General features: G+C 72.7%; 49 protein-coding genes (1 of these 49 running past the window's edge). 17 read left to right on the top strand and 32 right to left on the bottom strand.

The window, feature by feature from the left end; genetic code table 11:
* On the top strand, positions 1–24 hold the end of the coding sequence (locus ACIBBF_RS16620) for a hypothetical protein (protein WP_397415307.1). 396 nt of this gene lie to the left of the window's left edge; 24 of the gene's 420 nt are visible here — the last part of the coding sequence; its start codon lies beyond the left edge, outside the window; it ends in the stop codon at positions 22–24.
* Between the two features lie 181 nt (positions 25–205).
* On the opposite strand, the gene ACIBBF_RS16615 is transcribed toward ACIBBF_RS16620, so the two are convergent.
* Entirely contained in the window at positions 206–817 is a 612-nt protein-coding gene (locus tag ACIBBF_RS16615) for a TetR/AcrR family transcriptional regulator (protein WP_397415305.1), read from the bottom strand.
* A 319-nt stretch (positions 818–1,136) separates the two neighbouring features.
* On the opposite strand from ACIBBF_RS16615, the gene ACIBBF_RS16610 reads away from it, so the two are divergent.
* From ACIBBF_RS16610 to ACIBBF_RS16600, 3 genes are all read left to right on the top strand, one after another.
* Positions 1,137–2,042 (top strand): NADP-dependent oxidoreductase, encoded by a 906-nt coding sequence (locus ACIBBF_RS16610; protein WP_397415303.1) that lies wholly within the window; start codon positions 1,137–1,139, stop codon positions 2,040–2,042.
* Between the two features lie 51 nt (positions 2,043–2,093).
* Positions 2,094–2,816 (top strand): alpha/beta fold hydrolase, encoded by a 723-nt coding sequence (locus tag ACIBBF_RS16605; RefSeq protein WP_397415301.1) that lies wholly within the window; start codon positions 2,094–2,096, stop codon positions 2,814–2,816.
* Positions 2,817–2,974: 158 nt separating this feature from the next.
* A complete protein-coding gene (locus ACIBBF_RS16600; protein ID WP_397415299.1) occupies positions 2,975–4,117 on the top strand; it encodes a Gfo/Idh/MocA family protein in 1,143 nt (380 codons plus the stop codon).
* Between the two features lie 276 nt (positions 4,118–4,393).
* On the opposite strand, the gene ACIBBF_RS16595 is transcribed toward ACIBBF_RS16600, so the two are convergent.
* On the bottom strand, positions 4,394–5,377 hold the full coding sequence (locus tag ACIBBF_RS16595) for a cupin domain-containing protein (RefSeq protein WP_397415297.1): 984 nt from the start codon (positions 5,375–5,377) through the stop codon (positions 4,394–4,396).
* Positions 5,378–5,489: 112 nt separating this feature from the next.
* Here ACIBBF_RS16595 and ACIBBF_RS16590 point away from each other — a divergent pair, with 112 nt between their 5' ends.
* The gene (locus tag ACIBBF_RS16590) at positions 5,490–6,338 is read left to right on the top strand and encodes an NmrA family NAD(P)-binding protein (RefSeq protein WP_397415295.1); all 849 of its coding nucleotides are present in this window, start codon (positions 5,490–5,492) and stop codon (positions 6,336–6,338) included.
* 349 nt (positions 6,339–6,687) lie between these two features.
* On the opposite strand, the gene ACIBBF_RS16585 is transcribed toward ACIBBF_RS16590, so the two are convergent.
* Genes ACIBBF_RS16585 through ACIBBF_RS16550 form a run of 8 tightly spaced genes read right to left on the bottom strand, consistent with a single transcriptional unit; the run spans position 6,688 to position 13,471 of the window.
* Complete coding sequence (locus ACIBBF_RS16585) at positions 6,688–7,047, bottom strand: metal-sulfur cluster assembly factor (protein ID WP_397415293.1); 360 nt, start codon at positions 7,045–7,047, stop codon at positions 6,688–6,690.
* Positions 7,048–7,058: 11 nt separating this feature from the next.
* Positions 7,059–7,538 (bottom strand): Fe-S cluster assembly sulfur transfer protein SufU, encoded by a 480-nt coding sequence (sufU, locus tag ACIBBF_RS16580; protein ID WP_020012946.1) that lies wholly within the window; start codon positions 7,536–7,538, stop codon positions 7,059–7,061.
* Positions 7,539–7,584: 46 nt separating this feature from the next.
* Positions 7,585–8,895, bottom strand: a complete 1,311-nt coding sequence (locus ACIBBF_RS16575; protein WP_397415291.1) for a cysteine desulfurase — start codon at positions 8,893–8,895, stop codon at positions 7,585–7,587.
* Between the two features lie 41 nt (positions 8,896–8,936).
* On the bottom strand, positions 8,937–9,707 hold the full coding sequence (gene sufC / locus ACIBBF_RS16570) for a Fe-S cluster assembly ATPase SufC (protein ID WP_397415289.1): 771 nt from the start codon (positions 9,705–9,707) through the stop codon (positions 8,937–8,939).
* 36 nt (positions 9,708–9,743) lie between these two features.
* Positions 9,744–10,088 (bottom strand): non-heme iron oxygenase ferredoxin subunit, encoded by a 345-nt coding sequence (locus ACIBBF_RS16565; protein ID WP_397415287.1) that lies wholly within the window; start codon positions 10,086–10,088, stop codon positions 9,744–9,746.
* Positions 10,085–11,287, bottom strand: a complete 1,203-nt coding sequence (sufD, locus tag ACIBBF_RS16560; RefSeq protein ID WP_397415285.1) for a Fe-S cluster assembly protein SufD — start codon at positions 11,285–11,287, stop codon at positions 10,085–10,087. The genes ACIBBF_RS16565 and sufD overlap by 4 nt, the downstream gene beginning before the upstream one ends.
* A gap of 1 nt (position 11,288) precedes the next feature.
* Positions 11,289–12,725 carry a Fe-S cluster assembly protein SufB gene (gene sufB / locus ACIBBF_RS16555; RefSeq protein ID WP_397415282.1) on the bottom strand — a complete coding sequence of 479 codons (1,437 nt, stop codon included), beginning with the start codon at positions 12,723–12,725 and terminating at the stop codon, positions 11,289–11,291.
* Positions 12,725–13,471, bottom strand: a complete 747-nt coding sequence (locus ACIBBF_RS16550) for a helix-turn-helix transcriptional regulator (protein ID WP_397415280.1) — start codon at positions 13,469–13,471, stop codon at positions 12,725–12,727. Before ACIBBF_RS16550 ends, sufB begins: the two co-directional genes overlap by 1 nt.
* Positions 13,472–13,715: 244 nt before the next feature.
* On the opposite strand from ACIBBF_RS16550, the gene ACIBBF_RS16545 reads away from it, so the two are divergent.
* The 4 genes from ACIBBF_RS16545 (at position 13,716) to ACIBBF_RS16530 (ending at position 17,923) form a co-directional block, all read left to right on the top strand.
* A complete protein-coding gene (locus tag ACIBBF_RS16545; protein WP_397415598.1) occupies positions 13,716–14,693 on the top strand; it encodes an ABC transporter ATP-binding protein in 978 nt (325 codons plus the stop codon).
* Positions 14,690–15,487 (top strand): ABC transporter permease, encoded by a 798-nt coding sequence (locus ACIBBF_RS16540; RefSeq protein WP_397415278.1) that lies wholly within the window; start codon positions 14,690–14,692, stop codon positions 15,485–15,487. Before ACIBBF_RS16545 ends, ACIBBF_RS16540 begins: the two co-directional genes overlap by 4 nt.
* Positions 15,488–15,643: 156 nt before the next feature.
* Positions 15,644–16,858, top strand: coding sequence for a S8 family peptidase (locus tag ACIBBF_RS16535; protein ID WP_397415276.1), 1,215 nt, complete (start codon positions 15,644–15,646; stop codon positions 16,856–16,858).
* Positions 16,859–16,999: 141 nt separating this feature from the next.
* Positions 17,000–17,923 (top strand): heme A synthase, encoded by a 924-nt coding sequence (locus ACIBBF_RS16530; protein ID WP_397415274.1) that lies wholly within the window; start codon positions 17,000–17,002, stop codon positions 17,921–17,923.
* On the opposite strand, the gene ACIBBF_RS16525 is transcribed toward ACIBBF_RS16530, so the two are convergent.
* Complete coding sequence (locus tag ACIBBF_RS16525) at positions 17,904–18,596, bottom strand: response regulator (protein WP_397415272.1); 693 nt, start codon at positions 18,594–18,596, stop codon at positions 17,904–17,906. The genes ACIBBF_RS16530 and ACIBBF_RS16525 overlap by 20 nt on opposite strands.
* A complete protein-coding gene (locus ACIBBF_RS16520; RefSeq protein WP_397415270.1) occupies positions 18,593–19,483 on the bottom strand; it encodes a sensor histidine kinase in 891 nt (296 codons plus the stop codon). Before ACIBBF_RS16520 ends, ACIBBF_RS16525 begins: the two co-directional genes overlap by 4 nt.
* Positions 19,484–19,614: 131 nt before the next feature.
* Between ACIBBF_RS16520 and ACIBBF_RS16515 the strand changes: the two genes are divergently transcribed.
* The 5 genes from ACIBBF_RS16515 to ACIBBF_RS16495 all read left to right on the top strand — a co-directional run bounded on the left by ACIBBF_RS16515 (position 19,615) and on the right by ACIBBF_RS16495 (position 23,769).
* Positions 19,615–20,328: an ABC transporter ATP-binding protein gene (locus tag ACIBBF_RS16515; protein ID WP_397415268.1), complete on the top strand. Its 714-nt coding sequence runs from the start codon at positions 19,615–19,617 to the stop codon at positions 20,326–20,328.
* Entirely contained in the window at positions 20,325–21,110 is a 786-nt protein-coding gene (locus ACIBBF_RS16510) for an ABC transporter permease (RefSeq protein ID WP_397415266.1), read from the top strand. The genes ACIBBF_RS16515 and ACIBBF_RS16510 overlap by 4 nt, the downstream gene beginning before the upstream one ends.
* Positions 21,107–21,865, top strand: a complete 759-nt coding sequence (locus ACIBBF_RS16505; RefSeq protein WP_397415263.1) for a hypothetical protein — start codon at positions 21,107–21,109, stop codon at positions 21,863–21,865. The genes ACIBBF_RS16510 and ACIBBF_RS16505 overlap by 4 nt, the downstream gene beginning before the upstream one ends.
* An 87-nt stretch (positions 21,866–21,952) precedes the next feature.
* Complete coding sequence (locus tag ACIBBF_RS16500; RefSeq protein ID WP_397415261.1) at positions 21,953–22,957, top strand: ATP-binding cassette domain-containing protein; 1,005 nt, start codon at positions 21,953–21,955, stop codon at positions 22,955–22,957.
* Positions 22,954–23,769, top strand: a complete 816-nt coding sequence (locus ACIBBF_RS16495; RefSeq protein WP_397415259.1) for an ABC transporter permease — start codon at positions 22,954–22,956, stop codon at positions 23,767–23,769. The genes ACIBBF_RS16500 and ACIBBF_RS16495 overlap by 4 nt, the downstream gene beginning before the upstream one ends.
* On the opposite strand, the gene ACIBBF_RS16490 is transcribed toward ACIBBF_RS16495, so the two are convergent.
* The 14 genes from ACIBBF_RS16490 to ACIBBF_RS16425 all read right to left on the bottom strand — a co-directional run bounded on the left by ACIBBF_RS16490 (position 23,751) and on the right by ACIBBF_RS16425 (position 42,270).
* Positions 23,751–27,233 carry an ATP-binding protein gene (locus tag ACIBBF_RS16490; protein WP_397415256.1) on the bottom strand — a complete coding sequence of 1,161 codons (3,483 nt, stop codon included), beginning with the start codon at positions 27,231–27,233 and terminating at the stop codon, positions 23,751–23,753. The two genes, ACIBBF_RS16495 and ACIBBF_RS16490, sit on opposite strands and share 19 nt — an antisense overlap.
* Positions 27,234–27,342: 109 nt before the next feature.
* Entirely contained in the window at positions 27,343–28,323 is a 981-nt protein-coding gene (locus tag ACIBBF_RS16485; RefSeq protein WP_397415254.1) for a hypothetical protein, read from the bottom strand.
* Between the two features lie 323 nt (positions 28,324–28,646).
* Positions 28,647–29,315 (bottom strand): NUDIX domain-containing protein, encoded by a 669-nt coding sequence (locus ACIBBF_RS16480; RefSeq protein ID WP_397415252.1) that lies wholly within the window; start codon positions 29,313–29,315, stop codon positions 28,647–28,649.
* Positions 29,312–30,988 carry a CTP synthase gene (locus tag ACIBBF_RS16475; RefSeq protein WP_397415249.1) on the bottom strand — a complete coding sequence of 559 codons (1,677 nt, stop codon included), beginning with the start codon at positions 30,986–30,988 and terminating at the stop codon, positions 29,312–29,314. The genes ACIBBF_RS16480 and ACIBBF_RS16475 overlap by 4 nt, the downstream gene beginning before the upstream one ends.
* 127 nt (positions 30,989–31,115) lie before the next feature.
* Positions 31,116–32,831, bottom strand: coding sequence for a murein biosynthesis integral membrane protein MurJ (murJ, locus tag ACIBBF_RS16470; protein WP_397415247.1), 1,716 nt, complete (start codon positions 32,829–32,831; stop codon positions 31,116–31,118).
* A complete protein-coding gene (locus ACIBBF_RS16465) occupies positions 32,828–33,787 on the bottom strand; it encodes a hypothetical protein (protein WP_397415245.1) in 960 nt (319 codons plus the stop codon). The genes murJ and ACIBBF_RS16465 overlap by 4 nt, the downstream gene beginning before the upstream one ends.
* Before the next feature lie 59 nt (positions 33,788–33,846).
* Positions 33,847–34,818: a copper transporter gene (locus ACIBBF_RS16460; RefSeq protein WP_397415243.1), complete on the bottom strand. Its 972-nt coding sequence runs from the start codon at positions 34,816–34,818 to the stop codon at positions 33,847–33,849.
* A gap of 90 nt (positions 34,819–34,908) precedes the next feature.
* The gene (steA, locus tag ACIBBF_RS16455) at positions 34,909–36,132 is read right to left on the bottom strand and encodes a putative cytokinetic ring protein SteA (RefSeq protein ID WP_397415241.1); all 1,224 of its coding nucleotides are present in this window, start codon (positions 36,130–36,132) and stop codon (positions 34,909–34,911) included.
* A 5-nt stretch (positions 36,133–36,137) separates the two neighbouring features.
* Entirely contained in the window at positions 36,138–37,880 is a 1,743-nt protein-coding gene (recN, locus tag ACIBBF_RS16450) for a DNA repair protein RecN (protein WP_397415239.1), read from the bottom strand.
* 8 nt (positions 37,881–37,888) lie between these two features.
* The gene (locus tag ACIBBF_RS16445) at positions 37,889–38,836 is read right to left on the bottom strand and encodes an NAD kinase (RefSeq protein ID WP_397415237.1); all 948 of its coding nucleotides are present in this window, start codon (positions 38,834–38,836) and stop codon (positions 37,889–37,891) included.
* Positions 38,833–39,783 (bottom strand): TlyA family RNA methyltransferase, encoded by a 951-nt coding sequence (locus ACIBBF_RS16440; RefSeq protein ID WP_397415234.1) that lies wholly within the window; start codon positions 39,781–39,783, stop codon positions 38,833–38,835. Before ACIBBF_RS16440 ends, ACIBBF_RS16445 begins: the two co-directional genes overlap by 4 nt.
* Before the next feature lie 5 nt (positions 39,784–39,788).
* Complete coding sequence (locus ACIBBF_RS16435; RefSeq protein ID WP_397415232.1) at positions 39,789–39,974, bottom strand: hypothetical protein; 186 nt, start codon at positions 39,972–39,974, stop codon at positions 39,789–39,791.
* A gap of 314 nt (positions 39,975–40,288) precedes the next feature.
* A complete protein-coding gene (locus tag ACIBBF_RS16430; protein ID WP_397415229.1) occupies positions 40,289–41,299 on the bottom strand; it encodes an HAD-IIA family hydrolase in 1,011 nt (336 codons plus the stop codon).
* On the bottom strand, positions 41,296–42,270 hold the full coding sequence (locus tag ACIBBF_RS16425) for a hypothetical protein (RefSeq protein WP_397415227.1): 975 nt from the start codon (positions 42,268–42,270) through the stop codon (positions 41,296–41,298). Before ACIBBF_RS16425 ends, ACIBBF_RS16430 begins: the two co-directional genes overlap by 4 nt.
* Between ACIBBF_RS16425 and ACIBBF_RS16420 the strand changes: the two genes are divergently transcribed.
* The gene (locus ACIBBF_RS16420) at positions 42,223–43,680 is read left to right on the top strand and encodes a hypothetical protein (RefSeq protein ID WP_397415225.1); all 1,458 of its coding nucleotides are present in this window, start codon (positions 42,223–42,225) and stop codon (positions 43,678–43,680) included. The genes ACIBBF_RS16425 and ACIBBF_RS16420 overlap by 48 nt on opposite strands.
* A gap of 18 nt (positions 43,681–43,698) precedes the next feature.
* Here the strand turns inward: ACIBBF_RS16420 and ACIBBF_RS16415 are convergent, their stop codons facing one another.
* Positions 43,699–45,516: an L-lactate permease gene (locus ACIBBF_RS16415; RefSeq protein WP_397415223.1), complete on the bottom strand. Its 1,818-nt coding sequence runs from the start codon at positions 45,514–45,516 to the stop codon at positions 43,699–43,701.
* A 271-nt stretch (positions 45,517–45,787) separates the two neighbouring features.
* On the opposite strand from ACIBBF_RS16415, the gene ACIBBF_RS16410 reads away from it, so the two are divergent.
* Both ACIBBF_RS16410 and ACIBBF_RS16405 read left to right on the top strand, forming a co-directional pair.
* Positions 45,788–48,118: a hypothetical protein gene (locus ACIBBF_RS16410; RefSeq protein WP_397415221.1), complete on the top strand. Its 2,331-nt coding sequence runs from the start codon at positions 45,788–45,790 to the stop codon at positions 48,116–48,118.
* 171 nt (positions 48,119–48,289) lie between these two features.
* Complete coding sequence (locus ACIBBF_RS16405) at positions 48,290–50,800, top strand: hypothetical protein (RefSeq protein ID WP_397415220.1); 2,511 nt, start codon at positions 48,290–48,292, stop codon at positions 50,798–50,800.
* A gap of 48 nt (positions 50,801–50,848) precedes the next feature.
* Here the strand turns inward: ACIBBF_RS16405 and glcF are convergent, their stop codons facing one another.
* From glcF to ACIBBF_RS16380, 5 genes are all read right to left on the bottom strand, one after another.
* Positions 50,849–52,186 (bottom strand): glycolate oxidase subunit GlcF, encoded by a 1,338-nt coding sequence (gene glcF / locus ACIBBF_RS16400; RefSeq protein ID WP_397415219.1) that lies wholly within the window; start codon positions 52,184–52,186, stop codon positions 50,849–50,851.
* A complete protein-coding gene (locus tag ACIBBF_RS16395) occupies positions 52,186–53,469 on the bottom strand; it encodes an FAD-binding oxidoreductase (RefSeq protein ID WP_397415216.1) in 1,284 nt (427 codons plus the stop codon). Before ACIBBF_RS16395 ends, glcF begins: the two co-directional genes overlap by 1 nt.
* A complete protein-coding gene (locus tag ACIBBF_RS16390; protein WP_397415214.1) occupies positions 53,469–54,944 on the bottom strand; it encodes an FAD-linked oxidase C-terminal domain-containing protein in 1,476 nt (491 codons plus the stop codon). The genes ACIBBF_RS16395 and ACIBBF_RS16390 overlap by 1 nt, the downstream gene beginning before the upstream one ends.
* Positions 54,945–55,044: 100 nt before the next feature.
* Positions 55,045–56,631: a malate synthase A gene (gene aceB / locus ACIBBF_RS16385; RefSeq protein ID WP_397415212.1), complete on the bottom strand. Its 1,587-nt coding sequence runs from the start codon at positions 56,629–56,631 to the stop codon at positions 55,045–55,047.
* 121 nt (positions 56,632–56,752) lie between these two features.
* Positions 56,753–57,499, bottom strand: coding sequence for an IclR family transcriptional regulator (locus ACIBBF_RS16380; RefSeq protein WP_397415209.1), 747 nt, complete (start codon positions 57,497–57,499; stop codon positions 56,753–56,755).
* Positions 57,500–57,671: the final 172 nt, after the last annotated feature.

Raw genomic sequence — 57,671 nt, 5'->3', positions numbered from 1 at the left:
GACGCCTACTACCCGGCGGCGTGACCCACGCCCAGCCGGCGAACCGGCCCTGACCAGGCAGTTCGCTCTCCGGCGCGAGGGTGCGGGACGTCCCACCCGCGCCTCAGGGTGCAGGCGGGCACGGCGGCGGCCCGCACCTTGCGGTCGAGCGGACTCGGCGGTGGCACCTCAGGCGTCGATGGACCCGATCGCAGGGTTCGCCGTCTCAGTCGTGGGACCAAGACACCGCGTTCATCGCCACATCAGCGACCCGGCGCAGCTCCGCCTCGGTCCTGCCCGTCGCCGCTTGAACGGCGATGCCGTACGCGACCGTCGTGATGTAGGTCGCCAGCGTGCGCGGGTCCTCGGTCTCCGGCAGATCGCCCTCGGCCCGCGCACGCAGAAACCGGGACTCGAGGCGCGCAGCGCCGTCTTGGCGCCAGTCGACGAGCACCTTCTGGGCGGTGAGCCCGTTGTCGCCGGCGGACAGCGCAGCCTGGACGCCGAGGCATCCGTGGGGCGCCTCGCGACTCGTGCTGGCAGCGGCTGCGCCACGAAGAATGGACTCGGCGACTTCACGTGCGGTCGGCTCGGACAACGCACGGATTCCGTACGAGGCCGGGCCTTCCGTGTACCGCTCGACCACTCGGCGGAACAGCTCGTCCTTGTTCCCGAACGCCGCATACATGCTGCTGCGAGTGATGCCCATCGCCTCGGTCAGGTCCGACAGGCTCGCCCCTTCATACCCCTTGGCCCAGAACACTCTCATGGCTTGTTCGAGGGCGTGGTCGGGGTCGAACTCGCGGGGCCGCCCCAGCTTGGTCTGCGATACGGGCATGGCAGCCATTATGCCCCCTTACGGACCAGGCAGTCCAGATAGCGCGAAGGACCAGGCGTCAGGCCACCGTGAGCACGACCATCGATCTCGCACGGGCCGAGCGCGGCGCGAACACCCAGACCTGAGACCCCGAGCCGTGACGCCTGCCTGCAGGTTCGGGGGCTTGCGAAGAGTTCTCCGCTCGTCTACGTTACATCTGTACCGATCGGTCCTGAAGTGATGTACTGGGCCTTCGGACGACCTCGCTCCCGGGCCCCCGTGAGCGAGCACGCCGCAGCGGAAGTGCTGCCGGCTCGATGTGAGGAGACGAAGAGTCATCATGAAAGCCGCCGTCATCACCGCGTTCGGCGAACCCTCCGTGCTGCAGGTCGCGGAGGCTCCACGACCGGTGCCGGGTCGGGGTCAGGTACTGGCGCGGGTTCACGCCGCCGGGGTGAACCCGGCGGAGATCCAGGCACGCGCCGGAGCGTTCGGCCTCCGTGCTCCCGCCATCATCGGATTCGAGTTCGCCGGCGTCGTCGAGGCGGTCGGACCGGGCGTCGACGAAGGCCTGGTCGGCGACCGCGTCGCCGGGTGGCCGGACTCGGCCGCCCAGGGCTCCTACGCCGAGTACACGGTCAGCAGCAACTTCGCGAAGATCCCCGACGGCGTTTCGTTCGAGGAGGCCGCGGCTACCGTCATCGGCGCCGACAACGCGGCGAGGGGGCTCGCGCTCCTGAACCTTCGCCCGGGTGAGACGCTCGTGGTCACCGGCGCGAGCGGTGCTCTGGGCGGCGCCGCCGTGCAGTTCGCGCGACAGCGCGGTGTGACGGTGATCGGCGTCGCCGGGACCGCCAACGCTGACTTCGTCAGGAGCCTCGGTGCGATCCCTGTCGCCCACGGCCCCGGCCTGGTCGACCGCATCCGCGAAGCCGCTCCCGGCGGTGTCGATGCCGCGCTCGACACCGCCGGCAAGGGACTCCTTCCCGCCCTCGTCGATCTCCTCGGCGGCCCAGGCCGGATCGTGACGCTCGCCGACCGCGATGCCGCACGATACGGCGTCGAGTTCAGCCCGGGCGGCAGCGGGAATCGCGACCACGGCCCCGTTCAGGAAGCCCTGGATCTGATCGCCGCCGGCGCATGGACCGCACGCATCGGCCGGAGCTTCCCGCTCGACGAGGCCGCGGATGCCCATCGCCTCGTCGCCACGGGCCACACCCACGGCAAAGTCATCCTTCTTCCCTGACTCGGCCGACCGGCCGTTCTGCCACGACAACAATCACTGGGAGAGTCCGAAATGCCTGCAGTCCTCATCCATGGTGTACCTGATACCCACCGGATCTGGGACACCGTCCGTCCCTATCTTCGACGCGAAGATGTCGTGACGATCGATCTCCCCGGGTTTGGCACACCCCTGCCAGCGGGATTCACGTCGACGAAAGAGGAGTATCTCGACTGGCTCATCACGAAGATCGAAGAAATCGGCGAACCCGTCGACCTGGTCGGTCATGACTGGGGGTCTCTGCTGACGGGCCGTCTCGCATCTGTCCGCCCCGATCTGGTGCGGACATGGACAGGCATCAGCGGGCCGATCGATCCGGAGTACCCGTGGCACTATCTTGCCAAGATCTGGCAGACGCCCGGCGAGGGCGAGCAATGGATGGCGGACCTCGATCTCGAGGCGTTCGCAGCAAGCCTCAACGAGGCGCAGATGCCGCGCGACGCGGCAGACGAATCGGTCCGGCATCTCGATGCCACGATGAGGGCAAGCATTCTCGCCCTCTACCGTTCGGCGATCGAGGTCGGGGCGGAGTGGAAGCCAGGTTTGAGCAGCGTGACCGCACCATCACTCGTGATCTGGGGCCTGGACGATCCGTTCCTTCCTCACCGCTTCGCCGACGAGCTCGGTAATGCCACACGCTCACGTGCCGTCTTCAAGCTGCGCAGCTCGCACTGGCCGATGATCGAGCGTCCGGCCGATGTCGCGCGCGAGCTCGAGGCCCACTGGGCTCACGGATAGAACCTGCGCTTGATTCGCTCGGGCTCACCATGGCGAACGGCAATAGTTGCTCGCTCGCCATGGTGAGCCCGAGTGCCCCCCCGTATGTGTCCCGAAACGAGTCATCGTGACGCGGCCCGGAGAGCGTTGCCGGGGCTGCACGAGGCAGGAGCATCCTCATGACAAGTTCAGCAAATGCCCGGATCGGCGTCGGCCTGATCGGGGCCAGTGCCGACCGGGGTTGGGGCGGAATCGCTCACGTCCCGGCGCTGCAGGCGCTCGACGCGTTCCAGATCCGCGCCGTCAGTACGACTCGTATGGAGAGCGCGAACGCAACCGCTCGTCGGCTGGGCGCCGATCTCGCCTTCGACACACACGAGGCTCTGGTCGCGCGACCGGAGGTCGACCTGGTGGTGGTCGCGGTCAAGGTGCCGGAGCACAAGCAGATCGTTTCCGACGCGCTGGCCGCGGGCAAGATGGTCTATTCCGAGTGGCCGCTCGCAAGTAACCTGTCGGAGGCCGAAGCACTGGAGGGGCTCGCCCGCGAGCGGCGGCTGCGGACAGTTGTCGGGTTGCAGGGCGGCCTGCACCCGCCGGTCCTCTTCCTTCGCGACCTCATCGCGCAGGGCACGATCGGCAAGCCGCTCAGCACGAGCATCCGAGCGCATCTGGCCGACGACATGTGGGTCGGCCGATATGACCCGCCGGTCGAGTACATGGCTCAGGCAAAGCACGGCGCCACGCTTCTGAGCATCATGCTCGGCCACGGGCTCGAACCGCTCGCGCGCGTGCTCGGCACGTTCGAGAGTCTGTCCGCCGTCGTCTCCAATCAACGCGGTGACGGCGTCCGCCTCTCCGATGGCGCGTCGCTGCCGAAGGACTCGCCGGACGAGATCGTCGTCGCCGGCGTTCTCGAAGGCGGGATCGTCACTTCACTGCACTACAGTGCCGGGCACCCTGCCGGCACGGCGACGGTATGGGAGATCCAGGGCACCGAGGGCAGCGTGCGTGTGGAGTCGGTGTCGGGCTACATCCACTTCACCGATTTCACCATCACGCTGCGCCGCGGCAGCGAGCCTGTCCAAGTGCTCCAGGTACCCCCCGATCATGCGGCCTCCGACCTGCACCTCGACGCACCCGCAGCGGGGGTCGCCCGCCTCTACGCCCAGTTCGCCGCCGACCTCCGTGACGGAACCGCCGATGCGCCGGATTTCGCGGTCGCACTCGATCGCCACAGAGTACTCGAGGCGATCACACGGGCCGCCGAGACGGGTCAACGGCAGCACCTCTCCCGCCCCGGCCGAGTGAGCTCCAGTCGGTGAACCCGGGAGAGACACTGCCTCAGGACCCGAGGAGATGGCGATCCGCGAGCTGACCCTGACTTGGATCGCACAGAACTGACCCGCACAGGCTCCCGGCCGCCTCCGGCGCACCACCCGAGCCGAGGCCGGCTCTCCGTCACACCGACACCGTCCTCCTGCGCGCACCGCATCCCGGCTGACGACGCAGCCGATTCATCGGGGCGGCATGCCCACTGCGCCTTCTTCCCCTGGAAGGTGACCCGGTCCGCGCGTACGCCGCGGGATGCGACGGCACGATCAACAGTCTGCAGCGCTCCACCTGCTGTCCGGGCGGGCTCGCCCTGAGCGCCGTACTGCGCCGGGCGACGCGCCGTGGTGCCGTTTGAAGGCGCGGCCGAACGCCGATTCGGACCTGTAGCCGACGCGACGCGCGATCGAGGCGACCGGTTCAGCAGTGGTCGTCAGCGCTGTATGCGCCTGGTGCAGGCGCCAACCTGCGAGGTAGCGCATCGGCGGCACCCCGAGGAGCACGGCGAACCGCTCGGCGAACGCCGACCGCGACATGTCGGCCTGCCGCGCCAGCTCCGCCAGGGTCCAGTGGCGCTCAGGCTCCGCGTGCATCCGGCTGAGGACGTGGCCCACGTGCGGGTCGCGCAACGCTGCGAGCCATCTGGTGCTGGCCTCGTCCGAGGTTCGCAGCCACTGGCGCAGCACGTGGATGACCAGCACGTCCGCGAGTCTGGTCATCACCGCCTCGCCCCCGGGGTCCAGGGCCTGCGCCTCGGAGGCCAGCAGTCGCAGCACCATACCGAAGGCATCCGATTCACTGTCGGGTGAGGCGTCGACCCGGATCAGGTCGGGCAGCTCGGCGACCAACCGGGCCGTGAGGGGATCGTCGGCGATCATCGCGGCGTGCGCGATCTGTGTGCGCTCGCCGGCACCGCCGAACCGCACACGATCGTAGGTCTCTCCGATCCGCTCGGAGGGGAGGTCGAAGAGCCCGGTGGTCGGCACGTCGGGTGAGCTCAGCAGGCGGTAGGGCACACCGCGCGTGATGAGCGCCGCGCTACCGGCTTCCAGGGTGTGCCGCTCGTCGCCGATCTCCAGCACGCAGCGCCCGCTGATCACCACGGACAGCATCGAGCACCGCTCGATCTCGGGGAACGCCACTCCCCAGGGAGCCGTGAGGTCAGCACGGCAGTAGAGGGCCCCGGTGAAGCGGAGCAGGTGGAGGCTGTCGCCGGCCGAAACGGTCGCCGGCGGGAGGGATGGGTTGACCATGCGTCCAGGCTGGCATGCCGGTCTGCCGGATGTCCGAATTTCTGGACGAACAGCACAGAACGTCGGACTCCCAGGGCTGTTCCGTCCGACAGACCGGATCCAGGCTGGGCGCATGGAGAACAGGGAACATCCCACGGATCCGACGACGTTCGCCGTCATCGGTGCCACCGGCAAGACCGGACGTCGCGTGTCGGGCCTCCTCGAAGCGAGCGGCCATTCCGTCCGACGGCTCGCACGTGGCACCAGCCCCCGGTTCGACTGGGACCGGCCCGACGGCTGGGCGCGCGCCCTGGACGGCGTCGACCGCCTGTATGTGGCCTACAAGATCGACCTGGCCGCACCCGGGGCAGACCTCGCGATCACCCGCCTGACCGAGGTCGCCCGTGAAGCCGGTGTGCGACGCATCGTCCTGCTCACCGGTCGTGGGGAGCCGGCCGCCCGCCGTTGCGAGGAGGTCGTGCTCGGCTCCGGCATCCCCGCGACCGTGGTGAGCGCCAGCTGGTTCACCCAGAACTTCACCGAGGGTTCGATGAGCGACGCCCTGGGTACCGGGGTCCTCGCGTTCCCCGCCGGGGACGTGCGCGAGCCGTTCGTCGATGTGCACGACATCGCCGCCGTCGCCGTCGAGGCGCTCGTGGGTGACGGGCACGAGGGTCGGCGGTACGAGGTGACCGGTCCGGAGTCGCTCACGTTCGGCGAGGTCGCGGCCCTGCTCACCGAGCTCACCGGACGTGACGTCCGGTACGTGCCACTGGGCCTCGACGAGTTCCGCGCCGCCGTCGCCGCGAAGGCGGGCAACGAGGTGGCGAACCTGCTCACCGAGATGTGTCGCGAGGTGTTCGACGGCCGCAACGAGACGCCGTCCGACGGCGTGCGCGAGGCCCTCGGCCGCGCGCCCCGCGACGTGCGAACCGTCCTTGCCGAGGCGATCGGGACCGGTGAGACCCTGCCGGAGGTCTAGCTGTGGCGTCCAGCCATGACGTCCAGCTGTGACGCCGGGGTAGGTTGTTCCTGGATTCGGGCCGACACGGGGTCGAAGCTAGAGGCTGAGGACGACCTCCGGAGCAGGCGTGGAGCTGTCGAGAGACCGCTTCGCTCACCGAAGGCCTTCGTGACCCACGCTCACGCCCTGCCACGGTCGATGAGAATGCGCTCTGCGTTGAGCCATGCCGCCAGCCATCCCCGGTGGGACTTCGGGTGGCCCCACGAGGCCACTTCTGTCCACGTCCGTCTCACGAGCCTGGAGGAGAATCACCAGGTCAGGCGGCATTCCCCGCGTTCAGGGACCTGCCGCCTGACCTCGTCGATCCTCAGACGTTGAACCCCAGCATCCGCAGCTGCTCCTTGCCGTCGTCCGTGATCTTCTCCGGACCCCACGGCGGCATCCAGACCCAGTTGACCCGGAACCCGTCCACGATGCCCTCGAGCGCCTGGGCGCTCTGGTCCTCGATCACGTCGGTCAGCGGGCACGCCGCGGACGTCAGCGTCATGTCGATGGTCGCGTGGTTGTTCTGGTCCACCTGGATGCCGTAGATCAGGCCCAGGTCCACGACGTTGATGCCCAGCTCGGGGTCGATCACGTCGCGCATGGCCTCTTCGACGTCCACCACGGTGGTCGGCGAAGCGGCAGCCGCCGCTCCCTGCCCGACGTCGGTGCTCGCCTCGGTCATCGCATCTCTCCTCAGCTCGTGGCCAGCGCGCCGCTGCGCGCCAGCGAGTCCTTGAGCGCCGCCCAGCCGAGCAGCGCGCACTTGATCCGGGCGGGGTACTGGGACACGCCCGTGAAGGCGGTCGCGTCGCCGAGGGCGTCCTCGGCGGCGTCGTCGTCCAGGCCCTTGCCGCGGGACGACATCAGGTCGTGGAACAGGCCGTCCAGCCGCGCCACCTCGGCGAGGTCGGCGCCCTCGACGAGCGAGGTCATGACGGACACGGACGCCTGCGAGATGGAGCATCCCTGCCCCTCCCAGGAGACGCCCGCCACGGAACCCTCCGGCGTGACGTCGACCCGGAGGGTCACCTCGTCACCGCACGTGGGGTTCACCTGGTGCGACTCCCCCGCGAGGTGCCCCGCCACGGAGGCGACGTCGACGAGCCCGCGGCCCACCGGGTGCTTCGCGTGGTCCAGGATCACCTGCTGGTACATCTGCTCGAGCGTGCTCACGACGCTGCCTCTCTCGATCTCACCGAACCAGATCTCCTCGAAGAGATCACTCTGCTCCGAAGAACGCCCGGACCCCCGCCAAGGCTTCCCGGAAGGCGACAACTTCTTCGACCGTCGTGTAGACCGACGCCGAGGCGCGCGCCGTGGCGGCCACGCCGAACCGGCGGTGCAGCGGCTGCGCGCAGTGGTGGCCCACCCGGACGGCGATGCCCTTGTCGTCGAGCACCTGCCCGACGTCGTGCGCGTGCACGCCGTCGACCACGAACGAGACCACGGCGAGGCGGTCGGCCGTGTCGAGCGGGCCGATGACCCGCACGCCCGGGATGTCGGCGATCTTCAGCATCTCGGCGGCGAGCTCCTGCTCGTGCCGCAGCACGCCCGCCATGCCGAGCTCGCCGAGGTACTGCGCCGCGCAGCCCATGCCGACGGCCTGGGCCACCATCTGGGTGCCGGCCTCGAAGCGCTGCGGGGGCGGCGCGTAGGTGGTGGACTCCATGGTCACGACCTCGACCATGGACCCGCCGGTCACAGTGGGCGGCATGGCCTCCAGCAGCTCACGCCGTCCGTACAGGGCGCCGACGCCGGTGGGGCCGAGCATCTTGTGGCCGCTGAACGCGGCGAAGTCGACGCCGAGCTCGTGGAAGTTCACCGGCAGGTTGGGCACCGACTGGCAGGCGTCGAGCACCGTGAGTGCGCCCACCCGCCGGGCGGCCGCCACGAGGGTGCCGACCGGGGCGATCGCGCCGGTCACGTTGGACACGTGCGCGAAGGCCAGCACTTTGGTGCGCTCGGTGACGACCTCGTCGAGGGTCGACAGGTCGAGCCGGCCGTCGTCGGCCACCGGGATCCAGCGCAGCACGGCGCCCGTGCGGGCGCACAGCTCCTGCCACGGCACGAGGTTGGCGTGGTGCTCCGCCTCGGTGACCACGATCTCGTCGCCCGGCGCGAGCCGGAACCGCGCGGCCGCCTCTCCCCCGCGCCCGAGGGTCGCGTTGGAGAACGCGTAGGCCACGACGTTGATCGCGGCCGTCGCGCCGGGCTGCCAGACGATCTCGCCCTCGTCCGCGCCGACGAACGCGGCCACGGCCGCGCGCGCCTGCTCGAACGCCTCGGTGGCCTCCTCGGCGAGGAAGTGCGCGCCGCGGTGGACCGCGGCGTTGCGCTGCTCGTAGAAGTCCACCTCGGTGTCCAGCACCACCTGGGGTTTCTGGGAGGTGGCGGCGGAGTCCAGGTACACGAGGGGCCGGCCACCCCGCACCGTGCGCTCGAGCAGCGGGAAGTCCGCGCGGACGGCGGCCAGCTCGGCCGTGGAGAGCCCGGCGGGTGCGTCACCCGGACGCACGGTGGTGGTGGTCATGTTGTCCCTTCGCAGAACCTGGACGATCGGGCGGTGGCGGGTCAGGCCGAAGCCGTGGCGCCCGCGCCGACGTACTTGTCGTAGCCCTCTTCCTCGAGGCGGTCGGCCAGCTCGGGGCCGCCCTCCTCGGCGATCTTGCCGTCCACGAAGACGTGCACGAAGTCAGGCTTGATGTAGCGCAGGATGCGTGTGTAGTGCGTGATGAGCAGAACGCCGACCTCGGTGTTCTCCTTGGCGCGGTTCACGCCCTCGGACACGATGCGCAGCGCGTCGACGTCGAGGCCGGAGTCGGTCTCGTCGAGGATGGCGAAACGCGGCTTGAAGAGCTCCATCTGCAGGATCTCGTGGCGCTTCTTCTCACCACCGGAGAAGCCCTCGTTCACGGAGCGCTCGGCGAAGGCCGGGTCCATGCGCAGGTTCTCCATCGCGCCCTTGACCTCCTTGCCCCAGGTGCGCAGGGCGGGGGCGGTGCCGTCGATGGCGGTCTTGGCGGTCCGCAGGAAGTTCGCGACGGAGACGCCGGAGACCTCGACCGGGTACTGCATGGCGAGGAAGAGGCCGGCGCGGGCGCGCTCGTCGACGGTCATGGCCAGCAGGTCCTCGCCGTCGAGCGTGACGGTGCCCGAGGTGACCGTGTACTTGGGGTGGCCGGCCAGGGCCGAGGCGAGCGTGGACTTGCCGGAGCCGTTGGGGCCCATGATCGCGTGGGTCTCACCGCTGGCGATGGTCAGGTCGACACCGCGCAGGATCGGCTTGGGGCCTTCCTTGGTCTCGACGCTGACGTGCAGGTCGCGGATCTCGAGGGTGGGCATATCGGTTTACTCCAGGGTTGCGGGAAAGTCAGGGGGTCAGGAGACGGGCACGGTGACGTCGATGTCGACGAGCACCTTGTCGCCGTCGATGGTCACCGGGTAGACCGGCACGGGGCGCATCGCGGGGAGCTGGACGGGCATGCCGGTCCGCAGGTCGAACTGCGACCCGTGCAGCCAGCACTCCACCAGGCAGCCCTCCACCTCGCCGTCGGACAGCGAGACGGCGCCGTGGGAGCAGATGTCCGAGACGGCGTGGAAGACGCCGTCCGCGTCACGGGCGACCGCGACCGGGACCGGGGCGCCGTCGGCGCCGTCGAGCTCCACGAGCATCGCCTCCTCCGGTCCCAGGTCGTCGGTCATGCACGCCAGCTGCGCGGTCATGCGGCCGGTGCCCCGGTGATCACGCTCATCGACTTCTCCAGCTCGGCCTCGATGGAGGCCAGCAGGCGCTCCTCGACGGACGGGACGCCGATCTCGTGGATGAGCTCGGCGAAGAAGCCGCGCACGACCAGGCGACGGGCCTCGATCTCGGGGATGCCCCGGGCCTGGAGGTAGAAGAGCTGCTCGTCGTCGAACCGGCCGGTGGCGCTGGCATGGCCCGCGCCGGCGATCTCGCCGGTCTCGATCTCGAGGTTCGGCACCGAGTCCGCACGCGCGCCGTCCGTGAGGACGAGGTTGCGGTTGAGCTCGTAGGTGTCGGTGTTCTCGGCGTTCGCGCGGATCAGCACGTCGCCCACCCACACGGTGTGCGCGCCGGAGCCCTGCAGGGCGCCCTTGTAGGTCACGCGGGACTTGCAGTCCGGCACCGCGTGGTCCACGAAGAGACGGTGCTCCTGGTGCTGGTCGGTGTCCGCGAAGTAGAGGCCCACCATCTCGACCTCACCGCCCGTGGCGGTGAACTCGGCGTCCGGCGTGATGCGCACGACGTCGCCGCCGAACGTCACCACGACGTGCTTGAGCTTCGCGTCGCGGCCCAGGCGGGCCCGGTGCGAGGAGGCGTGCACGGCGCCGTCGGCCCAGTCCTGGACGCTGACGACGGTCAGGTGCGCGCCGTCCTCGACCACGATCTCGACGGTCTCGGCGAGCGAGCCGACGCCGTTGTGGTCGATGACCACCACGGCCTCCGAGTGCTGCTCGGCGCGGACCAGCACGTGGGCCGCGGTCGCGTCGGACGAGACGCCCTCCAGGCGCACGGACGTCACCTCGGAGGCCACGGCCTCCTTCGGGATCGTCACGATCGTGGCCTGCTCGAACGCGTTCCACGCCGTGACGGCGGTGCGGTCGCCGGGCTTGCCGGCGGTGCCCAGGCGGGCGTCGTCACGGGCGACGGTCTCCACCGTCACCTCGGGGGCCGGGGCCACCTCGACGGTGACACCCGAGGTGCCCAGGTCCGCCTGGAACAGCGGCTGGAGGCGGTCCGCCGGGGAGAAGCGCCACTCCTCCTCGCGGCCGTGCGGGACAGGGATGTCCTCCAGGGAGAACGACGTGAGGCGCTCTGCTCGCGAGCCCTGGGGCTTGACGGCGCCGTGGGAGTGGGCGCCGTCGGCAACAGCGCGCGAGTGATCGGTCGTGAGAGTCATGTCAGCCGACGGACCCTTCCATCTGCAGCTCGATGAGGCGGTTGAGCTCGAGCGCGTACTCCATGGGCAGCTCACGCGCGATGGGCTCGACGAACCCGCGCACGATCATGGCCATGGCCTCGGTCTCCTCCATACCCCGGGACATGAGGTAGAACAGCTGGTCCTCGCTCACCCGCGAGACCGTGGCCTCGTGCCCCATGGACACGTCGTCCTCGCGGACGTCCACGTACGGGTAGGTGTCGCTGCGGGAGATCTGGTCCACCAGCAGCGCGTCGCAGAGGACGTTGGACGCGGAGTGGGAGGCGCCCTCGAGCACCTGCACCAGACCGCGGTACGACGTGCGGCCGCCGCCGCGCGCCACGGACTTGCTGACGATCGACGAGGACGTGTTCGGCGCCGCGTGGACCATCTTGGCGCCGGCGTCCTGGTGCTGGCCCTCGCCCGCGAAGGCGATGGACAGCGTCTCGCCGCGGGCGTGCTCGCCCAGCAGGTAGATCGCCGGGTACTTCATGGTGACCTTCGAGCCGATGTTGCCGTCGACCCACTCCATGGTGGCGCCCTCGGCAGCGGTGGCCCGCTTGGTGACCAGGTTGTACACGTTGTTCGACCAGTTCTGGATCGTCGTGTAGCGAACGCGCGCGTTCTTCTTGACGACGATCTCGACCACCGCGGAGTGCAGCGAGTCGGACGTGTAGATCGGGGCGGTGCAGCCCTCGACGTAGTGCACGTACGAGCCCTCGTCCGCGATGATCAGCGTGCGCTCGAACTGGCCCATGTTCTCGGTGTTGATCCGGAAGTAGGCCTGCAGCGGGATCTCCACGTGCACGCCCGGCGGCACGTAGACGAACGACCCGCCGGACCACACGGCCGAGTTCAGCGCGGCGAACTTGTTGTCGCCCGCCGGGATGACCGTGCCGAAGTACTCCTGGAAGAGCTCCGGGTAGTCGCGCAGGCCCGTGTCGGTGTCGACGAAGATGACGCCCTGCTCCTCCAGGTCCTCACGGATCTGGTGGTAGACGACCTCGGACTCGTACTGGGCGGCGACACCCGCGACGAGGCGCTGCTTCTCCGCCTCCGGGATGCCGAGCTTGTCGTAGGTGGCCTTGATGTCCTCGGGCAGCTCCTCCCAGGAGGTGGCCTGCTTCTCCGTGGACCGCACGAAGTACTTGATCTTGTCGAAGTCGATGCCCGACAGGTCGGAGCCCCAGCTCGGCATCGGCTTCTTGCCGAACAGGCGCAGCGCCTTGAGACGCTGGTTCAGCATCCACTCGGGCTCCTTCTTCAGGGCCGAGATGTTGCGGACCACGTCCTCGTTCAGGCCACGCTGGGCGATCGCGCCGGCTTCGTCGCTGTCGTGCCAGCCGTACTCGTAGGCGCCGATGCTGGCGATGATCTCGTCGTCGGAGCGCTGCTCTGGCGCTTGCGTTTCTGCGCTCATCACTTTCCTTCGGTGGGGGTCGTGGCGGGAGTGGTCAGGTGCACGGGGATGTTCGTGGTGCAGGCGTGCGCGCCGCCCGCGATGGTCGCGAGCCGTTGCACGTGGGAGCCGAGCAGCTCGCTGAACGCGCGGGCCTCCTGCTCGCACAGCTCCGGGAACTCCTCGGCCACGTGCTGGACCGGGCAGTGCCCCTGGCAGAGCTGGACGGCCGGGGCCACGACACCGGCCGTGGGGCCGGTCAGCGGCGCCGGGACCGGGCGCACGGAGGCGGCGTAGCCGTCCGCCGACAGGAGCTGGACGAGCTGGGCCGCCCGCCCCTCGGCGGTGTCGGCCGTGAGGTGCGGCGCGTAGCTGCGGGCGACGGCGTCGAACCGCTGCCGGGCGAAGCCGGCCACGGCATCGCTGCCGCCCGTGTCCCGCAGGAACCGCAGGACCTGCCGGGCGATCTCCTGGTAGCCGCCCGCGAGCTCGGACTGGCCGCCGCTCGTGACGACGTACCGGCGGGCCGGGCGACCGCGTCGCGGCGCACCCGACGGCAAGGCCTCGTGGACCGTGATCTTGCCGTCCTCCTCCAGGAGGGTGAGGTGTCGGCGCACGGCCGGGGCCGTCAGCTCCAGGACCGCGGCGAGCGCGCCGGCCGTGACCGGGCCGCGGGACGCCACGAGCTCGAGCACCCGCCGGCGGGTGGTGCCGTCGGTCTCGTGGCTCGCCACGTGGCCGGCCGCCACCTGCGTCGGTGCGCTCATGCTGGTCACCTCCCCGTCGGTCCCGGGGCAGACCTCACCCCGCGTACGTACGCCCTCGCGAGCGCCTGTGCTTTTGAGAACATCCTTGTTCCCTAATTCGAGATGCGCAAGGAAGGCGAGCCTCAGTTACCGCCGATCGCGACACATCTCACACGGACGGCACACACCCGGCGCACCCACCGCGACGACGACGCCTCCGGCCGCCGCCTACGATTGTGCGGTGCCCTTGCCCGACGCGCCCGCGATCGACCCCGCCCAGGCGGCCACCGCGGACGCCACCACCAGCCCCGCCGGCCCCGCCGGCCCCGCCGTCCAGGTGCGCGGCCTCGTCAAGCGCTACGACGGCCGTGCCGTCGTGGACGGCCTCGACCTCGTCGCACGACCGGGCGCCGTCACCGCCGTGCTGGGCCCCAACGGCGCGGGCAAGACCACCACGATCGAGTGCTGCGAGGGTCTGCGCTCCCCCGACGCCGGCACCGTGCGCGTGCTCGGCCTCGACCCCGTCGCCGACGCCCGTGCCCTGCGGCCGCGCGTCGGCGTCATGCTGCAGGACGGCGGCCTGCCCACCGGGGTGCGCGCGCTGGAGCTGCTGCGCCACGTCTCCGCCATGTACGCCGCACCGCGCGCCGTCGGCGAGCTCGCCGACCGCCTCGGCCTGCACGCCTTCGCCCGCACCACGGTGCGCCGCCTGTCGGGCGGGCAGCGGCAGCGCGTGGCGCTCGCCGCCGCGGTGATCGGCCGGCCCGAGGTCGTGTTCCTCGACGAGCCCAGCGCCGGCATGGACCCGCAGAGCCGGCGCGCGGTCTGGGACCTCGTGCGCGAGCTGCGGGCCGACGGCGTCGCCATCGTGCTCACCACCCACCTGATGGACGAGGCCGCCGACCTGGCCGACCACGTGCACGTCGTCGACCACGGCCGGGTGATCGCGTCGGGCACGGTCCGCGAGCTGACGGACGGCGGCGCCGGCCCGGCCTCGATCCGCGTGGAGGCCACGCCCGGCCTGGACCTCACCCCGCTCCGTACCACCCTCCGCCCGGGCGAGTGGGGGGTCGGCGAGGGCGAGCCCGGGGTGTACACCGTGACCGGACCCGTCGACCCGGCGGCGCTCGCCGCCGTGACCAGGTGGCTCGCCGGACACGGCGTGCTCGCCCGGTCGGTCACCACCGGCGGCCGGACGCTCGAGGACGTGTTCCTCGACCTCACCGGGAGGAACCTGCGATGAGCACCGACACCGCGCCCGCCACGCCCGCTGCCGTACCCGCAGCACGCGCCGCCGCCGCGCCCGCGGTACGCCGGATCGCGGCGCAGGCGTCCTTCGAGACCCGGGCGATCCTGCGCAACGGCGAGCAGCTCCTGGTGACGATCGTGCTGCCGGTGCTGGTCCTGGTGGCCCTCGTGCGGACGTCGTTCATCGACCTGGACACGCACGGGCTCTCGCGCGTCGACTTCGTGACGCCCGGCGTGCTCGCGCTGGCCGTGATGTCCACGGCGTTCACGTCCCAGGCCATCGCCACCGCGTTCGACCGGCGCAACGGCGTGCTGCGGCTCATGGCCACGACACCGCTCGGCCGCACCGGGCTGCTGGCCGGCAAGGTGCTCGGGGTGCTCGCCGTCGAGGTGGTGCAGGTGGTCGTCATCGCCGGCGTCGCCCTGGCCCTCGGGTGGCAGCCCGAGCTGGGGGCGCTGCCCGCCGTGCTCGGCGCGGGCCTGCTGGGCACCGCCGCGTTCACGGCCCTGGCCCTGCTGCTGGCGGGGACCTTGCGCGCGGAGGGTGTGCTCGCCGTGGCCAACCTCGTGCTCGTGCTGCTCACGGTGGGCGGCGGGGTGCTGCTGCCCGCGCAGCAGCTCGCAGGACCGCTCGCGCACGCGGCGGTGCTGCTGCCGTCCGGCGCGCTGGGCGAGGCGATGCGCGGCGCGCTGCTGCACGGCGCCGTACCCCCGTTCTCGGTGGTGGTGCTGCTGGCCTGGACGGCGGCGCTGGGAGCCGGGGCGGCCCGGTTGTTCCGCTGGCACTGAGCGGCGTCCGGGCCCCGCGGGGCAACCGCGCCCGAGGCTCGTCGGGGGAAACGCGTACCTCACCTCATACGCGGGAGGTATGACCTTTTCGTGGGGTTGGCGGGTGAAATTCGCCCATTTAGGGTTCACTTCACCTACATTCCCCAGGGAGGCAGCGTGACTTCCACTCACAGCAACCGCCGTCGGCTGATCGTCGGTGCCGGCATCGCTCTCGCCCTCGCGGCGGCCCCGGCCGCAGCGGCCGTGGCCTCGGCGACGCCGGACGAGGCGCCGGCACCCGTCGCGGGCGCGCTGGTCGAGGACTCGTACATCGTGGTCCTCAAGGACAGCGATGTCAGCAAGAGCCAGGTCCGCAGCACCGCCAGCAGCCTGGTGCAGGAGTACGGCGGCCAGGTGCGCCACTCGTACACGAACGCGGTGCGCGGCTTCTCCGCGTCGATGTCGGCGGCCCAGGCCGAGCGGCTCGAGGCCGACCCGTCGGTCGCGTACGTCGAGCAGAACCGCGTCATGACGGCCACCGACACGCAGTCGCCGGTGCCCTCCTGGGGCCTGGACCGGATCGACCAGGAGAGCCTGCCGCTGGACGACTCGTACACGTACGGGAACTCCGGCAGCGGCGTGACCGCCTACATCGTCGACACGGGCATCCTCACCACCCACGAGGACTTCGGCGGCCGTGCGGTCAGCGGTACCGACACCGTGGACAACGACGACGACGCCACCGACTGCGCGGGCCACGGCACGCACGTCGCGGGCACGGTCGGCGGGGCGGCGCACGGCGTGGCCAAGGAGGTCTCGCTCGTCGCGGTCCGCGTGCTGGACTGCAGCGGCTCGGGCACCTACGACGGCGTGATCGCCGGCATCGACTGGGTGACCGCCGACCACGAGGCCGGCGAGCCGGCCGTGGCCAACATGTCGCTCGGCGGCGGCTTCTCGCAGGCCGTGAACGACGCCGTGTCCGCCGCCGTCGCCGACGGTGTCACGTTCGCCCTGGCGGCGGGCAACGACTACGCGGCCGACGCGTGCGACGGCTCGCCGGGCTCCACCCCGGAGGCCCTCACGGTCGGTGCCACCGAGGACACGGACGCCCGTGCCGAGTACTCGAACATCGGCAGCTGCGTGGACATCTTCGCGCCGGGCAGCGACATCACGTCCGCCTGGTACACCGGGGACACCGCCACCAACACCATCAGCGGTACCTCGATGGCCACGCCGCACGTCGCGGGCGCCGCGGCGCTCGTCCTGGGCGGCAACCCGGCCGCGACGCCGGCCGAGGTCGGCGATGCGCTGACGGGCTCCGCGCTGCAGGACGTCGTGACCGACCCGGGCACGGGCTCGCCGAACCTGCTGCTGAACGTCAGCGGTCTCTGACCCCAGGACCTCTGTCGGACGCTCAGGTCACCCCGGTGACCTGAGCGTCCGACGCGTCCTGACAGCTCGTCGGCAAAGAATCACACCCGGTGCGGCACCGGCACGGAAGGCGACGGCGGCCACGGGCACTAGCGTGGACCCGTGACCGCACCTGCAGCCCCCACCTCCTGGCTCCACGCGCTCCCCGCGCGCGTGGACCGCATTCGCCACTGGACCCGCGCCGTCCTGATCGCGAACCTGATCGGCCAGATCGGCATCATCGGCACCGGCGGCGCCGTGCGCCTGACCGACTCGGGCCTGGGCTGCTCCACCTGGCCGCAGTGCGAGCCGGGCAGCTTCACACCGCAGTTCCACGAGGCGACGACGCTGCACCCGTACATCGAGTTCGGCAACCGCACGCTGACCGGTGTGCTCGGGGTCGTCGCGGTGCTGCTGGCGGTGCTGGTGTGCACCGACCTGAAGCGGTCCGCGTCGTACCGGATGCTCGGCCTGGCGCCGATCGTGCTGGTGATGATGCAGGCCCTGATCGGCGGCATCGTGGTGCTCCTCCACCTGCACCCCGGCTGGGTGTCCCTGCACTTCGGCGTCTCGGGCGCGCTGGTCGCGTTCTCCCTCTACCTGCTGCACCGGCACGGCGAGGGCGACGGTGCCCCGCGGCTCGTGGTCTCCCCACGCGTGCGCAACCTGGCCTGGGCGCTGGCCGGGCTGACCGCCGTCGTCGTGGTGCTCGGCGTGCTGACCACCGGGGCCGGCCCGCACAGCGGCGACTCCGAGGTGGGCTACCGGTTCGCCATCGACCCGGCGCTCCTGACCAGGTGGCACGCCGCGGCGGTGTGGGCGTTCACGATCGTGCTGGTGGGGTTCCTCGCGGCGGTGCGCCGCGGGCCCGCCGCCGTGCGGCGTGCGGCCGTGCTCCTGCTGGTGATCACGCTGGCGCAGGGAGCCATCGGATACGTCCAGTACTTCACCGACCTGCCGGAGCTGCTGGTCGGGCTGCACATGATCGGCGCCGCGGTACTCATCGCGGGCACCACCCGGGTGTGGCTCACGACCCGGGTGCGCTGAGCGCGTCACCCGTGGACCCGACCAGGCCGTACTCGTACGCCGCGATGACGAGCTGCGCGCGGTCGCGGGCGTGCAGCTTGGCCAGCAGGCTGCCGATGTGCGACTTGACCGTGCCCCTCGAGATCGTGAGCGCCGTGCCGATCTCGTCGTTGGACAGACCGCGGCCGACCTGCGTCAGCACCTCGGTCTCGCGCTCGGTCAGCACGCCCGGACCGCGCGCCGGCCGCGCCGGTCCAGGCCGGTGCAGGTAGTGGGCCACCAGGCGCTGCAGGATGCTCGGCGCGAAGAGTGACTCGCCCGCGCTCGTACGGCGGACGGCGTCCACCAGCCGCTCGGGTTCTGCGTCCTTGAGGAGAAACCCGCTGGCTCCCGCCCGCAGGGCGGCGTGCACGTGCTCGTCGAGCTCGAACATGCTGAGCACCAGCACACGCGTCCCCGCCAGGGCCGGGTCGGTGACGATGCCGCGGGTCGCGTCGATGCCGTCACCGTCGGGCATCCGGATGTCCATGAGCACGACGTCGGGCCGCAGCCGAGCCGCCTGCGCCACGGCGGTGGCACCCGTGTCGGCCTCACCCACGACCGTGAGGTCGGGCGCCCCGTCGATGACGAGCCGCAGGCTGTGCCGGATGAGGGGCTGGTCGTCCACCACGAGCACCCTGGTGCGGTCGCTCATGGTCGCTCCGGGCGCGCGGCCGGTACGTCGTCCGTGCCGTCGGGCAGGCGGGCCGTGACACGGAAGCCCGGGCCGACCTGTCCTGCCTCGACGCTGCCACCCAGGGCCGCCGCCCTCTCGCGCAGGCCAGGCAGACCCTGGCCCGCTCCTCGGTGCGGCTGCCAGCCGGCCACCGGACCGTCGTCCTCCGCGACGACCACCAGCGTGCCGGATTGGCGACCGACCGTGACGCGGGCGCCGGTCGGCCCCGCATGCCGGGCCGTGTTGGCGAGGCTCTCCCGGACGATCGCGCACACGGTGAGCTGGACGCCGGCCGACACGTCGGCCAGGTCCTCGGCGGTAAGGACGGCCCGGACGCCGCCGGCTCTTGCGTCCTCGACGATCTGTGGCAGGTCCGCCACGCGTTCCGCGGGCCGCAGGGACGGCGCCTCACCGCCAGGAGCCCGGAGCACCGTGAGCATGCGGCGCAGCTCGGTGGTCGCCGCCCGTCCGGTCCGTTCGATGTCCGCCAGGGCTCGCACACGTTCCACGTCGCCCGCGGGGCCCTCCAGCGTGCGCGCGGCGGCAGCACGCACCGTGATCAGCCCCAGCCCGTGGGAGGCGAGGTCGTGCAGGTCGCGGGCGATGCGCAGCCGCTCGGCCTGCGCGGCGCGTTCGGCCGCCCATGCCGTGAGGTCCTCCTCGTAGGCCCGGCGCTGCCGGCCCGACGTGGACAGTGCCCAGACGAGCACGAAGAACGTGACCACGGCGCCGACGAGCGCGGTGACCGCGACGGCGACGGGCCGCTCGACGCCGGTGGTCGCGAGCACGACGCCGAGCACCGCGAGGGCGAGGGCCGCGGTGAGCCACACCCGCGAGCGCAGCACGGGTCGAGCAGTCGTTTCCACCCGGCCGAGTCTAGGTTTCCCCGGGGTGCGGCACATCGGACCCAGGTCCGACAGACCATGGTCCGATCGGCCGCGCGAAGTCCTGCCCTGGGTCCGATGACGTGGCAGTGCGCGAGAGCTGGGATGGGGGCATGCTCCTCATCGAAGAAGTCGTCAAGCGGCACGGATCGCGCACCGTCCTCGACCGGGTCAGCCTCCGGGCCCGGCCCGGGCGGGTCACAGCGTTCCTCGGCCCCAACGGCGCCGGCAAGTCGTCGACGCTGCGCGTCCTGCTCGGCCTCGACCGGCCCGACGGCGGCCGGGCCCTGGTCGGCGGGTGCCCCTACCGCGACCTCCGCGACCCGTTGCGTACGGTCGGGTCGATGCTCGACGGCTCGGGTGCGCACCGCTCCCGCAGAGCGCGGGACCACCTGTCGTGGGTAGCGCGGAGCAACGGCATCCCGCGGCGACGGGTCGACGAGGTGCTGGAGCAGGTCGGGCTCGCCGGGTCGGGCCGGGTCCGGGTCGGCCGGTACTCGCTCGGCATGGGTCAGCGTCTCGGCCTGGCGGCGGCGCTGCTCGGCTCGCCGGAGGCACTCGTGCTGGACGAGCCGGTCAACGGGCTCGACCCGGAGGGCATCCGCTGGATCCGTGGCCTGCTGCGCCGCCATGCCGACGGCGGGGGCACCGTGCTGCTCTCGAGCCACCTGATGAGCGAGGTGGCCGGCGTCGCGGACGACCTGGTGGTGATCGCCGCCGGGCGCGTCGTGGCCACCGGGACCCTGGCCGAGGTCACTGCGGGCCACCCGAGCCTGGAGGACGCGTTCTTCGCGCTCACGGGCGGCACGCAGGAGGTGGCCCGATGAGCCTTCCGGGCGCGTTCGCCGCGGAGCTGCGCAAGTTGTCGACGTTGCCGGCCGGCCAGATCGCGGTAGCGGGCACCGTGCTCGGCTCGGTGGGCATCACGCTGCTCAACGCCGTCTCCACCCGCGCCGGCCTGGAGACCAGTTCGGCAGGGTCCACGGCGTTCACCTCCGCGTTCGAGGTCGGGTACGCGGCCGTCCCGCTGGGCACGGTGGGCGCCGTGGTCGTCGGCGTGATCGCGATGAGCAGCGAGTACGCGGCGAACAGCTCCGACGCCGGCGCCGGTCGGCAGATCACCGCCTCGCTCGCCGCCGTGCCCCGCCGTGGCCACGTGCTCACCGCGAAGGCGCTGGCGGTCGCACTGCTCGTCGCGGCGACGGCGGTGGTGACGGTGCCGGTGAGCGCCGGGGTCGCCGCGCTCGTGATCGGGGACGCGGGTGATGCGCTCCCGCTCGACGTCGCCCTGACCCGCATGCTCGGTGCCGCCCTGTACTGGATGTTGACGGGCCTCATCGCGCTCGCCGTCACAATGCTGGCTCGCAGCGGGCTGGTTCCGCTGGTGGTCCTCGTGGCGAACAGCTCCCTCGTGTCGGTCTCGCTGCTGCTGACCACCGTCACTCCGCTCGCCCACTGGCTGCCGGACCTGGCCGGGCGTCGGCTCCTCGGTGGCCTGTCCACGGTCGAGGGCGGTCTCGACACCGGTCCCGGTGCGCTCGTGATGGCCGTCTGGGCGTTCGGGCTGCTGGCCGTGGCGGGCGTCGTGCTCTCGCGGCGGGACGCGTGATCGCGGTGCGCCTCGCCCGTGTCACCGCGGCAGAGCTCGACAAGCTTCGGAGCCTGCCCATGGTCAGCCTCACGGTGGCTGGCACGGTGTCGGCCGGGGTCGTGCTCGCCGTCGCCCTCACCGCGGTGTCCGCACAGGGTGCGGGGCCGGCGACCCCGCCCGTCGCCACCGTGTCGGCGGGTCTCCCCTACGTCCAGGCAGGCCTGCTCCTCCTCGGAGTGCTGCCGGTCGCCCAGGAGTACACGGGCCGGCAGCTCGGGACCACGCTCGCGGCCGTCCCGCACCGGGGTGTGCTCCTGACGGCAAAGACGGTGGCGGCGCTCGCGGTGCTGGCATTCACCGCAGCCGTGGCCGTGGGTGCGATGACGATCGCCGCCCTGGTCACGGCCCGGCTGGTCGGCGAGCCTGCTGTCGCGATCGGGGCGGCGTCGGCCGGTGCGGGTGGGGAATCCGTGTCGCTCGCCGGCGCCGGCGCCTACCTGGTGCTGATCGGTCTGCTCGCCCATGGCACGGCGCTGCTGGTCCGTCACCTCGTTCCTGCGCTCGTGACGGTGCTCGGGCTCGTGCTGATCATGTCGCCCCTGCTCAGCGGGCTCACCCGGCACGCCCGCTGGCTGCCGGACCGTGCGGCCGCGCAGCTCTACCAGCCCACCGACACGGTGCTCACGGAGCTGACCGGCGCCCTGGTCGCGCTCGCGTGGATCGTCGTGCTCGTCGGTGGGGCCGCCGTGCGGTTCGTCCGACGTGACCCGTGAGCAAGGCGTGACCCGTGACAGACCGGTGGCCGGGCGTGACAGCGGTCTGACAGTGCCGTGCGAGCGGCCCCGCGCACGCTGGGGACCATGAACACGAACGCGATCGAGGCACAGGGCCTCGTCAAGGTCTTCGGCGACAACCACGCCGTGGACGGCGTCGACCTCACCGTCCGCACCGGGACGGTCTACGGGGTGCTCGGACCCAACGGTGCGGGCAAGACCACGACCATCCGCATGCTCGCCACCCTGCTGCGACCCGACGGGGGCGAGGCGCGCGTGCTCGGGTACGACGTGGTCCGCGACGCCGCCGCCGTGCGCTCCCTCATCGGCGTGACGGGGCAGTACGCCTCCGTCGACGAGACGCTGAGCGCCACCGAGAACCTGGTGGTCTTCGGACGCCTGCTGGGCCTGTCGGCGCGGGCCGCCAAGGCCAAGGCCGCCGAGCTGCTGGAGGAGTTCTCCCTGACAGAGGCCGCGAGACGGCCCCTGCGCGAGTACTCGGGCGGCATGCGGCGCAGGCTCGACCTGGCGGCGAGCCTGATCGCCAGGCCCCCGCTCATCTTCCTCGACGAACCCACCACCGGCCTCGACCCCCGCACCCGCAACCAGATGTGGGACACCATCCGCCGGCTGGTCGCGGACGGTTCCACCGTGCTGCTGACCACCCAGTACCTCGACGAGGCGGACCAGCTCGCCGACCGGATCGCCGTCATCGACCGCGGCACGGTCGTGGCCGAGGGGACCGCCGACGAGCTCAAGGCCACCGTCGGCGCCCAGTCGCTCCAGGTCGGGCTCGCCGAGCACGGCGACCTGGGCACCGCGCTCGGCCTGGTGCAGCAGGTGTTCGGCACCGCCGGGTCGGTGACGCCCGAGGGCCAGCGGATCACGGTTCCGGTCCCCCACGCCGAGGCCGTCACCGACCTGCTCGTCCGGTTCCGCGAGGCGGGTGTGCCCATCGCCTCCGTCAGCCTCGACAAGCCGAGCCTGGACGAGGTCTTCCTCACCCTCACGGGCCACGCGGCCGACGGCGACGCCGTCACGCCCGGGAGCCCCGCCGACACCCCGAACCACACCGAGAACGTGAACGCATGACCACCGCCACCGTCGCCCCTGCGCCGATGCTGACCCGGCCGGGCCGGATCGGCCTCGCCACCACCCTCTCGCAGTCGGTCACCATGGCCTACCGCGGGCTGCTCAAGGTCCGGCACACGCCCGAGCAGCTCATCGACGTGACGATCCAGCCCATCATCTTCACGCTGATGTTCACCTACCTGTTCGGCGGCGCCGTCTCGGGCAGCGTGGCTGCCTACCTGCCGCTGATCATCCCCGGGATCCTGGCGCAGACCGTCATCACGGCGTCCGTGGTGACCGGCGTACAGCTCCGCGAGGACATGGACAAGGGCGTGTTCGACCGGTTCCGATCCCTGCCGATCGCCCGCATCGCACCGCTCGCCGGCGCGCTCCTCGCCGACACGGTCCGGTACGTCGTGGCGACCACCATCACGTTCCTGACCGGGCTGGTCATGGGCTGGCGCCCCGGCGGCGGGTTCGGTGGCGTGGTGCTGGCCGGGCTGCTCGTCATCGTCTGCGCCTGGGCCCTGAGCTGGATCTTCGCCTACATCGGGGTGATCGCGCGGTCGGCCACGTTCGTGCAGGGCGTGTCGTTCATGGTGCTGTTCCCGCTGACCTTCCTGTCCAACGCCTTCGTCGAGGTCAGCACCCTGCCCGGCTGGATGCAGGCGCTCGTCGAGGTCAACCCGGTGTCGCACCTCGTGTCCTCGGTACGAGCGCTCGCGAACGACGGCGCGGTCACAGCCGACGTGGGCTGGACGCTGCTGAGCGCGGGCGTCGTCGCGGTGGTCTTCGCACCGATCGCCGTCCGCGCCTACCTCCGCAAGGCCTGACGGTCCGGCAGCGGCACCGGAACGGCCTCCAGGGTCGTCAGCGCGTGCTCCGCGAGATCCTCGCGCGGCACCGCGGCGACCCTGGCCCGTGCCGCGGCCAGCGCGGCCTCGCCGTGACGGTCGGCCGCGGCGGCGGCGAGCGGCTCGCGCCACAGCGCCTTGAAGTCCTGTCGCGACCCCATCCGCTCCGCCAGGGCGAGCAGCTCCAGCCCCGCGGCGGCGTCGCCGCCCGACCCGTCCGCCACGAGCACCGCCCCCACGGCCAGGCAGGCGGTGCCGAGCACGGGGTGGTCCGGGGTCTGCCGCATCCACTCCCGGTACAGCACCATGGCGCGACGGCGCACGAGGTCGGCCACCTGTCCCGCCCGGGCGAGCCGCCCGGCGTCGGCGAGCCGCACCACCCACGCGGACCCCACGATCACGGCCCAGGGTGCGGTCGGCGACGGTTCGTCGCCGCTTCCGGCCGCGGCGTGCGACGTCCCGGACAGGTCCGCGAACATGCGCGTCGCCTGCTCGTACAGGTCGAGACAGCCGGCGACGTCGCCCCGGGCCCAGAGGATCTCCGCGCGACCCGCCAGGACCACCGCGCGCGACTCGTCTCCCCCGCGCCCGGTCCGGTCACCGGCCCCGGCACGCTCGACCCGCCTGCAGATCCGCTCGGCCTCCGCCAGGTCACCGGCAGCGATGGCGGTACCCAGGTCCACCCAGTCGAGCTGGCGCAGTGCGTCGTCGGCCCCGATCGTCGCCAGCCCCGCGCGGGCCACGGGTGACCAGCGTTCCGCGGTCGCCGTGTCCCCCGCGCCGAACGCCGTGGTGGCCATGAACAGCGCGGCCCCGGCGCGGCTGGCGACGTCGCCGATGCCCTCGGACAGGTCGTAGGCCCGTTCCGCCCCGGCGAGCGCCTCGTCGAGGCGGCCGCCGTTCTCGGCCTCCTGGGAGGCGACGAGGTGGGCGAGGAAGGCGATGAGCGGGTCGGGCGAGTCGCGCAGGGCGAGCACCGCCCCTGGTTCGCGGGCGAGCAGCATGCTCGCCACGGCTCGGGTGCGGGGCCCGACCGCGTCACCGTGGTCCCGCAGCACCCGGCGCAGGCGGGCCAGGGCGCGCAGGTTCGCGCCCGTGCGGGAGAACGCGGTGGTGGCCGCCGCGTAGGCGAGGGCGAGCGCCGTGACGTCCGCCTCCGCGGCGGGGACGGGCCATCCGGTGACCGCCTCGACGACCGCGGGTGCCAGGTCCGCCGCGCGGTCCTCCGCACCGCGCAGGGTCCACGCCCCGCCGAGCGCCACGAACCCGTGGACCACCACGTCCGGCCGTCCCGCGCGCACGGCCGCCCGGATCACGAACAGCAGGTTCTCGTGCTCGCGTCGCAGCACGCCGACGGCCGCCACCTGTTCCGGCCCGAGCAGCCGGGAGGTGCAGAAGGCGGCCACGGCCCTGCCCCAAGCCAGCAGCGCGTCGCGGACGGCGTCGTCCTCCCCCGCCTCCGCGAGGCGGAGCAGGCCGAACTCCCGCACGGTCTCCAGCATGCGGTAGCGCACGGGTGCGGACCCGTCCTCCTCGACCGCGAGCAGCGACTGGAGCACCAGCCCGTCGATGTCGTCCAGGACGTCGAGCGGCACGTCACCCGTCGGGTCCGTGCCCGCGCCGAGACGTCCGAGCGTCGCGGCCGCCTGCGCGGACAGGCCGTCGGGCAGCACCGCGACCCGGCGCCACAGCGCGCGCTGCGAGGGTTCGAGCAGGTTCCAGCTCCACTCGATGACCGCCTCGAGCGTGCGGTGCCGGTCGGGCGCGGTCCGGTCGCCGCCACGCAGCAGCTCGAACCGGGCGCCGAGGTGCCGCTCGATCTCCTCCACCGAGAGCGTGCGCACACGGGCGGCAGCCAGCTCGATGGCCAGCGGCAGCCCGTCGAGCCGGTCGCACAGGCGGGCCACGACGTCGTCGGGCAGCCGGGCGCCGGGGCGGGCCGCGAGCGCCCGCTGACGGAACAGCTCGACGGCCGGGCCCCGGACGCCTGCGCCCGACGCCGCGGCGAGCGGCGCGAGCGGGTACACCTGCTCGGCCGCGACCTGGAGGGGTGCGCGGCTCGTGGCCAGGATCCGGAGACCGGGTGCCGCAGACAGCAGGAGGTCCGCCCAGCGGGCGGCACCGACGGGGACGTGCTCGCAGTTGTCCAGCACCAGGAGGGTCCGCGCGGTCCGGACCCGTTCGACGATGCGGTCGTGCAGATCGCCCGCCAGCAGCCGGTCCCCCAGCCGGGTCGAGCCCGCTACGGACGACACGCCCAGGGCGTTCGCGACGGCGAGGATCACGTCGTCGTCGCTGCGGACGCCGGCAAGCTCCGCGACCGCCGCCGACAGGCCGCCGAGCGGGCCGGCGGCCAGCTCGCCCTCGGCGACGGTGCGCGCGACCTCCTGTGCCAGCCGGGTCTTGCCGAGGCCGCCCGCACCGAGCACGGTCACCACCCGGTGCCGGGTCAGCTCGTCGAGGACGGCGCGGACGTCGTCGTCGCGGCCGAGCAGCGGCGTGGCCGCGGCACGCAGGCCCCGGGCGGGGCGTGCGGTGGCCGGCCCGGACTCCGCCCGGGCCGCGATGCGCGCGTGCAGGGCCACCAGGTCGGGTGCGGGTTCGGTGCCGAGCTCGGCGACCAGGGCGTGACGCAGCCGGCCGAAGACGCGCTCCGCCTCCTGCGGGCGACCCGACGCCGCGAGCGCCGTCATGGCGTCGCGCGCCGCGTCCTCGTCGAGCGCGTCGGTGGCAAGGGCGTCGGCGGCCAGGGCAGCGGCCGTCGCGTGGTCCCGGGCGGCGACAGCGGCGTGGCGGCGCAGCGCAGTCAGTTCGGCACGGAGCCGGCCGGCGGTGTGACGCAGCTCGGCCGCGAGGTCCGGCGTCGCCTCGACCAGCTCGGCGCCGGGGTCGCCGCGCCAGGACGCGAGGGCGGCGTCCAGCAGGGCGGCGGCGTCGACGGCGGCGCTCGCGGCGCCCGGCACGTCAGTGGTGGCGCCGTCTGGCGGGGCGCCGCCAGGCAGGGCGCCGTCCGGCAGGGCGCCGTCCGGCGGTGCGTCAGCGGGCCACGCAGCGGCGCGGGCCGACGGCAGGCTCGCCAGCAGCTCGCGCGCCTCGGCCGCGATCTCGTGCGCCCGGCCCAGGTCGCTCGCACCGCCGAGCACGTACCCCGCGGAGGTGGAGCGTACGGCGTCGGGGCTCAGCGACCGCAGCCGGGACACCAGGTTCTGCAGGGCCGCACGAGGGTTGGCCGGCAGGCCCTCGGCCCACAGCGTGTCGATCAGCGCCGGCACCGGCACGGCACGTGGTGCCGCCAGCGCCAGCGCCGCCACGAGTGCCGCGGCACGGGGTCCGCGCGGGGCGACGGGCCCGGTGTCCGACAGGACGGTGACGGGGCCGAGGACCGCCGCCACGTGCCGTTCCGGGTGCGCCCCGAGCCCGGGGGCGGGGTCGACGGGCTCCATGGGCGCCACTCTAGGCCGTCGGCGCGGTGCCGGCCGTCAGGGCAGGGCGGGCGGCGTCAGACCCCCGGCCCGCCGGAGCGGCCGAGGGTCTGACCCGCGCGCCGAGGGCTCAGACCTCGGGCGTCCAGAGGTCCTCGCCGTTCGCGGGCGTGCCGACGGCGCCCACGCCCGCCGGCACCGGCTCGGGCAGGTCGCCCAGCGCACGCTGCGCCACGGCGCCCGACGAGAAGTTCGCGTAGCACTCCGGGCAGTACCAGTCCGGCGTCGGGACCGGGGTGTCGAACCCGCCGTAGACGACGTCCGGCTCGAGCCGCGCCGCGTCGGCCGACTGGCCCCACACGATCCGCTTGGTGGCGCCGCGCTGGCCGCACGACGGGCAGGCGGGGCGCATCTGCGCACGCTGCGACAGCACGGGGTGCGGGTGCAGCAGAGCGTGGCACGGGGCGCACACGAGGAACGTCTGCTCGATCAGCTCCGCCAGCGGGCGCTCGCCGGTCTGGCCGGTGTGGGCGCCGTCGTCGTGGGGGTGCAGCTGCATGACGTCGACGAACCGCTCGCACGACGCGCAGCGCTCCTCGCGGCGCAGGTCGGCACCCGAGACCTGCTTGTGCCCCAGCAGGCGCAGCACGTGCAGGTTGGGCGAGAGCTCGCCGGTCTCGCAGTTGCCGGCGTCGAGCGTGCCGGTGGCGCCGTGCTTGTACTGGTGGGCGATGCCGTCGAGCACCAGGCGCGCGTGCTCCTGCGGCAGCCAGCCGGACGAGCGCGCGTAGGCGGCGGCGCCGTTGAAGAGGTCGTCCCACACCACGGGCTTGTCGGGGCCGAAGACCTCGTCGCTGACCCAGTCCTCACCCTGGCTGGCGCCCATGAGCTCCACCGCGGCGACGATGCCCGGTTCGGAGCCCACGACGGTGACGACGACGTCGCCGCGCTGCGGGCCGTCCGCGCCACCGGGCAGGCGGTGCTCGTGGCTGCGGCTCGCGATCGCCACCGCCTCGCCCAGCCAGTCCTCGGACCAGTTGAGGTAGACGGACGGGACGAGCCACGCCGGGAGGGACGAGACGTTGGGAAGCATGTCGGGTTCGCTGGTCACGCGGGGAGAATAGCGCAGCACGGTGACGTCGTTATGACACGTCTGGTACGCGATCCGCGCGGCTGGCCGGAACCCACGGCTCGGCTCCGGCCGGCCAGACACGTTCGGTCGGTTGGTGCAGCCCGCCAGACACCTTCGGTCAGTTGCTGCAGCCCGCCAGACACCTTCGGTCAGTTGCTGCAGCCCGCCAGACACCTTCGGTCAGTTGCTGCGAGTTCGGTCCGTTGATGGACCGAACTCGGAGCAACCGACCGAACCCGCGGAATCCGCGCCCGCATCTGACCGAGCTCACGACAGCACCCGGCACCCCGGGCCCCAGGCGCTCAGTTCTTGCGGTACTCCCAGGGAGCGTCGACCGGGCGCAGCGTCTCCCAGTCCGAGGCCCGCCCGATCGCGGCCGCGAGCACGCCCGCGATCGTCGCGGCGTTGTGCAGCCTGCCCGCGAGCGCGAGCGCCGCGGCCTCCTCCAGCGGCACCGGCACCACGACCATGTCGGCCTCCTCGGCCTCACGGACGTGCCGGTCCTCGTCGGGCACCGGGGTGAGGTCGCGGGCCAGGTAGACACGCACGGCCTCATTGCTGCCGCCCGGGGTGGGCAGCAGGTCCAGGAGCACGTCCCAGGTGGCGGCGTTCATGTCCGCCTCCTCGGCCAGCTCCCGGGCGGCAGCGACGTGCGGGTCCTCCCCGTCGAGGTCGAGCAGACCGGCGGGCGCCTCCCAGAGGAAGGCGCCGACCGGGTGCCGGTACTGGCGCAGCAGCAGCACGTCGCCGTCGTCGGTGAGCGCCACGACGACCACCGCACCCGGGTGGTCGACGTACTCGCGGCGGACGATGCCGCCCGCCTCGCCCAGGTCGACCTCGTCGGAGACCATGTCCACCACGAAGCCCTGGAACGGCACGTCGAGCCGCCGCGCGGGACGCGGGTCGATGACGTCGGTGACCTCGTCCGAGCTGATGTCCGAGCTGACGTCCGAGCCGGTGTCGGTGCTCATGACGACCGCTTCTCGAGCGCGGCGGCGATCAGGCCCGCGAACAGCGGGTGCGCCCGCGTGGGGCGCGACTTGAACTCGGGGTGCGCCTGGGTGGCCACGAAGTACGGGTGGGTCTCCGCCGGGAGCTCCACGAACTCCACGAGCGACGAGTCGGGCGACGTCCCCGAGATCAGCAGACCGGCCTCCTCCAGGTCGCCGCGGTAGGCGTTGTTCACCTCGTAGCGGTGCCGGTGCCGCTCGGAGACCTTCTCGCTGCCGTAGGCTTTCGCGACCACGGACCCGGCCGCCAGCGACGCCTCGTACGCACCCAGGCGCATGGTGCCGCCCATGTCGCCCTCGCCCTCCACGATCGCCTTCTGCTCGGCCATCGTGGCCACGACGGGGTGGCTGCTCGCGGGGTGGAACTCGGTGGACGAGGCGTCCTCCCAGCCCAGGACGTTGCGGGCGTACTCGATGACCATCGACTGCAGACCCAGGCAGATGCCGAGGGTCGGCACCAGGTTCTCGCGCGACCAGCGCAGCGCCCCGACCTTGCCGTCGATGCCGCGCACGCCGAAGCCGCCCGGCACCAGCACCGCGTCGACGCCCCGCAGCGACGCCTGCGCGCCCTGGGGCGTCTGGCAGTCGTCGGCGGCGACCCAGCGGATCCGCACCTTGGCGTCGTTCGCGAAGCCGCCGGCACGCAGCGCCTCGGTCACCGACAGGTACGCGTCCGGCAGGTCGATGTACTTGCCCACCAGCGCGACCTCGACGGTGTGCTCGGGCTCGTGCACGCGCTCCAGGAGGCGGCTCCAGCCGTCCCAGTCGACGTCGTGGAACGGCATGCCCAGGCGGCGCACCACGTACGCGTCCAGACCCTCGGCGTGGATGACGCGCGGGATGTCGTAGATCGAGGGCGCGTCGGCGCAGTTGATGACGGCCTCGTTGTCGACGTCGCACATGAGCGCGATCTTGTTCTTGATGCCCTCGGGCACCACGCGGTCGGAGCGCAGCACGATCGCGTCGGGCTGGATGCCGATGGAGCGCAGCGCGGCCACGGAGTGCTGGGTCGGCTTGGTCTTCAGCTCGCCCGACGGACCGATGTACGGCACCAGCGACACGTGCAGGAAGAACACGTTGTCGCGGCCGAGCTCGTGCCGCACCTGGCGGGCCGACTCCAGGAAGGGCTGCGACTCGATGTCGCCGACGGTGCCGCCGATCTCGGTGATGATCACGTCGACGTCGTCGGAGGCCTGCTCGCGCATCCGGAACTTGATCTCGTCGGTGATGTGCGGGATGACCTGAACGGTGTCGCCCAGGTACTCACCGCGGCGCTCCTTCGCGATGACGCGGGAGTACACCTGGCCGGTCGTCACGTTCGAGGACGCGGGCAGCTCGACGTCGAGGAACCGTTCGTAGTGCCCGATGTCGAGGTCGGTCTCCGCGCCGTCCTCGGTGACGAAGACCTCACCGTGCTGGAACGGGTTCATGGTGCCGGGATCCACGTTCAGGTAGGGATCCAGCTTCTGCATCGTGACGCTCAGGCCACGGGAGCGGAGCAGGCGACCGAGCGATGACGCCGTCAGTCCCTTGCCGAGAGAGGACGCCACACCACCGGTGACGAAGATGTGCTTGGTCGGCGTCGAGGCGCCGGACCGATGACGGGACTGGAGACTGCTTCGGTGTTCGACCACGGAACTCCATCCTATCCGAGGTACGGCGTGCCGGTGGTGTAACGACCGGCACACGCTCCCATCACTCGGGGATCGTCGGTTTGGTTCCGACGAGTCTGCCCCTGTCGCGGCCCGTACGCTCGCTAAGTCAGGCCCTCCGGGAGAACTTCCCCCGGACGGTGCGCAGCGCGGGCCCCACTGCGGCGCGCAGGTCCCGGTCGAGCAGCACCGCGACCAGCAGCGCGACCAGGGCCGCCAGCAGGCCGACGGCCAGTCCCAGGCCCAGGTCGGCGGCGAAGGCGAGGCCGTCGAACTCCGTCTCCCTCGCGGGCACGGCCGTCAACCATCCCGAGGGCCGCCCTGCCTGCCCCCAGGCCACCAGCAGCCCGGCGGCACCCCCCAGCGTCGTGGCCACGACCAGCGCGCCCAGCGCCCGCCAGACACCGCCCAGCGCCTCCGGGCCGAGGTGCCGGCGGACCGCCAGGAGCAGCCCGAGGCCGGCCACCACCATGCCCACCGTGCCGACCGCCCCGAGGGCGGCCATGACCTCGATGCGCAGCAGCTCCCCCGGGTCCCGCGCGGCGAACAGCAGCGGCACCACGGCCGCCCCGAGGGCGGCCACGCCCCAGCCACTCGCCGTCGCGACCACCGCCGCCCGGCCGTGGTCGACGGCGTACAGCGCCCGCGACAGGTGCAGGATCAGGGCGAAGCCCACCAGGCCCGGTGCCATCGCCATGAGCCCCGCCGCCATGCCCGGCGCGTCGCCCCGGACGATGAGGTCGAAGACCCGCTCGACGTACGGGGCGGCCGCGACGAGCGCCGCCACACCGAGCGACGTGACCAGCAGCAGGGTGCGCGTGGTGCGCGCGACGAGCGCGCGCAGCTCCGGGAGGCGCCCGGCCGACGCGTGCTCCGCGAAGTGCGGGAAGGCGCTGGTCGCGATCGGGAACGCAAGGACCGCGTAGGGCAGCAGGTAGACCTGCTGGGCGTACAGGTAGACCGACAGCGTGCCGTCCCCGCCGGCCGCGTTGGCCGCGCGCAGCGTGAGGAAGATCGAGACCTGCTGCGCCACCAGCGCGCCCACGCCCGCGAAGGCCAGGCGCGCGGCGCGGGGACCCTCGCCGCCCGGGAAGCGCAGCGTGGGCCGCAGCCGCAGCCCGGTGCGCCAGACGGGCACCACGAGCGGCAGCGCGAGGAACAGCACGCCCACGGTGGTACCCCATGCCAGCCAGTCCAGCGCCCGGCCGGACAGCGCCGCGACGTCCTGCTGGTCGCCGTGCGCCAGGGCGCCGAAGACCGCGTAGACCACGATCACCACGACGCTGGAGACCAGCGGTGCGAACGTGGGCCAGAAGAACCGCTTGTGCGCCTGCAGGATGCCGCCCAGCACGACGGCCAGCCCGTAGAGGGGAACCTGCACCGCGAACACCCGCAGGAAGCTCGTGGCGACGTCGGCGTGCACCGGGTCGTCCAGACCGGTCAGGCCGATGATCGGGCGCGCCAGGAGCGCCATGAGCCCGGCGAGCGGGATCAGCACGACCAGCGTCCAGCCCAGCAGCGCGGACGCGGTCCGCGAGGCCTGCTCCTTCGCGGCGGCGGAGTCCTGCCCGCCGTCCGCGGGCAGCAGGGCCCGGCTCAGCGGCCCGGCCAGCAACGGCACGACGGCGCCCGCGAGCGCACCGCCCGCCGCGACCTCGAACAGCAGGTTGGGGAGCTGGTTGGCGGAGTTGAAGACCGTCCCGACGCCGTCGGACCCGAGCCATGCGCCCTGCGCGAGCCAGCGGCCGAAGCCGACGATGCGGCTGGCGAGGGTGACGACCGTGACGAGCAGCGCGGCGCTCGCCAGGCTGGAGAACCTGCTCACGCGCCCGGGGAGGCCATGGGGTCGGAGGCGGAGGTCGAGCGGACGCCGCTCTCGATGGCGGGCTCAGCGGCGGGCTCGGTGTCCGGGCTCGCCGCGAGCGGCTCGTCGGCCGGCGCCGCGGCCGGCCGCCGGCCGAGCATGTCGATCCGGTTCAGCCACTCGTTCCCGGCGATGACCTTGGAGAAGCTGACCTTCTCCGACGCCAGCATGAGGCCGACGACGCCCGCGAGCGCCGCCCACCGGACGGCGCGGGGCGCACCGAAGGCGATCTGGCTGCCGACCAGCGCACCCAGGGCGTTGGCGCCGCCGTCGCCCAGCATGTCCCGCTCCCCCAGGTCGCCGGGGGCGGCCGCGGCCGCGGCTCCCAGGACGGCGCCGGTGGCACCCGCGCCGGTGGGCGCGAGCGCCAGGCTCGCCGCCGCACCGACCTTCAGGGCGCGGCCGGGTCGCAGGTCGAAGAGGTTGACGAGGTTCGCGGTGCCGCCGATGAGCGCGCCGTTGAGGCCGACGTCGACCAGGTGGCCGAAGGCGCCGCCCGTGCGTCGCGTGCCCACGGCCGCGGCGACGAGCGCCGAGCCGGAGATGCCGAGCACCTTGAGCCCGCCGGTGGTCAGGCGGCCCTGTGCGAGGGCGCCGAGGTGGCCCCGCAGGCCCTTGGTGCGCTCGGACGTGTCCTCGGCGAGGTCGTCGACCAGGCCGAAGCCGCCGGCCGCCGCCGTGGCCAGCGCGGTCGCCCCGGGTGCGTTTCCGCCGCCGACGGCCGCGCCCGCGACGAGGCCAGCGGCGACCGCGGGGCCCTCCAGCAGGCTGATGGGCTCGCCGCGATGGTTGGTCCGCGTCCACGTCGAGGGGCCGCCGAGCCCTCCGGCGGCCACCTTCTCGTCGAGCTTGCGGCGCGCGAGCACCGTCGCGGCTCCCGCGACGACGCCGGCCAGGATGAACCTGCCTGCCCCCATGACTACCCCTCGGTCGGTCTCGGTTGTCTGTCGGTTGTCGTGCTGTCCGTGCGGTGGTGCTACTCGGGCCCGGTGCCGGCCGGGGCGGGCGGCAGGACCGCCGTCGCGTCCTCCTCCAGACCGTACTGGCCCACGGTGCCGTCGAGGCGTGCGGCGATCGCGAGCGGCACGGTGATCCGGCCCGTGAGCCGGCCGATGCCGCTCACGGTGGTGACCTCGGCGGCGATCTCCTCGTCCTCGCGCACGGCCTGGACGACGTCGCCCGGGTCCTCCGTCGGCCCGGCGAGCACCGCCGCGCCCGAGACCTGCTGCACCGCGCGCGTCACGGCGGTCCAGGTGTCCGGGGCAGGCTCCGCCTCCTCGGTGGCGCCGTCGGCCGTCTCCTGGGGTTGCCCGGCCGCGCCCACGAGGAGCAGCACGGCCTGCGCGGCCTCGGTCTGGTCGTCGCCCGGCTCCACGAAGCCGAACCGCTCGAGCTGCGCCTCCAGGTCCGTCGCCTGTGCGCTGCGCCCGGGGCCGCCGCCCTCGCTGCCCGTGAGGGCGAGGGCCAGGGCGGTGCCGAGCGTCGTGCCGGCGTCGTCGTCCTCGGGGGCGTCGTCGCCGAGGTTCGCACGCAGGCCGTCGGCGACGGTCTCGCGGGACGACTCGTCAGCCGTGTCGGTCCAGGCGTCCGTCAGCACCGTCGTGGACACGACGCTGGCGCCCGCGGTCTCGAGCTGGGCGAGCACGCCCTCCTGGGTGTCCTCGGAGACGTCCGCGAGCTGCACGACGGCCACCCGGTCCCCCTCCAGGGAGCCGGGGACGATCTGGGTACCCACCGCCTCGATGAAGCGCTCGTCGCCGTCCAGCGCGGTCTGCGTGGAGTCCAGCTCGGTGCGCAGGTCGGTGCGCTCGGCGCGCAGCGCGTCCACCTGTTCCGTCAGGGTCTCCCCGATCGCCCCCTGGAGGGGTCCGGCACCGAGGATGATGCCGACCGCGAGGGCGAGGAAGACGGAGATGAGCGAGACGAGGTGGTATCGGAAGTCGATCACGGTACGGAGAGGTCCTTAGGCATGGTCCGGGCGGTCGGCGCCCGGCAGAGGTCGGGGCGGCAGGATGTCCTGGAGCGGGCTCCGGACGGGTCAGCCGCCGAAGAGATGACTGATCCAGGAGACGACGTCGTCGAAGCGCGCCCCGATCAGTCCGAAGAAGGTCTGCCCCGCCGAGGTCGAGGCCAGGGCCGCGAGCACGGCGGCGACTCCCGCCGCCGACAGCAGCGTGAGCTGGGTGTTCGAGATCCGCGTCCGGTACAGCTGCGAGACGCCCTTGGCGTCCACGAGCTTGCCCCCGACGCGCAGGCGGGTGAGGAACGTCGAGGCCATGCCGGCACGACCCTTGTCGAGGAACTCGACGAGCGTCGCGTGCGTGCCGACGGCGACGATGAGCTCGGCACCCTTGTCGTCGGCGAGCAGCATCGTGATGTCCTCGCTGGTGCCGGTCGCCGGGAAGACGACCGGGTCCACACCCAGCGCCTTCACGCGCTCCAGCCCCGGGGCCTTGCCGTCGCGGTAGGCGTGCACCACGATCTCGGCACCGCAGGCCAGCGCCCGGTCGGAGACGGAGTCCATGTCGCCCACGATCATGTCGGGCTGCCAGCCCGCGTCGATGATCGCGTCCGCACCGCCGTCGACGCCGATGAGCACCGGCGAGTTCTCCCGGATGTAGGACCGCAGCAGGGCGAGGTCCTCCCGGTAGTGGTAGCCGCGCACCACGATCAGCACCTGCCGGCCCGCGATCGGGGTCCGGATGTCGGGCACGCCGACGCCGTCCAGCAGGAGGTCCCGCTCGCGCCGCAGGTACGTCATGGTGTTCTCGGCGAACCGCTCGATCTCGGCCGACAGGCCCTCGCGCGCGGCCGTCATGCTCTCGGCGACGGTCCGGGGCGTCTGGTAGGTCCCCTGCGCCACGACCTCGCCGCCCACGACGACCTCGCCGCCCACGATCGCGACGTCCGCGTGCTCGTCGATCGCCATGATCGAGGGGCCCAGGTCGTCCACCAGGACGATCCCGGCCTCGACCAGGATGTTCGGGCCCGTGTTGGGGTACCGGCCCGAGGTCGACGGGGCGGCGTTCAGGACGGCCACGGGTGCCGCGGAGACCAGCGCGTCCGCGGCGACGCGGTCGATGTCCACGTGGTCGATCACGGCGACGTCGCCCGGGTTGAGCCGGGCGGTCAGCTCCTTCGTGCGGGCCCCGATCCGGGCGGGCCCGTGCACGGCGGCTCCGGGGACGGTCGCCTCGTCGGCGTCGGCGCTCTTCGACGGGCCCTTGTCGGCGCGCTTGTCGGGTCGGGAGATCAGCTTCATCCGCTCTATCGTCCCACGACCGAGGACTCCAGGAGCTCCAGCGCGTGGGTACGCGCCGTCTCCGAGTCGTCCTGGCCGGAGAGCATCCGCGCCAGCTCGCGGACCCGGGCGTCCGCGGTCACCTCACGCACCCCGGTGACCGTGATCATCCCGTCATCTGCGGCGTCCTCGTCGGAGCTCTTGGTGACCACCAGGTGCGCGTCCGCGAACGCCGCGACCTGTGCCAGGTGGGTCACGACGACCACCTGGGTACTGCGGCCGAGCTGCGCCAGGCGGCGGCCCACCTCGACGGCGGCACGGCCGCCGACGCCGGCGTCGACCTCGTCGAAGACGAACGTGCTGCGCGGCGTGTCCGCCGTGCGCTCGGCCGCGGCACCGCCGGACGTCGCCAGCGCCACCTCCAGCGCGAGCATCACCCGGGAGAGCTCACCGCCCGACGCCCCCTTGCCGAGCGGCCGCTCGGGCGCCCCGGGGTGCGGCACCAGGAGGAACGTCACCTGGTCGGCGCCGAACGGCCCCGGTTCCTCCAGCGGCTGCACCGAGACCACGAGGTGGGCGCCGCCCATGGCAAGACCGTGCAGCTCGTTCGTGACGGCCGTGGCCAGCTCGGACGCGCCCCGCGTGCGCTCGGCGGTGAGGATCTCCGCCAGCCGGGCCAGCTCGCCGTCCAGCTCGGCCACGCGGTCCCGCATCGAGGCGAGCCGGTCGCCGCCGTCGTCCAGGTCGAGCAGGCGCAGGCCCGCGTCGCTGGCCCACTGCAGCACCTCGTCGATGCTCTCGCCGTAGGAGCGGGTCAGGGCGTTCAGCTCCGCCATGCGGTTGTGCGCCGTCTCCAGGCCCGCCGGGTCCGCCTGCAGGTCGTCGACGTAGGCGGCCACGTCGGTCGCCACGTCCGACAGGAGGTAGCCCACCTCGGCGAACCGGGTGGCCAGCGCACCGAGCGCCGCGTCCGAGTGCGCCGCGGACTCCAGGGCACGCCGCGCCCGCTCCACCAGGGCGATCGCGTTCTCGCGCGCTCCCTCGGCGTCCTCGCCCGCCACCGCCTCGTGCGCCTCGGTGGCCGCGGTGCGCAGGCCCTCGGCGTTGGACAGCCGCTCGATCAGGGCCTGCAGCTCGGCGTCCTCCCCCGACTGGGGGTCCACCCGCTCGATCTCCTCCAGGCCGATCCGCAGCAGCTCGACCTCGCGTGCCCGCTCGGCGCCGCGCGCCTCCAGGTCCGCGATCTCGGCGAGCAGCCCCCCGCGTTCGGTCCACGCGGCGCGGTACGACGCCAGGACGCGCTGATGGGCCGGGCCCACGAAGGTGTCCAGGGCGTCCCGCTGCTTGGCCGCCGTGCGCAGCCGGAGCTGGTCGGCCTGGCCGTGCACGGTGAACAGGTCCTCGGCGATCTCCGCGAGCACGCCCTGGGGCACGGCACGCCCGCCCAGGTGGGCACGCGACCGGCCGTCGGCGATGGTGCGCAGGATCACGACCGTGCCGTCGTCCTCCACCTCGCCGCCCGCCTCGTCGACGCGTTCCAGCACGGCGTCCCGGCCCGAGACGCGGACGCGGCCCTCGACCGCCGCCGACGACGCGCCCGGGCGCACCGACTGCGGGTCCGCCTTGGCGCCCATGAGCAGGTTGAGGCCCGTGAGCACCATCGTCTTGCCGGCACCCGTCTCGCCCGTGATGACGGTCAGGCCGTCGGACAGGGGTACCCGGGCCGAGCGGATGACGCCCAGGTTCTCGATAGCGATCTCCTCGAGCACCTGACTCCTTAGTTCTCTGGTGTGGTGTCGGCTGGGTCAGAAGGTACATCCTGCGCCTGCGCGTGCCCCGACCCGACACGGTCCCGCCAGCCCGACACGGGCAGGTTGAACTTCGACACGAGCCGGTCCGTGAACGGGGCGTTGGACAGGCGTGCGAGGCGCACGGTACCGCCCTGGCGCACCACGACGCGAGACCCGCGGGGCAGCCGGATCTCCCGGCGCCCGTCACAGGTCAGCACGCCCTCGACCGTCGACTGCGGCAGCACGTCGACCGTGTACCGCGACTTCGGGCCGATCACGAGCGGCCGCGCGAACAGCGCGTGCGCGGACAGCGGAACCATGAGCACGGCGTCGACGTCGGGCCAGATCACCGGGCCGCCGCCCGAGAAGGCGTGCGCCGTGGAACCGGTCGCCGTGGCCATCACGACCCCGTCGCAGCCGAAGGACAGCAGCGGGCGGCCGTCCACCCCGATCGCCACCTCCAGCATGCGGTCGCGCGTCGCCTTCTCCACGGTGGCCTCGTTGAGGGCCCAGCCCACCACGGGCTCCGCCGTGCCGGGCAGGTGCACGGTCACGTCGACCGTCGCGCGCTCCTCGACCTCGTAGTCCCGCGCGGCCAGGCGCTGCACGGCGGCCCGCAGGTCCTCCCGCTCGGACTCCGCGAGAAAGCCCACGTGGCCCAGGTTCACGCCGAGCAGCGGCACGTCCGTGCCCCGCGTCAGCTCTGCGGCACGCAGGATGGTGCCGTCACCGCCCAGCACCATGACGACCTCGGCGTTGTGCACGCCCTCCGCGACCCGCTTGGCGGCCATGTGGTCGCCGAACTCCTCGGCCAGCGCGTCGTCGTGCAGCGTGTACTCGAAGCCCGCCGACTTCAGCTCGCGCAGGGCCTCGGCCAGCGCCGCGACCGCCTGGGGACGCCCGCCATGGGTCACGATCAGCACACGCCTGGTCACGGTTCCCGCTCCTCTCGCTCGTCCATCCGTTCCCCGACGACGACGGCCGGCGGCTCCGGCGGGTGACCGGGTGCCGCCGCGGGCCCGCCCTGGGCAGGATCCCACGCCACGGCCGCGGCGACGGCGTCGGCCACCGCGCCGTCGGTGTCTCCGGCAGCCCCGTGGTCCGCGTCCGCCGACCGGCCGGGTGTCAGCCACAGGAAGAACTCACGGTTGCCGCTCGGTCCGGGCAGGGGGCTCGGCACGACCGCACGGGTCCGCAGGCCCGATCCGGCGGCGGCTCGCGCCACGGTCGCCACCGCGTCGGCGTGCAGCGCGGGGTCGCGCACCACGCCACCGCTGCCCAGCCGCTCGCGCCCGACCTCGAACTGCGGCTTGACCATCAGCAGCGCCTGGGCGCCAGGTTCCAGCACGCCCGCGACGGCCGGCAGCACCACGGTGAGCGAGATGAAGGAGAGGTCGGCGACCACGAGGTCCGGGGACCGGACCAGGTCGTCCGGCGTCAGGTCGCGCACGTTGAGACCCTCGACCACCGTCACGCGGTCGTCGTGACGCAGCGCGGGGACGAGCTGGTCGTGCCCCACGTCGACGGCGACCACGTGCGCCGCCCCCCGCCGCAGCAGCACGTCGGTGAAACCGCCCGTGGACGCACCGAGGTCGGCGCAGTACGCACCCTCGACCTGCGGCCCGCCCGGCACACGAGCCAGCGCGTCCAGGGCACCGGCCAGCTTGAGCGCCGCCCGGGAGGCGAACTCGTGCTCGGGGTCGGCCCCGGGCACGACCACCACGTCGGCACCGTCCGCCACCGCCGACGACGGCTTGACCACCGCACGTCCCGCGACCCGCACCCGCCCGGCGGCGACGAGCTCCGCGGCATGCCGCCGGGACCGGGCCAGCCCGCGGCGCACCAGCTCCGCGTCCACCCGTGTGCTCGCTGTCGTCGTCACCACCGTCAGGCGTCACCGCTCAGGTGCGCCCGCAGGGCGTCGTGGACCGCCTCGAACCGGGCGACATGGTCGGCCGGGGGCAGCTCGTCGAGCCCGTCGAGCGCGTCGAGGGCGCCACGGACCCCCTCCTGGGCATCCGCCGGGGCACCGGCCGGGTCCAGGGGTTCCTCGATCTCGTAGAACTCGTCCATCGTGCGTCAACGCTCCACTGTGCTCGTCGTGCCCAACTGTCTCGTCGTGCCCGTCGACCCACCGCCTCCGCGCACGGCTGGTCCTGCGTCCTGCCTGACCGTCCTGCCTGACACGGTACCCGCCGCCCCCGACAGAACCCGGGAGCACGGAACGCCTGCACCGTACCTCCGGACCGCACCTGCCCCGCGAGGCGAGGTCACTCTGCGTCGACAACGTCTACACCGAGTGACCAGTGCCCACGAGGCCACCTGCCCGGCTCGCCGGGCCGCCGCCGGCACGTACGCGTCGGCCCGTACGTGCCGGCCCGTACGCGTCAGACCGGGAGCTCGGGCACCGTCGAGGGGTCCAGCTTCTCCCCCGCGTCGACGGCCGCCCAGGCCGCGGCGCACGCGGCACGGGCCAGGTCGATCCCGCTGCCGCCGTCCAGCCGCAGTGCGCCGTCGGCCACCTGCGCGGCCGACGTACCGCAGACGTGCCAGCCGTCCACCAGGGCCGGGGCCGCGTGCGGCTCCAGGAGCGCGCGCAGGTCCGCAGCCAGGTACGACGGGCGCTCCCCCGGCACGGCCAGCACCGCGTCACGCGCCGTGGAGACGCCGGTCAGCACGTGCAGTCCCGGGTACCCGCCACCGCGCGCGCCGGCCAGGTCGGTGTCGAGGCGGTCGCCGATCACCAGCGGACGGCTGGCCTCGGCGCGCTCGACCGCGAGCCGGTACATGGTGGGCGACGGCTTGCCCGCGCTGTCGGGCACGACGCCCGTCGCCGACCGCACGGCCGCGACCAGCGCCCCGTTCCCGGGCGCGAAACCACGCGCGGTCGGCAGCGAGAGGTCCAGGTTGCTCGCCACGTGCCACGCCCCGCGACCCACGGCGTACGCGGCCTCGGCGAGCTGGGTCCAGCCGACCTCGGGGGCATAGCCCTGCGCGACGGCGTCCGGATCGTCGTCCGCCGACCCCACCACGGTGAAGCCCGCCGCGCGGACGGCGGTCACCAGCCCCTTGCCGCCCACCACCAGCACCTTCGCGCCCGGATCAAGCCGGGTGGTCAGCAGCGCGGCGCACGCCTGCGCCGCCGTCATCACCTCGGCCGGCTCGGTCGGGATGTCGAGGCCGGTGAGCTGGCTCGCGACGTCCTCCGGCTCACGCGAGGCGTTGTTCGTCACGAACACCAGGCGCATCCCGCCCGACCGCGCGGCGGTCAGGCTCGCCGCGGCATGCTCGACGGGCAGATGCCCCTTGTAGGCCACGCCGTCGAGATCGACGAGCGCGAGGTCGTACGCCGTCGCGAGCGGGACGTCGCTCGCGAGCAGTCCGCCCGCGCCCGTCATGCCTTCTCCTGCCCGACGTCGGACCGGTCACCCGAGGCGGCGTCCGCACCCACGTCCGTGGCGGGACCAGCGGCACTCGGCTCCGTGTCCGGTTCAGGGCCGGACTCGAGGTCCGACTCCGGGTCGCTCGGTTCGTCGACGGCGTCCGCCTGCGGCTCGTCGAGGTCGTCCTCGTCGTCCTCGTCGTCCTGCGAATCGGCGGAGTCCGCGGAATCGGCGGAATCCGCAGAGTCAGCAGAGTCAGCAGAGTCAGCAGAGTCCGCAGAACCGGGCGAGTCCGCGGAGTCAGCAGAGTCCGCAGAACCGGCCGAGCCCTCGTCCTCGTCCTCGTCCTCGTCAGCATCCTCGGGCTCGTCCGCCGCGAACTCCTCCGGGTGATCGGCGGCGTACTCCTCCTCGGCGAGCGCCGCGTCCTCCTCGACGTCGAACACGGTGATGTCCTCCTCGGGGACGGTCGCACCGATGGCGCGTTCGAGCGCCTCGCTGTCGACCGTCGCGAGCAGGGCCGCGGCCTCGTCGTCCCGGCCTGCGGCCTCCAGCGCCACGGCACGGGCCTGGAGCACCCGCAGGCCGAGGTCGCCCGGGGCGTCCGCGGGAGCGATCTTGTCGAGCACGGCCAGGGCGGCGTCGTGCTCGCCCAGGTCGGACCGGGCGCCGCTCGCCACGATGGCGAGCTCGACCCGGCCGGTCGCGTCGAGCGACGCGGCCTCCTCCGACGCCGCGAGCGCGAGCGCACGCTCGGGCCGGCCGAGTCCGCGTTCGGCGTCGGCCATGATCGGCAGGTGCTCGGACGAGCCGTTCAGCCGGCGGACGGTGCGCAGCTCGCGCAGCGCCTCCGCGAACCGGTTGGTGCGGTAGGCAGCCAGACCTGCGGCCTCGCGGACGATGTCGATCCGGCCCGCGTGCCGCAGCGCGACCTGTGCGTGCTCGTACGCACGCTCCGGGTCGACGTCGAGCAGCCGGCCCGCCATCACCAGGTGCAGCCCGACGTGCTCCGCGTGCTCCTTGCTCAGCCCCCGCAGGCGCGAGCGCGCCTCCCGGTCGAGCTCACCGAACGAGACGTCGTCGGCGATCTCCGGTTCCGGGACGCGCGGAGCACGGTCGTCATGTTCCCGGCGGTCCTGGTCCCGGCGGTCGCGGTCGCCGTGCCCGCGGTCGTCACGACCGCGCGCGGGACGGTCACTGCCCCGGTCGAAACGACGGTCGCCACCCCGGCGATCGTCACGGCGATCGTCACGCCGGCGGTCGTCACGCCGGTCGTCACGCCGGCGGTCGTCACGCCGGTCGTCACTCCGGAACGGACGGTCGCCCGCGCCACTGTCCCGACGCGGACGGTCGCCCCGGTCGTCGAACGAACGGCGCGGACGGTCGTCCCGCCCGCGGCTGTCCCGCGCCCCGCGGTCGTCCCGGTCACCGTAGGAGCGGCTCGGCCGGTCGTCGCGCTCGAAGCTGCGCCGCGGACGGTCGTCCCGGTCACCGTACGAGCGCTGCGGGCGGTCGTCGTGACGGCGGGACGGGCGGTCACCGACCCGGTCGTCACGACGCGGACGATCCCCACCACGGTCCTCGAACGACCGACGCGGACGGTCGTCCCGGTCGACGCTGCGCCGCGGCCGATCCTCGTCACGGCGGAACGGACGGTCGCCCACCCGGTCGTCACGACGCGGACGATCCCCACCACGGTCCTCGAACGAACGCCGCGGCCGGTCCTCCCCGTAGGACCGGCGAGGACGGTCGTCGCTGTCGCCGTACGGACGCCGCGGGCGGTCGTCCCCACGACGGAAGGGACGGTCACCGACCCGGTCGTCACGACGCGGACGGTCCCCACCGCGATCCTCGAACGACCGACGCGGCCGGTCGTCGTCTCGGCGTGCCGGACGGCCCGCACCACGACCGTCCCGGTCCTGGTAGGAGCGGCCCGAACGGTCGTCGCCACCCCGGTACGGGCGGTCACCGCGGGCGCCGCGGTCGTCGCGTCCGCCCCGGTAGCCCCTGTCGCCGTCGCCCCGCTCGCCGGAGGTGCGGCGCGGACGGTCGTCACCGCGCCCGAAGGACCTGTCGCCCCCGCGGTCGTCCCGGCCCGGACGCTCGTCCCGACGCGGACGGTCGTCACGGTCGAAGGTCCGCCGCGGACGGTCGTCGTCGTACCGTCGCGAGCCGCCGCGAGCGCCGTCGTACCGGCCGCCCCGGTCTCCACCGCGCTCGTCGCGGCGGGGCCCCCGGCCCTCGGCCCGGCTGCCGCTCCTGCGTTCGCCGCGGCGGTCGCCCTCGCGGTCGTTCCCCTGGTCACGGGGCGTTTCGTTCACGGTGTTCCCTTCGATGACAGATGCCCGCACATTCTCCCATGCGCGCAGCCGTCTCCGAGGGTCAGAACGCTGTGACGTGCGCTGCCGGCGGCCTCACACGCGTGCCGGCACCACCTCCGGGTTGTAGGCGTCCGGGGTCCGCACCATCCGCACCCCGATCACCACCAGCGCCGCCACGACGAGCAGCAGCACCACCAGTCCGGCGTTGAACCCGAGCCCGAAGATCCACAGGTACCCGATCCCGCCCGCCGCGAGACAGTAGTAGGTCATCGGCAGGATCGTCCTGCGGATGAGGTCGCCCTCGCGGCCGAGCAGGCCCACGGTCGCGGCGGCCGCGACGACGTTGTGCACGGCCACCATGTTGCCCGCCGCACCGCCCACGGCCTGCAGGGCGGCGACGGTCTCGGGCGACGCCGCCCCGATGCCGAGGCCGGTGTTGAACTGGAACAGCGAGAACATCATGTTGGACACCGTGTTGGACCCCGCCACGAACGCACCCAGGGCACCGATGAACGGCGACACGATCGGCCAGCCCTGGCCGGCCAGGTCGGCGGCGGCCTGGGCCAGGGTGATGGGCATCGAGTCCAGGCCCGCGGCGTTGAAGTCGGGCCCGGAGTTGATGAAGATGCGCACCAGGGGCACCGCGCACAGCAGCGCGAACGCCGCCCCGCCGAGCTGGGCGCCCGCGACCCGCCACGAGGCGGCGATCTGCGACCGCCGCATGCCGTGCAGCACGTAGGTGACCAGGCACGCGAGCAGGAAGATCGCTCCCGGGGAGTAGAGGAGGTCCATGTTCTGGCTGATCCCGGTGCCGAAGATGTCGGGTACCTCGATGACGGCGGGGCCGGTGAGGAACTCCTTGATCGCGGGGACGTTCCGGGTCAGGAGCAGCAGGGCGGCCACGATCACGTACGGGGACCAGGCACGCACCATCGACATGCTGCGGGTCAGCGTGGCCGCCTCCTGCGTGGGGTCGACGGTGCCCATCCAGCGGTCGCTCCAGCGTTCCCGCGGCGGGAAGTCCCACACGTCCTGGGGCATGAGGAAGCCCTTGGACGACGTGAACATCACCAGCACCAGCCCGAGGAACCCGCCGAGCAGCGACGGGAACTCCGGCCCCAGCACGTAGGCCACGGTCACGTACGGCACGATCATCGCGAGGGCCGCGTAGACGGCGAACGGCGCGACGGCGAGCCCGGCCCGGAACGACCGCTTCTCGCCGTAGAACCCGCACATGAGCGTGACGAGGATGAGCGGCACCAGGATGCCGACGATGGCGTGGACGGTCGCCACCTGCGTGGCGGTGTGGGCGACGAAGCCCAGGTGGTCCAGCCCGAGCGCGTCGGCGCGCGCCTGTACCTCGGGTGCCAGGGCGCCGGACGTGTCGGCCAGCCCGGTCCCGAGCCCGGTGAGCATGGGCGTCCCGACGGCGCCGAAGCTCACCGGCGTGGACTGGATGACGAGGCCTGCCATCACGGCGGCCGCGGCGGGGAAACCGAGCGCCAGGAGGAGCGGCGCGACGACGGCCGCCGGCGTGCCGAACCCGGCCGCACCCTCGATGAACGACCCGAACAGCCAGGCGACGATGATCACCTGGACCCGCCGGTCGGGGCTGATGGTGGTGAACCCCGCTCGGATCGTGTGCAGCGCCCCGCTCTTGGTCAGGGTCTCCAGCATGAGCAGCGCACCGAAGATGATCCAGAGCAGGCCCACCGCGATGAGCAGCCCCTGCACCACGGACGCGCCCACGGCCACCGGAGACATCCGCCAGGCGAACAGAGCGATCACCACGACGACGGCGAGCCCGACGGGCATGGCGGTGCGGGCGGGCCAGCGGAACCCGAGGAGCAGGGTGCCGACCACGAGGATCGGGAGGAGAGCGAGCAGGGCGAGGACGCCGAGGTTGTCCATGGTGACTCCAGACCGGCCACGCTGCCGGGTAGGGTTCAGCGGATATTTCGCATGTCGGAACTATCACTCCACGTACTGACAAACGTAGCAGTTACCTCGGGTCATGGGGAATGCCCGCCACGAAGTCGCGACGCATATCTTCGGCTGCCCCCGAATCACCCCACCCAGAACCCTCCTTTCGTTGAGCCGGGCATCCTGCCGTGCCAGCGTCGGACTGGGCCCGCCGACAGACCGCGGGTAGTCAGCTCAACGAGGAGAACGGACGCAGATCATGACCCCCACCAGGAGATCCGCCGCCGCCTGGGCGGCGGCGGCCTGTGCGACGAGCCTGCTCGCGGCGGGCGTCGCGGTCGTACCGGCAGCGACAGCCGCGACCGACCCCGGCATCCTGCTCGTCGACCCCGTGCCCACCGAGGTGCTCGCCTCGGCCGGCGACCTCGCCGACCTGGGCACCGCCGTCGACGCACACCTGGCCGGCGACACCGTGTTCGTCGAGGTCAGCACCCCGCAGGGGCGCCGCGTCTACTGGCGACCGGTCGACGACGACACGGTCGCGTGGTCGGGCACCTGGGGCAACCGCACCCTGACCGGAAACCTGCTGGCCGCCGAGAACGACGCCCTCCTGCTCGACGTCGGCAGCACCCGCGTGCTGGCCTGGTCGCGCGACGGCGGCGGCAGCCGCACCCTGCCGGACGACGCCGTGCTCGGCCAGGGCGCGCAGTACGTGGCCTTCACCGGCGAGGGCTACTACGGCAGCCCCGGTCCGGTCACGCAGCTCGTGACCGGTGGTGACCAGATCCCCGTCAAGCCGGCGAACCCGTCGGACGGCTCGCTTCCCGACATCACCAGCGGCTTCGCCATCGCCGGCAGCACGTTGTACGGGGTGGACGTCTTCGAGTGGCCGGCAGCCTCGGCCTGGGACGCCGCCACCGGGAACCCGTGGCCGGCCGTCGGCGGCGACCCGTGCGACCAGCCACGCGACCTGGACGACCTCCGGATCGAGGACGCCCACGGCCGCTTCGCGCTCGCCAGCTGCCAGGACGGCGTCGTCGGGCTCACGGGAGACAGCGCCGAGGTGTACCGCGACGTCATGCTCGCCGTCCCGATGGAACGCACCACCACGCACCCGCAGCTCGGCGACGGCGTCGTGGTCGGCGTCTCTACCACGCGCGGCGACCTGCTCGCCGCGCCGACCCTGGGCGGCGCGCCCGGCACCCTCGGCGAGGCCACGGCCTTCGACCTGAACGACGCCGGCACCAACGTCGTCCTCGTGGACGACACCGGGGACGTACGAATCGCCCGCGACCTGACACCGTGGTCGTCAACGCCCGCAACGGAGATCGTGGACCACGCGGCACCGTCCGTGCAGGTCTTTCCCACGCCTCTCGAGCCCGCCACGCCGGAGACCGGCAGGTACGAGACCTACGTGCAGGCCCGCGACGTGGCGACTCCGCCGTTCGAAGAGTCGGGCGTCGCGGAGACCGAGACCGACCTGCGCGCCCGCATCAAACTTGCAGGCGAGACGGACTTCGGCGACCCGATGCCCGTGCCCGAGGGCGAGCCGGTCGAGTACCCGGTGGGCGCGACGGTCTGCTGGGAGGGCCGGGCGGTGGACAACGCCGGCAACGACAGCGGCTGGCAGGGCGAGAAGTGCGAGGTCGTACCCGACGTCACCAACCAGCTGGTTGCCGAGCCACTGCCCCCGGCGACGGACGCGAATCAGGGCAGGATCTTCTTCTACTACAAGGGCATGGACGATCTGTACTTCGCCGAGTCCGACGTGCGATACCGCGTCTACCCGCGAGGTGAGACGCCACCGGACTGGACCCTCGTGGAGGGCAACGGTGGCGGCTGGAGCCGCCTTTACGGCGCCGATGTGCCGAACGGCAGCTTCGTCTGTTTCCAGGCGCGCGGATACGACCTGAACGGAACCGCCGGGGACTGGACGCCCGAGGAGTGCACGTTCTCCGACGCATCCGAGCCCCGGATCAGGAGCCTGGCCTACCCCCGGTGGACCAAGCCCAGCCAGACCCGCGTGGTCGACGGCGTGCGCACCGCGGACCCGGTGTTCACCTGGGCCTTCTATGAGAACTTCGGCATCGAGGGCTACCTGGTACAGCGCAACCTGTCCCGCACCGAGGTCGGTGCTGAGCGGCCGTTCTGGACGACGAGCACCTCGTACACCCGCCCCCTGACCGAAGCCGGCCAGCACTGCTTCCGGGTCCGGGCCAAGGACCTGGCCGGGCACCTGAGTGCCTGGTCGGGCTGGCGGTGCTCCACCATGCCGGTCAGCTCGGCGAAGCTCGACGGTATGTCGTTCGGCCCGTACCACCACCGGGTCTGGCCCGGTACCGGCGACCTCGTCACCACCCGCGGCTACAGCGGCGTCGCGATCTACGCGAAGGTGACCACCGGTCCGCGGTTCGGCAGCATGAAGGTCTACATGGGGTCGCGGTTCCTCGGCACCGTGAACGCGCACGCGGCCGAGGCGGGCAGCAAGTGGGTCTGGCTGAGCCCCGGCGAAAAGCTGGACGGCAAGGTGCGATTCGTGGCGAACGCGGGCGACTTCGTGGACCTGCGAGAGTTCTACATCGCCCGCTGAGGCGCCGCACTGATACCGCGCCGAGGTCTCGGCTCGCGATGCTCGGGCCCGGAGCCGGCTCCCCGCTGGCACGGGCCCGAATTGCGGGCGCGTGCCAGCGGTGCGGGCCAAAGGTCCCATCTGGGCAGGGCTGCCGCCCCTGTTACGCCCCGGTCCCGCACCGCGAAGGTGGTGCCGGAGCCGAACTCGTTCGGCTCGCACGGAAACGGGAGGGCACCCGGTCCGATCTTGTTCAGCCGTCCGTTCTGCGGTGCCAGCCCCAAGGAGGGCAATCAACGCAACCAAAGGAACGGATCGATCATGAAACTCACCCGAAGACCGGCCGCCGCCTGGGCAGCCGGGATCTGTGCCGCGGGGCTTCTCGCAGCCGGTGCAGCTGCCACGCCAGCAGCCGTTGCCACGACCGCCTCCGACCCGAGCCTCCTCAGGGTGGAACAGGTACCCACCCAGGTGCTCGCCTCGTCCGAGGAGCTCGCCGGCCTCGGCAGGGTCGTCGACGCGCACGTGGCCGGCGACAACCTGTTCGTCGAGGTCATCAACCTCGCCGTGGGCCGTCGCGGGTACTGGCGACCGCTCGACGGCAGCGGCGACTGGTCGAGCTGGTGGGGCGATCGCTTCCTGAAGGGGGACCTGCTGGCGTCGGAGCACGACGTGCTGCTGCTCGACGTCGGCACCACTGACGTGCTCGCCTGGTCCCGCGACGGCGGCGGCTACCGCACCGTGCCGGAAGGCACCGTGCTGGGCCGCGGCGCACAGCGCGTGGCGTACCTCGCCGAGGGCAACTGGGGACTCGAGCCGGTCACGCAGCAGGTGACGGGCGGTGGGCAGAAGCTGCTTCAGCCCGGCGGCGGAGGAGACGGGACACCTCCCAAGATCGAGAACGGGTTCGCGATCACCGACAGCTCGCTGTACGCAGTCGACGACTCCGAGTTCCTGTGGTTTCCGCTCGTCCAGCAATGGAACGCCACAACCGGCTCCACCACCCCGATCGACGGTGACCCGTGCGGCGCCGTTCCCGGTGCGTCAGACCCGCGCGTCGAGGACGCTCGCGGCCGCTTCGCACTCGCTTCCTGCACGGACGGCGTCGTCGGTCTCACTGCGGACAGCGCGGGCGTGTACGACGACGTCACGCTCGCCGTCCGCATGAAGCGAACCGACACGCCGCCACAGCTGGGCAAGGGATTCGCGCTCGGGATCTCCACCGTCAGCGGCGAGCTGCTCGCCGCGCCGTACCTGGGCGGCACGCCAGGGACGCTCGGCCGGGCCACCGCCTTCGACCTGGACGACACCGGTACGGCTGTCGTCTTTGTGGACAACGTCGGGGACGTACGGATCGCCCGAGACCTCACGTCATGGTCATCCATCCCGGCAACAGAGATAGCTGTCGACGAGGCGCCGCCGGAAACGAGGTCCGTCTGGGCTGCCGGAGTCGTGCCCCTCGCTCCCGGCACCGCACGGTTCACGACGTTCGTCGGCGGCATCGACTACGGCACGCCGCCGTTCCTGCCGTCGGGCGTCGCGGAGGAGGAGCTCCGGTACCGAGTCCGCCAGGCCGGCGAGTCGCAGTTCGGCGACTGGATGCCGGCCCCTCCGGACGAGGTGGCGGAGTACCCCGCGCCGTCGCGCATCTGCTGGCAGGGCCGCATCACGGACAGGGCCGGAAACGCGAGTGCCTGGTACGACGGGGACTGCAAGGACACGGTCGGCACCACCAACCAGGTGGTGGCCCATTCGGTGCCGGCCGTCGTCCAAGCGGACGACGACGGCAAGACGACCATCGAGTACCGCTACCTCGGCGCGAGTGGCGAAACGCTGATCAGGTCCGACGTACGCTACCGCTGGTTCGTGCCGGGCGAGGCGCCTCCCGACTGGACGGTCAAGCAGGCTTCGGCCGACTTCGAAGTCGTCTTCCGGCTGCAGGACGTCCCCACCGGACACAACGTCTGCTTCCAGGCCCGCGGCTACGACGACGACGATTCGGTCTCGGAGTGGATGGCGGAGCGCTGCACGTACACGGACGGTGAGGCACCGCAGGTCACTGGTACGACGTACCCGCGGTGGATCAAGCCGAGCCAGACCCGCGTGGTCGACGGCGTGCGGACCGCGGAGCCGCAGTTCACCTGGACCGCCGAGGATGACTTCGGCATCGACGGCTACTCCGTGCAGCGCAGCCTGACCCGCAGTGCGACCGGCGCGGAGGAGCCGGTCTGGACCTCCGCCACCTCGTACACCCGCCCGCTGACGGAGGCAGGCCAGCACTGCCTGCGGGTGCGGGCCAAGGACCTGGCCCGTCGCTGGAGCAGCTGGTTGGGCTGGCAGTCCGATCACTGGGGCAGCTGGTCGGGCTGGCGCTGCTCCACCATGCCCGTGAGCGCCGACAAGCTCGACGGCCAGTCGTTCGGCCCCTACCTCCACCGCATCTGGCCCGGCAACGGCGACCTGATCACCACCCGCGGATACAGCGGCGTCGCGATCTACGCCAAGGTCAACACCGGACCCCGCTACGGAAGCATGAAAGTCTACATGGGATCGCGGTTCCTCGGCACGGTCAACGCTCACGCGACCGAGACCGGCAGCAAATGGGTCTGGCTCAGCCCCGGCGGCACCCTCGACGGCAAGGTCCGCTTCGTTGCCGACCCGGGCGACTTCGTCGACCTCCGCGAGTTCTACATCTCCCGCTAGAACCCACTCGGACCCGGCACCGGCTCCCCCGGTGCCGGGTCCGAGCCGTCACCGCAGCAGCTCCTCCGGCCCGGCGCCCCGCAGGGACGCGTCCAGCACCAGCACCATGTGCGCCGTCGGGATCTCCCTCCCCTGCCGCCGCAGCGCGTCGGTGATCTGCAGCAGGCAGCCGGGGTTGGACGTGACCAGCAGCTCGGCCCCGGTCGCCGCCACGTTCGCGGCCTTCCGGTCCCCCAGCTCCCGCGCAGGCTCGGGGTTGGTGAGGTTGTAGATTCCGGCCGACCCGCAGCACATGTCGCCCTCGGCGATCTCCTTGACCACCAGCCCCGGGATCGTCGCGAGCACTGCCCGTGGCTGGACCTTGACGCCCTGCGCGTGCCGCAGGTGGCACGCGTCGTGGTAGGCCACGGTCATCGGCAGCGGATGCCTGGGCGCGACGGGCTCCAGCTCCGCCAGCACCTCCGAGATGTCGCGGGTCTTCGCCGCGAACGACGCCGCCCGCTCCGCGTACTCGGGGTCGTCCGCCAGCAGGTCCGCGTAGTCCTTCATCGTCGACCCGCACCCGGCCGAGTTGGCCACTATCCGTTCCACGCCCGCGTCCGCGAACGTGTCGATGAGCGCCCGCGCGTAGTCGAGCCCCTCGGCCTCCCGCCCCGCGTGCACGGACAGCGCGCCGCAGCATCCCTGGTCGGGCGGCACGACGACATCGCATCCTTCCGCCGCCAGCACCCGCGCCGTCGCCGCGTTGACGCCCGGATAGAACTCGCGCTGCACGCAGCCCAGCAGCAGCCCCACGGTCAGCCGCTTCGTCCCGGCGGCAGGCACCAGGGCCGGCACCGGGACGCGCGGTCCCACGGGCGGGGCGATCGCCTCCATCGTCGCCAGGGTCGGCGAGACCCGCTCCAGCACCGGACGCACCACGCGCGACAGACCGGACCGCTGGTACGCCGCCAGCAGGGGCAGCACCCGACGCAGCCGCTCCGGCCGCGGGAACAGGGCGAAGATCGCCGACCGCAGCAGCCGCTGACCGAGCGTGCGGTGCTCCGCACCGCGCCGTTCGACCTGCTGCCGTGTCGCCTCCACCAGCTTGTCGTACTGCACGCCCGACGGGCACGCCGTCACACAGGCCATGCACCCGAGGCAGGCATCGACGTGCTGCACCAGCGCCGGCGACATCGGCTCCCCCTCCAGCCCCTCCTTCATGAGGTAGATCCGGCCGCGCGGGGAGTCCATCTCCTCGCCCCAGAGCGAGTACGTGGGACAGGCGGGCAGGCAGAACCCGCAGTGCACGCAGTCGTCCACGAGCTCGCGTCGCGGCGGGTGGTGCGCGTCGAACGCCCCCGACCCGTCGAACGAGCCCAGCAGGTCCGGCTTGGCCTCGGTCATCAGATGCCTCCCACGAATCGGCCGGGTGCGAGGTTCCGCCCGGGGTCGAGCTGCCGTTTGACGGCACGCATCAGGTCGAGCCCGCCCACCGGGCCCCACACGTCCATCGCGGCCCGCACCTCGTGCGACGCGCGCAGCACGGTCACGGTCCCTTCCCGCGGCGTGGCCGCAGCTCCCCGGAGGTGCCCGACGGCGGACGCGGTCGCCTCGGGTGTACCCGTGACCGCCCCGTACAGCACCCCCGCGGCGGTCCCGCGCAGCGCGGCGCCCACCCCGTACCGCTGCTCGGCGTCGCGCGCCGCCGCGAGCAGGCCGGCCACCCCGGTGAGCGTGGCGGTCGCCTTGACGAGCGTCCGGGGCTCCGCTCCCTCCGGGACCGACGGGAGCACACCGCTGCCGCCCGGCAGTGCCGCCCACCACTCGGGTGGCACCTCCTGGATCTGTCCGCCCACCAGCTCCGCCGCGGCGGCGGCCCGCTGCCCGACGGCGGTCTCCGCCCCCTCCAGCAGCACCGCCACGGTCGCGACGTCGCTCCCGGCAGGCCGGTCGATCTCGACCGCGGCGGGTGCGAGCTGGGACGCGACGACCGCCCGGGCCCGTGCCGCGACGTCGGCCAGCGGTCCGGAGGCGACCACGTACGCCCGCTCCGGCCGAGCCGGATGCAGCCGGAACGCGGCCCGCACGACGACACCGAGCGTGCCGTACGCACCCGTCAGGAGCTTGGCGAGGTCGTACCCGGCCACGTTCTTGACCACCTTGCCGCCGGAGGAGGCGACCGTGCCGTCGGCGAGCACCACGGTGGCCCCCAGCACAAGGTCGCGGATCCCGCCGCGCTGCAGGCGCCGCGGCCCCGACATCCCCGTCGACAGGGCACCGCCCACCGTCGACCCACCCGCGAGCCGGTCGGGCGGGAGGTCCACCACGAGCTCCTGCGCCGCACGACCGACGTGGTCCAGGAGCGCCGCCACCGGCAGCCCGGTCTCGGCCACGACCACCAGGTCACCCGCCTCGTGCTCGACGAGCCGGTCCAGGCCCGTGGTGTCGAGGATCAGGTCGGCACGCTCGGGCGGCGCTCCCCAGTCGAGCGCCGTCGCTCCCCCGCGCGCCACGGTGGCCAGCCCCTGCACGGTCGCCTCGCGCAGCACGGCGGCCACCCCCTCCGCCGACGCCGGCCGCGCCACCGCCGACGCCGCCACCCCGTCGACGGCGTCGCCCGGCCCCGCCTCCCGGACCTCGCCGCCGTGCGGGCGCACCGCGGCCTCGAGCCGCTCCAGGTCGGCCATCAGAAGAGCTCCGCCGCGCCCGACTCCACGAGCGGATGCGTGCCACGACGCCGCCCGGGCTGCTCACCGCACAGCCGCGGCGTGGGGAACACCTTGCCGGGGTTGGCGATGCCCTCCGGGTCGAACGCGCAGCGCACGGCCTGCATGGTGTCCAGGTCGGCGGGCGTGAACATGCGCGGCATGTGCTTGGCCTTGTCGGCGCCCACGCCGTGCTCGCCCGTGATGGAACCGCCGTGCTCCAGGCACAGGTCGAGGATGCCGCCGGCCACCGCCTCGGCGCGCTCCACGGCGCCCTCGACCGCGCCGTCGAACAGCACGAGCGGGTGCAGGTTGCCGTCGCCGGCGTGGAAGACGTTGGCGACCCGCACCCCGGCACTGTCGCCCAGCTCGGCGATCCGCCGGAGCACCTGCGGCAGGGCGGTGCGCGGGATCACGCCGTCCTGCACGATGTAGTCGGGGCTGATCCGCCCGACCGCCGCGAACGCGGACTTGCGGCCCTTCCAGATCAGGGCGCGCTCGGCGTCGTCGGCCGCGACCCGCACCTCGAACGCGCCGGCCGCCTCGCACAGCCGCACCACGTCGTCGAACTCCCCGGCGACGTCCGGCGCGGCACCGTCCAGCTCCACGACGAGCACCGCGCCGGCGCCTTCGGGATAGCCGCAGTGCACGGCCTTCTCGGCGGCCTCGATCGAGAGGGCGTCCATCATCTCGATGGCGGCGGGGATCACGCCGGCCGCGATGATCGCGGAGGTGGCGGCCCCGGCGTCGTCCATGGTGCGGAAGGCGGCCAGGAGCGTGCGCACCTCCTGCGGCAGCCGGGTCAGCCGCACCGTCACGGCGGTGACGACGCCGAGCGTGCCCTCGCTGCCGACCACGGCACCGAGCAGGTCGTACCCGGGCGGGTCGAGCGCCTTGCCGCCGATCTCGACCTGCTCGCCTGCGGGGGTCACCAGGTCCACGCCCGTGACATGGTTGGTCGTGAAGCCGTACTTGAGGCAGTGCGCACCGCCCGAGTTCTCGGCGACGTTCCCGCCGATGGAGCACACCGTCTGACTGGACGGGTCGGGCGCGAAGTAGTACCCGTCAGGACTGGTCGCGGCGGTGAGCTGCAGGTTGATGACCCCGGGTTCGACCACGGCACGCTGGTTGACGACGTCGGCCTCCCGCACCTCCCGCATCTGGGACAGCACCACCAGCACCCCGTCGGGGTGCGGCAGGGCACCGCCCGACAGACCCGTGCCGGAACCACGCGCGACGAACGGCACGCCGTGCCGCGCACAGACCCGTACCGTCGCAGCCACGTCGTCCGCGCTGCGTGCGAGCACCACCACGCCCGGCACCACGCGGTAGGCCGCCAGCCCGTCGGACTCGTAGGTCCGGCGGCGCTGCCGGTCGGTGATCACCCGGCCCTCGCCGAGCTCGGCCGACAGCTCGGCGACGACGCCGGCCAGCCCGCTGGAAGTGCTAGATCCCATCCGGCAACCTCCTCGTTGCACGCGGTACTCCGTTGAGTGCGGGATCTTCGCCCTCGAAACCGCGTCTCGAGGGCGAAGATCCCGCACTCGACGGGAAGGGTCAGGGCATGCGGTCGTATGCCGGCAGGGTGAGGAAGTCCGCGTAGTCGTCCGCCACCGCCACCTCCAGGAACGTCTGCTTCGCCTCCTCGTAGTCTGCCGCGTCACCCGGCAGCTTGGCGATCTCCTCCTCGACGATCTGGTCGATCAGCTCGTGCGTGACCCGGTGGCCGGTGTCGGCGAGGGTCACGTCGTTGTGCAGCCACTGCCACACCTGCGACCGGGAGATCTCCGCCGTGGCGGCGTCCTCCATGAGGTTGAAGATGGCGACGGCGCCGAGCCCGCCGAGCCACGCCTTGAGGTACTGGATGCCCACGGAGATGTTGTTGCGCAGGCCGGCCTCGGTGACGTCGCCGGGCGTGGCAGCGACGTCGAGCAGCTGCGCCGCGGTGACCTGCACGTCTTCGCGGGTGCGGTCGATCTGGTTCGGGTTGTCACCCAGCACCGAGGTGAAGACCTCCGTGCAGAGGTCCACCATGCCGGGGTGCGCCACCCAGGAACCGTCGAACCCGTCGTTCGCCTCGCGCGTCTTGTCGTCGCGCACCTTGGCGAACGCGGCGGCGTTGACCTCCTCGTCGCGGCTCGGGATGAACGCGGCCATCCCACCGATCGCGTGCGCGCCCCGGGTATGGCACGTCTTGACCAGCAGCTCGGTGTAGGCGCGCATGAACGGCACCGTCATGGTGACGGCGTTCCGGTCCGGCAGCATGAACTCCTTGCCGCGCGTCCGGAACGACTTGATCACCGAGAACATGAAGTCCCAGCGCCCGGCGTTCAGGCCCGAGCTGTGCTCCCGCAGCTCGTAGAGGATCTCCTCCATCTCGAACGCGGCAGGGTAGGTCTCGATGAGCACCGTGGCGCGGATGGTGCCCTGCGGGATGCCGAGATAGTCCTGGGCCAGCACGAACGCGTCGTTCCAGAGACGCGCCTCCAGGTGCGACTCCATCTTGGGCAGGTAGAAGTACGGCCCCTGCCCCTTCTCGATCTGCCGGAGCCCCGCCGTGGCGAGGTACAGCGCGAAGTCCACCAGGCTGCCCGAGGCCGGCCTGCCGTCGACCAGGACGTGCTTCTCCGGCAGGTGCCAGCCACGGGGACGGACGATGATCGTCGCCAGCTCCGCGTCGGGCTTGAGCGCGTAGTGCTTGCCGTTGTCGCCCGTGAAGTCGATGGTCCGGTTGATCGCGTCGAGCAGGTTGAGCTGTCCGCCCACGACCGCGCTCCACTGCGGGGTGTTGGCGTCCTCGTGGTCCGCGAGCCACGCCTTCGCACCGGAGTTCAGCGCATTGATGGTCATCTTGCGGTCGGTGGGGCCGGTGATCTCGCAGCGCCGGTCCTCGATGCCCGGCGCGGGCGGGGCCACGCGCCACGTGGGGTCCTCGCGGACGTGCCGTGTCTCGGGCAGGAAGTCGAGCGTGCCCCCGGCCGCGAGGTGCTCGACCCGCCGGCGTCGTGCCTCCAGCAGCTCGAGCCGCCGGTCGTCGAGCGCGCGGTGCAGCGCAGCGACCAGTCCGAGTGCCTGCGGGGTCAGCACCTCCTCGGCACGCGGTGCGATGTCAGCGGTGAGGGTCAGGCCGTCCGGAGTGTCCACTGTCAGTCCCTTGGTCGAGCGCCTGTGCGTCGAATCCCGCGCCGCATCTTCCACGATACGGAATCCGAATACTTCCTAGTGGAAACCCTAAGCGCCGCGGTCCCCGGGGTCAACGCATCGCTCAGCTCCCGGACAGCTCGCGCGCCACATCCTGGGCAACGTCCCGCAGCAGCGGCACCGCCCGCTCGCCGAACTCGAACGACACCCGTGCCGACGGCCCCGACACGGACAGCGCCGTCGGCACGGGCACGCCGGGCACGACCACGGCAAAGCACCGCACGCCCACCTCCTGCTCCCCGTCGTCGACGGCGTAGCCGCGGTCGCGGATCTCGCCCATCGCGGCAAGCAACGCGTCGACGTCGGTGATCGTCCGGTCGGTCGCAGGCTCCAGACCGGCGCGGACCGCGATGCCCCGGACCACGTCGTCCGACAGCTCACCCAGGAGCGCCTTGCCGACGCCGGTGCTGTGCAGGTGCACGCGCCGCCCCACCTCGGTGAACATCCGCATCGAGTGCGACGACGCCGCCTGCGCCACGTAGACGGCCATCTCACCGTCGAGCATCGCGAGGTTCGCGGTCTCCCCCAGCTCCCGGGCGAGCCGCGCCAGATGACGCCGCGCCCCGGCGCCGAGCTGACGACCGGCCGCCTCCCCCAGGCCCATGGCCCGCGCACCGAGCGCGTACCGGCGGGACGGCAGACGACGCGCGTAACCACGGGACACGAGGGTGCGCATCAGCCGGTGGATCGTCGGCAGCGGCAGACCGGACCGCTCCGAGAGCTCGCTCAGGCCGGCGTCGTCGCCGAGCTCCGCCAGGATCTCCAGCAGGTCGAGCGCTCGCTCGACCGACTGCACGCCAGCCTCTGCCATGTCGTCCTCCCCGCCGAACCGGCGGCCGGCAGGCCGCCGGAACCAGCATTCCACACGACGGAAGACGAAGATGTGCCCTGTTCGGGGCATAGAAATGCGTCAGGGGATGAACCGCTCCCGGCCACCCCCAGCAGGGGCGGTCCGGGGGTTCATCCCCTGACGCTGAATGGTT

This window comes from Promicromonospora sp. NPDC050880, from assembly GCF_044456525.1.
Taxonomy (GTDB): domain Bacteria; phylum Actinomycetota; class Actinomycetes; order Actinomycetales; family Cellulomonadaceae; genus Promicromonospora.
Note: the sequence above shows the minus strand (reverse complement) of the source record. Positions and strands in the feature narration are given on the sequence as shown.

Excerpts from the sequence above, each read along its gene's own strand:
- ACIBBF_RS16550 (WP_397415280.1), bottom strand. The coding sequence starts at position 13,471 with ATGAGCGCACCGACGCAGGTGGCGGCCGGCCACGTGGCGAGCCACGAG.
- ACIBBF_RS16515 (WP_397415268.1), top strand. The coding sequence starts at position 19,615 with ATGCTCCTCATCGAAGAAGTCGTCAAGCGGCACGGATCGCGCACCGTC.
- ACIBBF_RS16425 (WP_397415227.1), bottom strand. The coding sequence starts at position 42,270 with ATGGCGGGCCGGCTGCTCGACGTCGACCCGGAGCGTGCGTACGAGCAC.
- ACIBBF_RS16540 (WP_397415278.1), top strand. The coding sequence starts at position 14,690 with ATGAGCACCGACACCGCGCCCGCCACGCCCGCTGCCGTACCCGCAGCA.
- ACIBBF_RS16565 (WP_397415287.1), bottom strand. The coding sequence starts at position 10,088 with ATGACCGCGCAGCTGGCGTGCATGACCGACGACCTGGGACCGGAGGAG.
- ACIBBF_RS16480 (WP_397415252.1), bottom strand. The coding sequence starts at position 29,315 with ATGAGCACCGACACCGGCTCGGACGTCAGCTCGGACATCAGCTCGGAC.
- ACIBBF_RS16585 (WP_397415293.1), bottom strand. The coding sequence starts at position 7,047 with ATGACCGAGGCGAGCACCGACGTCGGGCAGGGAGCGGCGGCTGCCGCT.
- sufB (WP_397415282.1), bottom strand. The coding sequence starts at position 12,725 with ATGAGCGCAGAAACGCAAGCGCCAGAGCAGCGCTCCGACGACGAGATC.
- ACIBBF_RS16495 (WP_397415259.1), top strand. The coding sequence starts at position 22,954 with ATGACCACCGCCACCGTCGCCCCTGCGCCGATGCTGACCCGGCCGGGC.
- ACIBBF_RS16380 (WP_397415209.1), bottom strand. The coding sequence starts at position 57,499 with ATGGCAGAGGCTGGCGTGCAGTCGGTCGAGCGAGCGCTCGACCTGCTG.
- ACIBBF_RS16390 (WP_397415214.1), bottom strand. The coding sequence starts at position 54,944 with ATGGGATCTAGCACTTCCAGCGGGCTGGCCGGCGTCGTCGCCGAGCTG.
- ACIBBF_RS16500 (WP_397415261.1), top strand. The coding sequence starts at position 21,953 with ATGAACACGAACGCGATCGAGGCACAGGGCCTCGTCAAGGTCTTCGGC.
- ACIBBF_RS16490 (WP_397415256.1), bottom strand. The coding sequence starts at position 27,233 with ATGGAGCCCGTCGACCCCGCCCCCGGGCTCGGGGCGCACCCGGAACGG.
- sufD (WP_397415285.1), bottom strand. The coding sequence starts at position 11,287 with ATGACTCTCACGACCGATCACTCGCGCGCTGTTGCCGACGGCGCCCAC.
- ACIBBF_RS16510 (WP_397415266.1), top strand. The coding sequence starts at position 20,325 with ATGAGCCTTCCGGGCGCGTTCGCCGCGGAGCTGCGCAAGTTGTCGACG.
- ACIBBF_RS16410 (WP_397415221.1), top strand. The coding sequence starts at position 45,788 with ATGACCCCCACCAGGAGATCCGCCGCCGCCTGGGCGGCGGCGGCCTGT.
- glcF (WP_397415219.1), bottom strand. The coding sequence starts at position 52,186 with ATGACCGAGGCCAAGCCGGACCTGCTGGGCTCGTTCGACGGGTCGGGG.
- ACIBBF_RS16575 (WP_397415291.1), bottom strand. The coding sequence starts at position 8,895 with ATGACCACCACCACCGTGCGTCCGGGTGACGCACCCGCCGGGCTCTCC.
- ACIBBF_RS16395 (WP_397415216.1), bottom strand. The coding sequence starts at position 53,469 with ATGGCCGACCTGGAGCGGCTCGAGGCCGCGGTGCGCCCGCACGGCGGC.
- ACIBBF_RS16430 (WP_397415229.1), bottom strand. The coding sequence starts at position 41,299 with ATGACGGGCGCGGGCGGACTGCTCGCGAGCGACGTCCCGCTCGCGACG.
- ACIBBF_RS16615 (WP_397415305.1), bottom strand. The coding sequence starts at position 817 with ATGCCCGTATCGCAGACCAAGCTGGGGCGGCCCCGCGAGTTCGACCCC.
- ACIBBF_RS16465 (WP_397415245.1), bottom strand. The coding sequence starts at position 33,787 with ATGGGGGCAGGCAGGTTCATCCTGGCCGGCGTCGTCGCGGGAGCCGCG.
- ACIBBF_RS16600 (WP_397415299.1), top strand. The coding sequence starts at position 2,975 with ATGACAAGTTCAGCAAATGCCCGGATCGGCGTCGGCCTGATCGGGGCC.
- ACIBBF_RS16610 (WP_397415303.1), top strand. The coding sequence starts at position 1,137 with ATGAAAGCCGCCGTCATCACCGCGTTCGGCGAACCCTCCGTGCTGCAG.
- ACIBBF_RS16525 (WP_397415272.1), bottom strand. The coding sequence starts at position 18,596 with ATGAGCGACCGCACCAGGGTGCTCGTGGTGGACGACCAGCCCCTCATC.
- ACIBBF_RS16595 (WP_397415297.1), bottom strand. The coding sequence starts at position 5,377 with ATGGTCAACCCATCCCTCCCGCCGGCGACCGTTTCGGCCGGCGACAGC.
- sufC (WP_397415289.1), bottom strand. The coding sequence starts at position 9,707 with ATGCCCACCCTCGAGATCCGCGACCTGCACGTCAGCGTCGAGACCAAG.
- ACIBBF_RS16415 (WP_397415223.1), bottom strand. The coding sequence starts at position 45,516 with ATGGACAACCTCGGCGTCCTCGCCCTGCTCGCTCTCCTCCCGATCCTC.
- ACIBBF_RS16590 (WP_397415295.1), top strand. The coding sequence starts at position 5,490 with ATGGAGAACAGGGAACATCCCACGGATCCGACGACGTTCGCCGTCATC.
- ACIBBF_RS16435 (WP_397415232.1), bottom strand. The coding sequence starts at position 39,974 with ATGGACGAGTTCTACGAGATCGAGGAACCCCTGGACCCGGCCGGTGCC.
- steA (WP_397415241.1), bottom strand. The coding sequence starts at position 36,132 with ATGAAGCTGATCTCCCGACCCGACAAGCGCGCCGACAAGGGCCCGTCG.
- ACIBBF_RS16605 (WP_397415301.1), top strand. The coding sequence starts at position 2,094 with ATGCCTGCAGTCCTCATCCATGGTGTACCTGATACCCACCGGATCTGG.